General features: G+C 65.8%; 43 protein-coding genes and 1 pseudogene. 24 read left to right on the plus strand and 20 right to left on the minus strand.

Features of this window, described 5'->3' with window-relative positions:
* The first annotated feature begins 32 nt into the window (after positions 1-32).
* The 3 genes from BN1263_RS10680 to BN1263_RS10690 all read left to right on the plus strand — a co-directional run bounded on the left by BN1263_RS10680 (position 33) and on the right by BN1263_RS10690 (position 2,056).
* Positions 33-953 (plus strand): DMT family transporter, encoded by a 921-nt coding sequence (locus tag BN1263_RS10680; RefSeq protein WP_058981080.1) that lies wholly within the window; start codon positions 33-35, stop codon positions 951-953.
* On the plus strand, positions 950-1,288 hold the full coding sequence (locus tag BN1263_RS10685) for an MGMT family protein (protein WP_224329410.1): 339 nt from the start codon (positions 950-952) through the stop codon (positions 1,286-1,288). Before BN1263_RS10680 ends, BN1263_RS10685 begins: the two co-directional genes overlap by 4 nt.
* A 93-nt stretch (positions 1,289-1,381) precedes the next feature.
* Positions 1,382-2,056 (plus strand): rhomboid family intramembrane serine protease, encoded by a 675-nt coding sequence (locus BN1263_RS10690; protein WP_005410509.1) that lies wholly within the window; start codon positions 1,382-1,384, stop codon positions 2,054-2,056.
* 104 nt (positions 2,057-2,160) lie between these two features.
* Here the strand turns inward: BN1263_RS10690 and BN1263_RS10695 are convergent, their stop codons facing one another.
* From BN1263_RS10695 to BN1263_RS10735, 9 genes are all read right to left on the minus strand, one after another.
* Positions 2,161-3,744, minus strand: a complete 1,584-nt coding sequence (locus tag BN1263_RS10695; RefSeq protein ID WP_058981082.1) for a phytoene desaturase family protein — start codon at positions 3,742-3,744, stop codon at positions 2,161-2,163.
* 75 nt (positions 3,745-3,819) lie between these two features.
* A complete protein-coding gene (locus BN1263_RS10700) occupies positions 3,820-4,314 on the minus strand; it encodes a VOC family protein (protein WP_058981085.1) in 495 nt (164 codons plus the stop codon).
* Between the two features lie 124 nt (positions 4,315-4,438).
* Positions 4,439-6,445, minus strand: coding sequence for a M13 family metallopeptidase (locus BN1263_RS10705; RefSeq protein WP_058981086.1), 2,007 nt, complete (start codon positions 6,443-6,445; stop codon positions 4,439-4,441).
* Between the two features lie 222 nt (positions 6,446-6,667).
* Positions 6,668-8,770: a M13 family metallopeptidase gene (locus BN1263_RS10710; protein WP_019660623.1), complete on the minus strand. Its 2,103-nt coding sequence runs from the start codon at positions 8,768-8,770 to the stop codon at positions 6,668-6,670.
* 188 nt (positions 8,771-8,958) lie between these two features.
* Positions 8,959-11,820, minus strand: a complete 2,862-nt coding sequence (locus BN1263_RS10715) for a TonB-dependent receptor domain-containing protein (RefSeq protein ID WP_019660622.1) — start codon at positions 11,818-11,820, stop codon at positions 8,959-8,961.
* Between the two features lie 179 nt (positions 11,821-11,999).
* Positions 12,000-14,033: an alpha/beta hydrolase family protein gene (locus tag BN1263_RS10720; protein WP_058981088.1), complete on the minus strand. Its 2,034-nt coding sequence runs from the start codon at positions 14,031-14,033 to the stop codon at positions 12,000-12,002.
* 167 nt (positions 14,034-14,200) lie between these two features.
* Positions 14,201-17,008, minus strand: a complete 2,808-nt coding sequence (locus BN1263_RS10725) for a TonB-dependent receptor domain-containing protein (RefSeq protein WP_058981090.1) — start codon at positions 17,006-17,008, stop codon at positions 14,201-14,203.
* A 381-nt stretch (positions 17,009-17,389) separates the two neighbouring features.
* The gene (locus tag BN1263_RS10730) at positions 17,390-20,197 is read right to left on the minus strand and encodes a TonB-dependent receptor domain-containing protein (RefSeq protein ID WP_058981092.1); all 2,808 of its coding nucleotides are present in this window, start codon (positions 20,195-20,197) and stop codon (positions 17,390-17,392) included.
* A 353-nt stretch (positions 20,198-20,550) separates the two neighbouring features.
* Positions 20,551-23,346, minus strand: a complete 2,796-nt coding sequence (locus BN1263_RS10735) for a TonB-dependent receptor domain-containing protein (protein WP_019660618.1) — start codon at positions 23,344-23,346, stop codon at positions 20,551-20,553.
* A 213-nt stretch (positions 23,347-23,559) separates the two neighbouring features.
* On the opposite strand from BN1263_RS10735, the gene apbC reads away from it, so the two are divergent.
* Positions 23,560-24,414 carry an iron-sulfur cluster carrier protein ApbC gene (gene apbC, locus BN1263_RS10740; protein WP_031270225.1) on the plus strand — a complete coding sequence of 285 codons (855 nt, stop codon included), beginning with the start codon at positions 23,560-23,562 and terminating at the stop codon, positions 24,412-24,414.
* Between the two features lie 75 nt (positions 24,415-24,489).
* Entirely contained in the window at positions 24,490-25,062 is a 573-nt protein-coding gene (gene dcd, locus BN1263_RS10745; protein ID WP_005410499.1) for a dCTP deaminase, read from the plus strand.
* A gap of 95 nt (positions 25,063-25,157) precedes the next feature.
* On the opposite strand, the gene BN1263_RS20700 is transcribed toward dcd, so the two are convergent.
* From BN1263_RS20700 to BN1263_RS10760, 3 genes are read right to left on the minus strand one after another with little or no spacing between them, the layout of a single operon-like run.
* The gene (locus BN1263_RS20700; RefSeq protein WP_005410498.1) at positions 25,158-25,325 is read right to left on the minus strand and encodes a LiaI-LiaF-like domain-containing protein; all 168 of its coding nucleotides are present in this window, start codon (positions 25,323-25,325) and stop codon (positions 25,158-25,160) included.
* Positions 25,326-25,340: 15 nt separating this feature from the next.
* Positions 25,341-25,763 (minus strand): HIT domain-containing protein, encoded by a 423-nt coding sequence (locus tag BN1263_RS10755; protein ID WP_019660615.1) that lies wholly within the window; start codon positions 25,761-25,763, stop codon positions 25,341-25,343.
* Positions 25,760-26,431, minus strand: coding sequence for a dienelactone hydrolase family protein (locus BN1263_RS10760; RefSeq protein WP_021203402.1), 672 nt, complete (start codon positions 26,429-26,431; stop codon positions 25,760-25,762). The genes BN1263_RS10755 and BN1263_RS10760 overlap by 4 nt, the downstream gene beginning before the upstream one ends.
* A gap of 228 nt (positions 26,432-26,659) precedes the next feature.
* Here BN1263_RS10760 and BN1263_RS10765 point away from each other — a divergent pair, with 228 nt between their 5' ends.
* From BN1263_RS10765 to BN1263_RS10775, 3 genes are all read left to right on the plus strand, one after another.
* Positions 26,660-26,962: a hypothetical protein gene (locus tag BN1263_RS10765; RefSeq protein WP_021203403.1), complete on the plus strand. Its 303-nt coding sequence runs from the start codon at positions 26,660-26,662 to the stop codon at positions 26,960-26,962.
* Positions 26,963-27,180: 218 nt separating this feature from the next.
* The gene (gene rimO, locus BN1263_RS10770) at positions 27,181-28,542 is read left to right on the plus strand and encodes a 30S ribosomal protein S12 methylthiotransferase RimO (protein ID WP_058981094.1); all 1,362 of its coding nucleotides are present in this window, start codon (positions 27,181-27,183) and stop codon (positions 28,540-28,542) included.
* Positions 28,542-29,372 (plus strand): DUF3025 domain-containing protein, encoded by an 831-nt coding sequence (locus tag BN1263_RS10775; protein ID WP_144435344.1) that lies wholly within the window; start codon positions 28,542-28,544, stop codon positions 29,370-29,372. Before rimO ends, BN1263_RS10775 begins: the two co-directional genes overlap by 1 nt.
* Positions 29,373-29,529: 157 nt before the next feature.
* Here the strand turns inward: BN1263_RS10775 and greB are convergent, their stop codons facing one another.
* Both greB and BN1263_RS10785 read right to left on the minus strand, forming a co-directional pair.
* Positions 29,530-30,036, minus strand: a complete 507-nt coding sequence (gene greB, locus BN1263_RS10780; protein ID WP_058981099.1) for a transcription elongation factor GreB — start codon at positions 30,034-30,036, stop codon at positions 29,530-29,532.
* A 93-nt stretch (positions 30,037-30,129) separates the two neighbouring features.
* Complete coding sequence (locus BN1263_RS10785; RefSeq protein ID WP_058981122.1) at positions 30,130-31,635, minus strand: helicase HerA-like domain-containing protein; 1,506 nt, start codon at positions 31,633-31,635, stop codon at positions 30,130-30,132.
* Between the two features lie 121 nt (positions 31,636-31,756).
* Here BN1263_RS10785 and BN1263_RS10790 point away from each other — a divergent pair, with 121 nt between their 5' ends.
* Positions 31,757-33,361 (plus strand): transglycosylase SLT domain-containing protein, encoded by a 1,605-nt coding sequence (locus BN1263_RS10790; protein ID WP_058981100.1) that lies wholly within the window; start codon positions 31,757-31,759, stop codon positions 33,359-33,361.
* A gap of 24 nt (positions 33,362-33,385) precedes the next feature.
* Positions 33,386-33,733 carry a ribonuclease E inhibitor RraB gene (locus BN1263_RS10795; protein ID WP_019660608.1) on the plus strand — a complete coding sequence of 116 codons (348 nt, stop codon included), beginning with the start codon at positions 33,386-33,388 and terminating at the stop codon, positions 33,731-33,733.
* A 107-nt stretch (positions 33,734-33,840) separates the two neighbouring features.
* On the opposite strand, the gene asd is transcribed toward BN1263_RS10795, so the two are convergent.
* Positions 33,841-34,683 (minus strand): archaetidylserine decarboxylase, encoded by an 843-nt coding sequence (gene asd, locus BN1263_RS10800; RefSeq protein WP_021203408.1) that lies wholly within the window; start codon positions 34,681-34,683, stop codon positions 33,841-33,843.
* Entirely contained in the window at positions 34,680-35,330 is a 651-nt protein-coding gene (locus tag BN1263_RS10805) for an SCO family protein (protein WP_058981102.1), read from the minus strand. The genes asd and BN1263_RS10805 overlap by 4 nt, the downstream gene beginning before the upstream one ends.
* Positions 35,331-35,452: 122 nt before the next feature.
* Here BN1263_RS10805 and prmB point away from each other — a divergent pair, with 122 nt between their 5' ends.
* The 9 genes and pseudogenes from prmB to BN1263_RS10850 all read left to right on the plus strand — a co-directional run.
* Positions 35,453-36,382 (plus strand): 50S ribosomal protein L3 N(5)-glutamine methyltransferase, encoded by a 930-nt coding sequence (gene prmB, locus BN1263_RS10810; protein ID WP_021203410.1) that lies wholly within the window; start codon positions 35,453-35,455, stop codon positions 36,380-36,382.
* Positions 36,379-37,482, plus strand: coding sequence for a chorismate synthase (gene aroC / locus BN1263_RS10815; protein ID WP_058981107.1), 1,104 nt, complete (start codon positions 36,379-36,381; stop codon positions 37,480-37,482). Before prmB ends, aroC begins: the two co-directional genes overlap by 4 nt.
* Positions 37,475-38,512: a 2-hydroxyacid dehydrogenase gene (locus tag BN1263_RS10820; RefSeq protein WP_058981109.1), complete on the plus strand. Its 1,038-nt coding sequence runs from the start codon at positions 37,475-37,477 to the stop codon at positions 38,510-38,512. The genes aroC and BN1263_RS10820 overlap by 8 nt, the downstream gene beginning before the upstream one ends.
* A 90-nt stretch (positions 38,513-38,602) precedes the next feature.
* A complete protein-coding gene (locus BN1263_RS10825; protein ID WP_019660602.1) occupies positions 38,603-39,631 on the plus strand; it encodes an aspartate-semialdehyde dehydrogenase in 1,029 nt (342 codons plus the stop codon).
* 130 nt (positions 39,632-39,761) lie between these two features.
* On the plus strand, positions 39,762-41,822 hold the full coding sequence (locus BN1263_RS10830) for a FimV/HubP family polar landmark protein (RefSeq protein WP_058981112.1): 2,061 nt from the start codon (positions 39,762-39,764) through the stop codon (positions 41,820-41,822).
* A 26-nt stretch (positions 41,823-41,848) separates the two neighbouring features.
* On the plus strand, positions 41,849-42,211 hold the full coding sequence (locus BN1263_RS10835; RefSeq protein WP_058981114.1) for a VOC family protein: 363 nt from the start codon (positions 41,849-41,851) through the stop codon (positions 42,209-42,211).
* A 32-nt stretch (positions 42,212-42,243) separates the two neighbouring features.
* Positions 42,244-43,014 carry a tRNA pseudouridine(38-40) synthase TruA gene (truA, locus tag BN1263_RS10840; RefSeq protein WP_019660599.1) on the plus strand — a complete coding sequence of 257 codons (771 nt, stop codon included), beginning with the start codon at positions 42,244-42,246 and terminating at the stop codon, positions 43,012-43,014.
* Positions 43,011-43,667, plus strand: coding sequence for a phosphoribosylanthranilate isomerase (locus BN1263_RS10845; protein WP_010483057.1), 657 nt, complete (start codon positions 43,011-43,013; stop codon positions 43,665-43,667). The genes truA and BN1263_RS10845 overlap by 4 nt, the downstream gene beginning before the upstream one ends.
* Positions 43,668-43,738: 71 nt before the next feature.
* Positions 43,739-44,163 (plus strand): annotated as a pseudogene (locus BN1263_RS10850) (peptidoglycan-binding protein); the annotation flags it as partial.
* A gap of 48 nt (positions 44,164-44,211) precedes the next feature.
* On the opposite strand, the gene BN1263_RS10855 reads toward BN1263_RS10850, so the two are convergent.
* Positions 44,212-45,099, minus strand: a complete 888-nt coding sequence (locus BN1263_RS10855) for a LysR family transcriptional regulator (protein ID WP_058981116.1) — start codon at positions 45,097-45,099, stop codon at positions 44,212-44,214.
* 96 nt (positions 45,100-45,195) lie between these two features.
* Between BN1263_RS10855 and trpB the strand changes: the two genes are divergently transcribed.
* The 5 genes from trpB (at position 45,196) to glmM (ending at position 50,361) form a co-directional block, all read left to right on the plus strand.
* A complete protein-coding gene (gene trpB, locus BN1263_RS10860; RefSeq protein ID WP_014647880.1) occupies positions 45,196-46,413 on the plus strand; it encodes a tryptophan synthase subunit beta in 1,218 nt (405 codons plus the stop codon).
* A complete protein-coding gene (locus tag BN1263_RS10865; protein ID WP_058981118.1) occupies positions 46,410-47,099 on the plus strand; it encodes a hypothetical protein in 690 nt (229 codons plus the stop codon). Before trpB ends, BN1263_RS10865 begins: the two co-directional genes overlap by 4 nt.
* A 1-nt stretch (position 47,100) precedes the next feature.
* Positions 47,101-47,910 carry a tryptophan synthase subunit alpha gene (trpA, locus tag BN1263_RS10870; RefSeq protein ID WP_058981119.1) on the plus strand — a complete coding sequence of 270 codons (810 nt, stop codon included), beginning with the start codon at positions 47,101-47,103 and terminating at the stop codon, positions 47,908-47,910.
* A gap of 214 nt (positions 47,911-48,124) precedes the next feature.
* Positions 48,125-49,000 (plus strand): acetyl-CoA carboxylase, carboxyltransferase subunit beta, encoded by an 876-nt coding sequence (accD, locus tag BN1263_RS10875; RefSeq protein WP_019660593.1) that lies wholly within the window; start codon positions 48,125-48,127, stop codon positions 48,998-49,000.
* Positions 49,000-50,361 (plus strand): phosphoglucosamine mutase, encoded by a 1,362-nt coding sequence (gene glmM / locus BN1263_RS10880; RefSeq protein WP_058981120.1) that lies wholly within the window; start codon positions 49,000-49,002, stop codon positions 50,359-50,361. Before accD ends, glmM begins: the two co-directional genes overlap by 1 nt.
* A gap of 83 nt (positions 50,362-50,444) precedes the next feature.
* Here glmM and BN1263_RS10885 read toward each other — a convergent pair whose 3' ends face one another.
* From BN1263_RS10885 to BN1263_RS10895, 3 genes are all read right to left on the minus strand, one after another.
* On the minus strand, positions 50,445-51,302 hold the full coding sequence (locus BN1263_RS10885) for a polysaccharide deacetylase family protein (protein ID WP_021203418.1): 858 nt from the start codon (positions 51,300-51,302) through the stop codon (positions 50,445-50,447).
* On the minus strand, positions 51,295-52,440 hold the full coding sequence (locus BN1263_RS10890; protein WP_058981121.1) for a glycosyltransferase family 4 protein: 1,146 nt from the start codon (positions 52,438-52,440) through the stop codon (positions 51,295-51,297). Before BN1263_RS10890 ends, BN1263_RS10885 begins: the two co-directional genes overlap by 8 nt.
* Positions 52,441-52,460: 20 nt before the next feature.
* Positions 52,461-52,990, minus strand: a 530-nt coding sequence (locus BN1263_RS10895) for a sulfatase-like hydrolase/transferase (protein ID WP_144435343.1), incomplete at its 5' end; no start/stop codon positions are given.

Consider the following 52,990-nt stretch of genomic DNA (forward strand, 5'->3'; position numbering starts at 1 on the left):
CGGGCCGCTCTGCGCGGCCCGCCGTCGTCCTGATGTCCACTCCCGCTTCCCGCATCGCTACGGCTTCCCCACGCATTGCGCTGGGCGGCATCGGCCTGGCCGCGATCGGCGCCATCGCCGCGTCGGGCAAGGCGATCATCGTCAAGCTCGGCCTGCGCCATGGCGTGGATGCCACCACGCTGCTTGCCCTGCGCATGCTGATGGCGCTGCCCTTGTTCGCGTTGATGGCCTTGTGGGCCGCGCGCCGGGCCGAGCCGCTGTCCTGGGCTGATCGCGCCCGCGTGCTGTGGCTGGGCTTCACCGGCTATTACCTGTCCAGCCTGCTCGACTTCCAGGGCCTGCAGTACATCAGCGTGACCCTGGAGCGGCTGATCCTGTACTTGAACCCGACCCTGGTACTGCTGATCAACGTGCTGCTGGCGCGGCAGCGGCCGGGACGCTGGCAGATCGGCGCGCTGGTGCTGAGCTATCTGGGCGTGCTGCTGGCGTTCGGCCACGATCTGCAGCGCGAGGGTGGGCAGATCATCGTCGGCAGCCTGCTGGTGCTGGGCAGTGCGCTCAGCTACGCGCTGTACCTGTTCGGCAGTGGCCAGGTGGTCGCGCGCATCGGTGCGGTGCGCCTCACCGCCTACGCCAGCTGCGTGGCCAGCGTGCTGGTGCTGCTGCATTTCGCGGTGACCCATCCGCTGCCGTTGCTGTGGCAGGCACCGGCGCCGGTGCAATGGCTGTCGCTGGTCAATGCCACCGTGTGCACGGTACTGCCGGTGCTGGCGATCATGCTGGCGGTGCAGCGCGTGGGTTCGTCGCTGGCCGCACAGGTCGGTATGCTGGGCCCTGTTTCCACCATCGTGATGAGCCTATGGCTGCTCGACGAACCGATGGGGCCGGCACAGATCGCCGGCACCGCGCTGGTGCTGATCGGCGTACTACTGGTGACCCGCCTGCGGCGCTGACGCCGGAGCAGGCGCGGGCGCGCATCCTGGCGGTGATCCGCGCGATCCCGGCGGGGCAGGTGATGGGCTATGGCCAGGTGGCGATGCGTGCCGGCCTGCCGGGGCGTGCGCGCTTGACCGCGCGCATCCTCGGCCAGAACGATGATCCCGACCTGCCCTGGCATCGCGTGCTGCGTTCGGACGGGCGCATTGCCATGGAAGAAGGGTCGGCTGGTTGGCGCGAGCAGTCACAACGGCTGCGTGCCGAAGGTGTGGTGGTGGAGAACGGCCGGGTGCGGATGCCGGCCACCGATCCGGCCGCGGCGCTGGATGCCGCCGTGTGGGGCCCGGGCTGAGCACCGCTGGCGACTGAACAGGCTGCGCCTGCCGGTCGCCAACAACACACGGTGCTGCGGCTATGATGGAGGCCGTTCCATGCCGGTGCTCCCATGTTCCCGCGACTGCCTACCGTCACCAAGGCCCTGCTGATCGCCAACGCGATCCTGTTCCTGCTGCAGCAGCCGTTCCTGCTCGGCATGCAGACCTTCGAGCCGTTCATGCTGCAACCGCTGCAGCAGGGCTTCGATGCGTTCTCGCCGGGCGGCAACTTCCAGCCGTGGCAGCTGCTGACCTATGGCTTCCTGCATGGCAGCTTCGGCCACCTGTTCTTCAACATGCTGGCGGTCTTCATGTTCGGCGCGCCGCTGGAGCAGACCTGGGGCGAGAAGCGCTTCCTGCTGTACTACCTGGTCTGCGTGGCTGGCGCCGGTGTCTGCCAGCTGCTGGTGGGTACCCTGCTGGAGAATCCGGCCACGGTGCTGGGCGCCTCCGGCGGCGTGTTCGGCCTGCTGCTGGCCTACGGCATGCTGTTCCCGAACCAGCGTGTGATGCTGCTGTTCCCGCCGATCCCGATGAAGGCGCGGACTTTCGTGATCCTGTTTGGCGTCGGCGAACTGGTGCTGGGCATGACCGGCTGGCAGCCGGGTGTTGCCCATTTCGCGCACCTGGGCGGCATGCTGTTCGGTTGGCTGCTGATCCGCTACTGGCGCGGGCAGCCGCCATTCAACAAGCGTCGCCCGCCCGGCCCGCCGAAGCGCCCGAACCATCTGCGCAGCGTGAAGTGAGGCGCGATGCGCCTCGGTTCACGCGGGTAGGTGCCGACCTCGGTTGGCACAACTTGGCCAGGATCATCTGACGCGGTAGGTGCCGACCGTTGGTCGGCACGCCTCTAGAGATCCTGCAGCACTACCTGTGCCGCGTTGTGCCCCGGCGCACCGGTGACGCCACCGCCGGGGTGTGTGCCCGAACCGCACAGGTACAGCCCGGGCAGGGCGCCGCGATAGCCGGCCTGGCCGACCATCGGCCGTGCCGAGAACAGCTGGTTGGCGCTCAGTGCGCCGTGGAAGATGTCACCGCCGACCAGGCCAAAGGTGCGTTCCAGGTCCAGCGGTGACAGCACCTGTCGGCCAAGCACGCTGTCGGCGAAGCCCGGTGCATACCGGTCGACGGTCGCGATCATCAGATCGGCCACCGTGTCACGGTGATCATCCCAGTGACGTCCATCGGACAGCACCGGTGCCACGTGCTGGCAGAACAGACTGGCCACATGCCGGCCGGGCGGCGCCAGCGAAGCGTCCAGCGTGCTGGGAATCAGCATCTCCACAATCGGTTCGCGCGACCAGCCGTCGCGTCGCGCATCCAGCCAGGCGCGGTCCATGTACTCCAGGCTGGGCGCCATGATGATGCCGGCGCTGAGGTGATCGCCGGGCCCGGGCAGGGCGCGGAAGTCCGGCAGCCGCGACAGCGCCACGTTCATCCGGAACGTGCCGGAACCGCAGCGCCAGTTCGCCATGCGTTCGCGGGTCGCGTCCGGTACCTGTGCCGGGGCCAGCATCTGCTCGTACAACAGCTTCGGATTGACGTTGGCGATCACCGCGCGTGCACGCAGGATTTCACCGTTGGTCAGTTCCACTCCCACGGCACTGCCGTGTTCAACCAGTACGCGTCGCACGCCGGCGTCCACGTGCAGTTCCGCGCCAGCCGCGCGTGCAGCGGCGGCGATGGCCTGGCTTATCGCGCCCATGCCACCAATCGCATGGCCCCAGGCACCCTTCACGCCATTGCACTGGCCGAACACGTGGTGCAGCAGTACGTATGCGCTGCCCGGTGTATACGGGCTTGCATAGTTGCCGACAATGCCATCAAAGCCGAACAGGGCCTTGATCGGCTCGCTCTCGAACCAGCGGTCCAGGTACTCGGCCGCCGACAGCGTGAACAGGTCCAGCAGTTCCTGGCGTAGCGAAGCATCCAGCGTTGCCAGTTCGCGGCCGAGGCGGCCCATCTGCCAGAGCGCGGGCAGCGCACGCCAACCGCCTGCTACACCCAGGTCCGGCGGCGCGCGCAGGGCCCATGCGCGCAGTACGTCGGCGAAGATCTCCAGGCGTGCTTCATAGGCGGGCAGGCGCTGCGCATCCCGCTCGGAGAACTTCGCCACCTCGGACTGGGTGCGGCCCGGCGCCGACAACAGGTAGCGGCCGTTCGGCAATGGCAGAAAGTTGTTGGCCGGACGCGCGACGATATGCAACCCGTGCGCATGCAGCTGCAGATCGTCGATCACCTTCGGCTGCAGCAGCGAGACCGTGTACGACGCGACCGAGTTACGGAAGCCGGGATGAAATTCTTCGGTGACCGCAGCGCCGCCAAGCACGCCGCGCCGTTCAAGGAGCAGCACCTTCTTTCCGGCGCGTGCCAGGTAGGCCGCGCAGACCAGGCCATTGTGGCCACCGCCGATGATGATCGCATCCCAGGACATCAGTACCTCGAAAAGGGGACGGAGGGGATTAAGTCGTAATTCGCACAGGATCAGCAGCGGTGGGGGAGAAAGGACTTAATCCCTTCCGTCCCCTTTTTCGATGGCAGCCTGGATGCTGGCGATGTCGATCTTCTTCATTGGCATCATTGCGTTGAAGGCCCGCTTGGCCAGCGCCTTGTCCTTGCTGGTCACCGCTTCGATCAGCATGCGCGGGCTGATCTGCCAGGAAATGCCCCAGCGGTCCTTGCACCAGCCGCACTGGCTCTCCTGGCCACCGTTGCCGACGATCGCGTTCCACAGGCGGTCGGTCTCGGCTTGGTCCTTGGTCTGGATCTGGAAAGAAAATGCTTCGCTGTGCTTGAACGCGGTGCCGCCGTTGAGACCGACGCAGGGAATACCGCAGACAGTGAATTCAACGGTCAGTATGTTGCCCTCCTTGCCGTCCGGGTAGTCGCCCGGGGCGTGGTGGACAGCGGTCACCGCGCTGTCGGGAAAGGTGTTGGCATAGAAGGTGGCGGCCTCCAGCGCTTCCTTGTCGTACCACACGCAGATGGTGTTCTTGTGGGCCATGGTCGGGCTCCGCAGCGGACGAAGGCGCAGCGATAGCACGGGCGGTGTTAACCCGGGATCGTGCTGCATCCGCAAAAAAAGGGCGCCCGAAGGCGCCCTCTGCATCCCCAGCGTGACGGCTGGCTCAGCGCCAGACCTTGATCTGCTCGGATTCGCTGCGCTGCATCGGCTGGCCGGCCTTGCAGCTGAAGGTGGCACCGAACGCCGGCAGGTTGGCCAGCGTGCCATTGCTGCGCCACAGGCCCGGGGCGCGGATGTCGGCGGTCAGGCGGCGCGCGGCCTCGTTCGGCGACAGCTGCTGCGCCCACAACGTCGACCAGGCGCGGAAGAAGCCCTGCTGCTGTGCCGGCTTGGCCTTCGGCTCCTGCGCGGTGTAGGCGGCCCAGGCCAGTTCCAGGCCGGCGATGTCGGCCAGGTTCTCTTCCTGGGTGAGCGTGCCGTTGACCTTGGCACCCTTCACGCCCGGGAAATCGTAGGCGCCGTACTGCGCGGCCACTCGGGTGCCGAGCAGGGTCCAGGCGGTCTTGTCGGCAGGGGTCCACCAGCTGCGCAGTTCGCCCTTGGCATCGACCAGTGCGCCCTTGGCATCGATCGCACGGGTCAGCTCGTGGCCGACCAGACCACCGAAGCTGCCGAACTTGTCGGCGGCGTCGGCCTTGGCGTTGAACACCGGGCCCTGCAGGATCGCGGCGGTGACGATCAGGCGGTTCTGCGCCAGGTCATAGGCGAGCGACGGCTGCTGCGGCAGCACGTCCCAGCGACGGTCGGCGTTGCCCTTGCCGATGCGCTTCATTTCCTCGCGATGGCGCCAGGTCGACGCGATCAGCATATTGCCACCGAACGAGCCGCGGCCCATCGGCTGCACGCTGTAGTCCAGGTCGCGCAGTGGAGTGCCGATCTCGATCTTCAGCGCAGCCAGCTTGGCCTGCGCTTCGGTCTTGGCTTCGGCACTCATCCAGCTGCTGTTCTTTACCGCCTCGATCTGTACTTCGCGCACCTTGTCGACGATCCATGCGGCCTGGCGACGATCTTCGGCCGACAGGTAGCGGGCGGCGTACTCGCGACCGACCATCGGGCCGGCGGCCACATTGATTGCATCCAGCACGGATTCCCAGCGCTGCGGCGGCAGGGTCTGGCCACGCAGCACACGGCCACGGAATTCGAACTCGGCGTCGCGGTAGGCCTTGGACAGGTACGGCGCCATCGAGTCGCCCACGCGCCAGCGCAGGTACGCCTTCCACTGCTCCGGCTTGAGCTTGGTGACCATGCCATCGAGCTGCTTGAACAGGCCCGGGTCGGCCAGCGAGACCAGGTCATCGTCCACGCCCTGTGCCTTCAGGAAGGCATCCAGCTGCAGGTTGCGGTAGCGGCTGTTGAGCTCCTTGGTGGAGATGGGCGCGTAGTTGTTGAACGGGTTGTTGATGCCGGCCAGCGACTGCGCATTGCGTGCCAGTTCGGTTTCCAGCGCGATCACCGCCTGCGACTCGGCATCCAGCTTGGCGGCCGGGGTACCGGTCAGCGCCAGGATCTGCTTGACGTAGTTGCGGTAGCGGCCCATCAGCGCCACGGTGTCGGCGTCGGTGCGGGTATAGAACGCCGGATCCGGCAGGCCCATGCCGCCCTGCATGAAGTAGCCGATGTGACGATCCAGCGCCTTCAGGTCGACGTCCGGGCCGAAGTTGAAGGCCACCGGGATGCCGACCTGGTGCAGCGCGGCGATCGAGGCCGGCACATCCTTGGCCTTCTTGATGGCGTTGATGCGGGTCAGCAGCGGCGCAATCGGATTGGAGCCGTCTGCTTCCACGGCGGCTTCGTCCAGGCCACTGGCCCAGAAGTCGCCCAGCAGCTTTTGCACATTGCCCTGCGGCGACTTCATCGCGGCGTCGAGCAGTTCACGCTGCTGCTGGCGGCTGCGGTCAACCAGCTGTCCCAGCGCGGTGACGGCGCCGGTCTGCGGCACCGGGTTGGCCTTCAGCCAGCCTGCATTGGTGGCGTCGTAGAAGTCGCTGCACTGGGCGCTGACGGCCGGAGCGCGTGCGGCCTTCTTCTTGGCGGCGAACGCATCGTGAGTCGGGACCAGGGTCGCCAGGCTGATGCCCAGGGCGATGGCAAGCGGACGGAAGTTGGGCATGTGGAACGAATCCGTGATGGATTGAGGGCGCGCGCACTATAGCAAGCCGGACATGGGCGCGGGATGCACGCGTCGCGGTGCATTCGCCGACCAAGGTCGGCAGCTACCGGGGAGCGCCGGGATCAGTAGATCCACGCCATGCGTGGATGAAAGACACCCCGGAAAAACAAAGGCCCGGGAATTCCCGGGCCTTTGCAGGTCTGCAACAGCGTCAGTCAGGACTTACCAGATCACCACCTGCTGCTCGCCGGTGCGGGCCATCGGCGAACCGGCCTTGCACTGGAACGCGGCCGCGAAGGTCGGCAGGTTCGACGGTGCACCCATGGCGCGGAACTGCGCCGGGGCGTGCGGGTCGGTCGCCAGGCGGACCTTGGCGTTCTCCGGGGTGTACTTGGTGCGCCACACGGTGGCCCAGTTGAAGAAGAAGCGCTGGTCGCGGGTGAAGCCGTCCACCTTCGGGTCTTCCTTGCCGGCGCTGGCCTTCTGCAGGGCATCGTAGGCGGTAGCCAGGCCGCCCAGATCGGCGATGTTCTCACCCAGGGTCAGGTGGCCGTTCACCGCCTGGCCGTCGACCTTGTACTGGTCGAACTGCTTGACCAGCTTGCCGGTCAGGCCTTCGAAGTTCTTCTTGTCAGCGGCGGTCCACCAGTCTTCCATGTTGCCGGTCGGCCCGAAGCGCGCGCCCTGGTCGTCGTAACCATGGGTCATTTCGTGGCCGATCACCGCGCCGATGCCGCCGTAGTTCAATGCGTCGTCGGCCTTCGGGTCGAAGAACGGCGGCTGCAGGATGGCGGCCGGGAACACGATCTCGTTCTGCAGCGGGTTGTAGTAGGCATTGACCGTCTGCGGGGTCATGCCCCACTCGGTCTTGTCCACCGGCTTGCCGATCTTGGACAGGTTGAACTTGTAGTTGAACTCGTTGGCCGCGCGCACGTTGCCCAGGAAGCTGTCGCGCTGGGTCTGCAGGCCCGACCAGTCACGCCACTTGTCCGGGTAGCCGATCTTCGGGGTGAAGGTTTCCCACTTGGCGATGGCCTTGGCCTTGGTCTCCTCGCTCATCCAGCTCAAGCCCTGGATGCGCTCCTTCAGCGCGGCGGCCAGATTCTTCACCAGTTCTTCCATCTTCGCCTTGGCTTCCGGCGAGAAGGCAACCTTCACGTACAGCTGGCCGAAGGCTTCACCCGCATCGTTTTCGATGGTGCCCAGCACGCGCTTCCAGCGCGGCTTCTGTTCCTTCTGGCCGTTGAGGGTCTTGCCGTAGAACTCGTAGTTTTCCTGCACGAAGGCATCGGCCAGGTACGGCGAGGCGCTGTCCACGGTGTGGAAGCGCAGGTAGGCGCGCCACACCGACGGGTCGGTATCGCCCAGCGCCTTGCTCACTTCCTCATGGAAGGCCGGCATGGCCAGCGAGAACTTCTCCGGCGCGGCCACGCCCTGCGATTTGAAGAACTCGGTCCAGCTGAAGTTCGGGGTCAGCTTGTCGGCATCGGCCAGGGTGACCGGGTTGTAGTACAGCTCGACGTTGCGCGACAGCTCCACGCGCGACTTGGAGGCCTTGGCCAGGCGGGTCTCGAACTTGACCACGTCCTCGGCCTGCTTGGCGGCGTCGGCAGCGGCGACACCGGACAGCTCCAGCACCTTGGCGACGTGCGCCTGGTAGGCCTTCAGCTTGTCGGCATTCTTGGCGTCGGTGTAATAGGTGCTGTCCGGCAGGCCCAGGCCGCCCTGGCTGGCGTAGGCCATGTTCACGGCCGAGTTCTTGAAGTCGGCTTCGGCACCGAAGCCGAACAGGACGTTGTCGCCCCTGGCCGCGCTGGTGCGCAGGTAATCGGCGATGGCCGCCTTGTCCTGCAGGCCGTCGATGGCGGCCAGGTCGGCCTTCAGCGGCTCGATGCCCTGGGCATTGATCTTGGCCTCGTCCATGCCGGTGGCCCACAGGTCGCCGACGATTTTCTCGATGTGGTTCGGATTCTTGACCTGCGCCACCTGTTCGGCCAGCTGGTGCTGCACGGCCACCGAGCGCTCGTCGAGGATGGTGAACGCACCCCAGCTGGTGCGGTCGCCCGGAATTTCATTGGCGGCCAGCCACTTGCTGTTCACATAGTCGCCGAAGGCACCGCAGGCGTCCTTGGTGGTATCCAGATCGCTGGGCTGGAAAGCGTTGTAGGCCGGCAGCTTGCTTTCGTCCAGCGTGTAGTTGGTGGCTTCGGCTGCGGCCGGCGTGGAGGCGGTGGCGTCCTTGGCCGGGGTTTCAGTCTTGCCGCAGCCGACCAGCGCGGCCGAAACGGCCAGGGTCAGCAGCACGATCTTGGGAGTACGGGTCACTTTGATGGCCTCCAGGCCGAGTGAGTCAGGGAAAGGCCGTGGGACGGCCGTGGGCCGAACGATACGCCGCCGGCCAGACCTGCAAGGGTGTCGAAGGTCATGGCCGGGTGCAAGGGGCCCGCTTGGTGGCCCGGAAAAGACAGACCCGGCAAAAGCCGGGTCTGTCGGGTGTTGCGGTCAGCGGTGGATCAGAACTTGTACTTCAGGCGCACGAACGGGGTGCGACCGTAGTAGTCGTACTGGGTGGCGAACGGGTGGGTGTTGCCGTAGCGCGAAGAGTAGACGCTGCTGGAGATCAGCGGCGGCTTGGCATCGAACACATTGGAGACGCCCACCAGAATCTGCCAATCGGCCTGCTCGTAGCTCACCGAGGCGGTGTGATACCAGCGGCTGCCAGCGGTGATGTCGCGGTAGGAATTCGGACGGCCCTGATAGGTGAACGTCTCCAGCAGGTCCGGGTCCTTGGTCGACGCGATGTACTGGGTCATCCAGTTGTAGGTCCAGTCGCCACGCTCCAGGCTCAGGCCCAGGTTGCCGACCAGGTCCGGGCGACCGAAATCACCCAGCTGGTCCGACGAGGACAGGCCGCTGGCCGCTGCGCTGTCGAACAGCTCGGCGGTGTCTTCAACCGTGTAGGTGACCTGCGAGTCCAGCGAGAACTTGCCGAAGCTGAACTCGTGTTCCCAGTTCAGGGTCAGATCCCAGCCGCGGGTGCGCTGGCGGTTGATGTTCAAGTACTGCGCATACACCTCGGTGATCATGTTCGCGTTGGTACCCGAATTCGGATTACGACGCATCAGGTCGCAGTAGCGGTTCGGATAGGTGGTCGACTCGTAGCAGCCTTCCAGGATGGACGCTGCACTCAGCGCGGTGATCTGGTCGCTGACTTCGTAGTCGAAGTAGTCGATCGCAACGCTCAGGTCAGCAAATTCCGGGGTGAACACCAGGCCGATGCTGCGTGCACGCGAGGTTTCCGGCTTCAGGTCGCCGCCAGCGCCGCCACGAGTGAAGACGGTGGCGCTGCTGTTGCCTGCGGCGGTGTAGTCGCCCGGGATACCGGCAGCGGCGCAGTTGGCAGCAGCGTTGCTGTTGTTGCCTTCAGCCCAGCGGATGCAGGGATCGATCGCGGTCTGCGCCTGGAAGCCGGTCTGATTGCCAAGGTACAGCTCATACAGGCCCGGTGCACGGTAGGAGGTACCGATGGTGCCGCGCAGGCGCAGCGACGGGATGATCTGCCAGTTGACACCGAACTTCCACACCTTGTCCGAACCGGACACCGTGTCGTACTTGAAGACGCGGGCCGAGCCGTTCAGCGACAGCGACTCGATGCCCGGAACTCCCTTGAAGACCGGCACATCCAGTTCGACGAACGCTTCCTTCACCTTCTCGTCGCCCTTGGTGCGACCGGCGGTGGTCGAACCCCAGATGTCGGCAAAATCGGCACCCGGCTGGTCGTCGATCTTGTAGTTGCGGTACTCGACACCGACGGCGGAAGCCACGGCACCGGCCGGAAGATCGAACAGCTCACCGCTGAACACGGCGTTGACCGTGGTCTGATCGTAGGTGGTCTTGCCCTTGGCCCAGACGCCGAGGATCGAGACCAGCTCGTCGACCTTCGAGCCATTCAGATAGCCCGGGTCGAAGTAGTTCGCAGCTGCAGTGCCGGTACCCGGACGGCCGATGTCGCCGCTGATCGAGTTGCGGATGCCAAGGTTGCTGTACTTGCCACTGGAGTGGCTGTAGTTGGCATTGACTTCCCAGCCCCAGGTGCTGCTGCCGAAGCCGCCATCGAACTTGTTGGCGAAGTAGTAGTAATCAACTTCGGTCTCGGAAGCAGACTTGAACGGCAGCACCGGCTGAGCGCGGGTGGTGGTGCCGGGGATCAGCACTGTCGGGAAGAACTGGCGCCACGAGAAGTTGTCCGTGGTGCGGTTGTTGTAGAGGAACTGGGTCTTCCAGTTGAACGAATCAAAGCCGAAGTCAGTGGCAAAGTAGACCGTCTTGCGCTCTTGGCGGTTGATGATCTGGGCTTGGCCGTAAGCCTGGAAGTTGTACGGCTCCTGATACGTCGCCACGGGGTTGCCGTTGGCATAGGTCTGGTTGGCGCGCGGACGATAGCCCGGGAACGGGCCAACCGTGCTGCCATCGGTGCTCGGCACGTAACGGACGGAACCGACGTCGATGACGTTGTGCAGCATGTTCTGGCAGTTGGCCAGGTTGGTGCCGGCCAGGATGGAGCGGTCGACGCGGTCGATGCGGTTGCCCTTGTCGTCCCAGACGATATCTTCGGCGCACTTGAAGAAATCGCGGTCACCGCGGGTCAGTTCATTCTGGCGGTACCATTCCACGGCGGCGACGATGCTGCCATTGTCGAAGTTCCAGCCGTTGGCCAGCGACGCCGAGAATACTTCGCCGCCGCCTTCGGTCGGAACGCGACCGCTGACGGTCAGCTCGGGACGGTCGAAGTTCTTCTTGGTGATCAGATTGACCACGCCGGCGACGGCATCGGAGCCATAGATGGAGGACGAACCGTCCTTCACGATCTCGGCACGCTGCAGGACGGCGGTGGGCAGCACGTTCAGGTCGAACGCGCCGACCGCGCCGCGGGTACCGGCCGGGCCCGGACGCTGGCCATCAAGCAGGATAAGCGTGCGATTGGCACCCAGGCCGCGTAGCGAGAACGTCTGTACGCCGGTACCACCATTGGTGGTGAAGCCGCCGAACTGATTGGTGATCTGCGTTTCGGCGGCGCCGATCGCCGACTTCTGCAGGAATTCACTGACGCTGGTCTGGCCCTGGGCGGCATTGCGCTCGGTGTCGATGGTGAACACCGGCGAGGTGGTTTCATAGTCCGCGCGACGGATCAGGGAGCCAGTGACCGTAACCTTGTCAAGATCAGTGGCCTTCTTGTCAGACGTTGAAGCACTTGACGCCGCTGCTTCCTCGCGGGTGGATTCCTGGGCCAGCACCGGGGCTGCCTGCAGGCAGGCAATCACTGCCAGGGCGAGCGGCAGGCGGCTGGGCGTAATAAGGCGGTTGGTCTTGCGCATTGTGTCGGATCCCCACTTGTTATGCTTCGGTTAACGGAGTGTATGTACGGCGTAAAGTAAATGCAACATGAACATTCCCCGTATGTAACGCGCTTTTGCTAATGGCGTATTCATGTGCCGGTGGGGAGCTGCAGAGCTCCCCAGCTGCGTGGACGACGGCAGGGTGCGTCCTTGGCGGCCTACAGGCCGCCTGGGCCGCAGTCCTTGGCCAGGAAGTCGGCCATCAGCGGCAGCGTGGCCCGGTAGTGGCTCGGGTACCACGGCATGCTGTGCGGCATGTCGGCGATCAACTCGAACTTCGCCGGAACCTTGTCCTGGACTGCGTTGTAGAACGATCGGGCGTGGAACGCCGGAGTACGTACGTCACGATCTCCGACGTAAAGCAGTACCGGGATGGTCGCCTTGGCCGTGTTCTGTATCGGGTCCATTCCCTTGACGGTCTGCCCCTGCAGGATGCGCTGCAGGCGGTTCTCGCTCCATGACATGCCGACTCTGCCGAGATCGGTGACGGGCGCTCCGGCAATGGCACACTGGAAAGGCGAGGGGCTGCGGACCGTGGCTGCAGCGGCTGCGAAGCCGCCATAGGAGTACCCGAAGATGGCCAGGCGGTCCTTTGCGGCGATGCCCTGCTGCGCCAGCCACGCAGCCGCATCGTCATTGTCGTCCTGCATGGTCAGCCCCCACTGCCTGTCACCCGCGAGCCAGTGGTCGCGTCCAAAGCCGGTTGAGCCTCGATACTGGGGGCGGATGACAGCGTAGCCACGCGAGGTGAAGTAAGGCACCCAGCCAGATGCATCCCAGCCGGCATAGTCACGAGCCCATGGGCCACCGTGCGGGTGCACGAGCGCTGGAAGTGGTTCTCCCCCTTCCTTCCAGCCCGCGGGCAGATCAAGGATGGCGGGAATCTTTCGTCCGTCCCGGGCGGTATAGGTGACCCAGCGTTGCTGGCCGATCTGCCTGCCATCGATCCAGGGTCGCTCACTGCCCAGGGTGGTCACCTGTTTGCGGTCGCTGAGTATGTGATAGGTCGTCGGCGTGTCGGCACTGTTGGTGGTAAAGAGCACGCGGGAGAGATCGTCGTTGTAGCCGGTGATGGCGACGTACTTTCCCGGATAGGCCTGTTTCAGGCCGTCGTAGAGGGCCTTCATCTGCGGATCGACATAGATCGCTTCGCGCCGCGGCCCATCCACATAGAAGCCCAGAACCTGATTGAAGTTGCTGGGTTTGCTGCCGAGGATGAGGCCGCTGATCGGATACTGCGGGTGGGCGGCCAGCGGCTCCTTGTCGAAGGTCCGGGTTGTTGGGTCGTACAGGCGGGCCTGCACCTGCTCGGAAAATCTGTCGGTGAGGATGTAGAGCTTGCCGGTCTGGTCATCGATGCCCGCCACGTCCATCGTGTAGCGTTCGCTGAGCTTGGTTGTCAGCGCATCGTGCTTCTCGAACTTTCCGCTTGCCTTGTCCTTGATCAGGATCTGCTGTTCGTACTCGCTCGACCCGGCCGGTTCGATCTGGGTCCTTGTCAGGAGTTCGCCGCTGCGGGGATGGAACAACCCGGGCGTCGAGCGCGCGTCGCCACGGAAGAGCAGCTCGGTCTGTCCGGTCTTGAGATTGAACAGGTAGTAGCCTGCCGAGAACGTTGACTGATTGATCTGTGAAATGATGACCTTGTCAGGGTCCATTGGGAGCGAGTGAACCAGTGACGCGGTTCCCGCCAGTTCCAGGCAGCGTTGTGTCTGTTCGCTGATGCCAAGCTTGCGTGAATTGTCGGCGAATGCTTCATCGAACTTGGTCTGGGAAGTGTCGGTCAGGTAAGCCTTCGATAGGAAAGTCTTGGTGTTTCCCACCGAGTTGCCTTCTCCACAACCGGCCAGCTGCGCGGTGAGTTCCTGGCGGCCGATGACAAGGCTGCGGCCGGCCTTCAATGCGCTGGCGGCGATGAACTTCATGCGGTCGCCGGAGGGCGTGATGGCCACCGGGCCTGCGCCGAGATTGTCCAGGTTCCAGTTGGCGAGCGCGGTGTCACCGTTGTTGCTTCCCGGGGCAGCGATGATCGCAACCAGCTGTTTGCCATCGGGGCTCATGGTGACCGATTGGATGGCGGGAATCTTGGCGAAGTCGTCGACCGGCAGCGGTGTAGCCAGCGCTTGGCCCACGGCCAGGCCCAGCAGCGTAGCAGCACCGCCCACACGGGCGAAGAGGCGTGTGGCTTTCATGTACAGGGCATCCTTGGCAGTTTGACTGGAAGATGACCTGAAGATGAACGAGTGCGCCCGGTTCGTCAACTTTGCGTGAAATCCAACTCTGGCCGGCCCTGGTTGCGTTCCAAAGCAGAAGGCCCCGCTGGAGCGGGGCCTTCTGCAGCACAAGTGGCGTCAGCGGATCAGCGGCCACCGAACTCGTACTTGGCCTGCACGTAGATGGCTCGCCCGTAGGCGTTGTACAGGTAATTGTTGTACGGCTGGCCACTGGTGCCGGCGAAGCTGAAGCGCTGGTTGTCCGGCATCCTGTTGAAGACGTTGTTGACCATCAGCGACAGGGTCAGGTTGTCCAGCGCGCGATAGTTCACGCTCAGGTTGTAGGTGGTGTAGGAGCCCCACTTGCCCGCCTTGTAGCCGGAGCTGTGCACATAGTCGTAGCCATTGCCCAGGTATGCCATGTAGTTCGGCGTCTTGCCGATGTAGTTGGCATACAGGGTAGTGGTCCACTTGTCCTTGGCCCAGCCGATCGAGCCGTCCGCGCGCACCTTTGCGTAAGAGTCGTACACCCACATCGCGTAGGGGTCACGCAGCAGGTCCAGGAACTCATCGCCCGGCTGCGGCTGCAGCTCGCGCTTGAGCATGTCGGTGTAGTTGCCCGAGAACTGCAACGAACCGAAGCGACCCATGTCGTGCACGTACTTGAAGCTGGCGGTCAAAGCTTCCAGGTTCTGGCGCGCAACATTCATCTTCGGGGTGTAGATCTCGTCCAGCACGCCGGATGCATCACGGGTGATCCAGTCGTTGACGTTCTGGCAGCTTGCAGAGGTATTGTTGGCCTGGTCGTTACGGCAGTAGTACTCGGCCAGCAGCAACTGGTCCGAACTGAGCGTGTCGACCTCGTTCTTGATTTTCCAGTTGTAGTAGTCAACCGACAGCGAGAGGTTATTGATCGGAGCCCACACCACGCCCGCGTTCCAGACGTCGGCGGTGATAGGCTCCAGGTCCGGGTTGCCCGAACGCGTACCGAACACCGATACGCTGTCATACGGGCAGCCAGCGGTGTTGCTCGGGGCATACCCCAACTGGCCGCAACGGTAGTAGTCGGTGGAGCCGTTTGCATAGTAGCCGCTGCGGCCCTGGAAGGCATCGGACAGGGTCGGCGCGCGGAAGGCCGTCCCGTACTTGCCACGGAACAGCAGGCTCTCGATCGGGCGGAACTCGATGCCGATGCTGTAGGTGGACTTGTCGACGGTGTTGCTGCCGATCTTGAAGGCGTCGTAGCGGCCGGATCCGGTCACGGTCAGCATGTCATGCAGCGGCAGGCGCAGTTCGCCTGTCACGGCGTAATTGCTGCGGTGGCCGGCGCCGGAGACCGCCGTGGTGCCCCAGACGCTGCCATCCATCAGGCCCGGATCGGGAGTGTAGTCCCAACCTTCGCTGCCACCCTCAACCACCACCGCCAGGCCGGCGTCGCCACCGGGCAGCTTGAACAGCGAGCCGTTGGTGACCTGGGCCCGGGCAAGGTTCTGCCAGGTACGGCTCTGGCTGTAGCTGTAGCCGGTGAACGTCTGGAAATCACCTGCCGGCAGTGGCGCATAGAACGCTTCCCAGTTCGGGCTGTAGATGTTGTAGCCAGTGCTGGTGGTACCCAGCACCGGGCCCAGCACACGCTGCTCGAAGTAGTCGTTGATCGGATCGTTCCAGCGCACGAAGTTGCGCTCGGTCAGCTTGTACTCGCCACGGGTGAAGCTGACGCTGTAGTCCCAGTTGCCGGCCGTGCCGCGGCCGCCCAGTGTCACCTGGTAGGCCTTGTTGCGGTCGGTGTTCATGATGTCGCGGTAGCCGGCGCCGCCGATGTCTTCCGGGGCGAACACGCGCTGCAGGTTCATGTACTGGCCGCTGGCCTGGTCGTAGAAGCGACCCCAGCCGGACGAGGTGCCCCACCAGGTGTAGTTGGAGCCGGTCGCATACTTGACCTCTTCCAGGCTGTACAGCGCATCGCCAAACAGCTGCAGGTTGTCATTGAGGTCAAAGGTGGCAGAGCTGTAGATCTGTGCGCTTTCCTTGCCGTTCTTGATGGTCTTGTAGCCGGTGCCGTACACCGAGCCGCATGCCTGGCCGGTCGGGCGGGTGCCCAGTACGGTGGTACCGTCGAACTGGCCCGCCACGTTGGCGCAGAGGTTCGGGTCCATCATGGCGTAGCGGTTGTTGGCGGCCGGCAGCAGCACCAGGAAATCGTTGGAAACGTACTGCGGGCTGTAGCCGTCTGGATTGTTGACCTTGGTCAGGTCGCGCTGGTAACCCCAGATCGGGCTGGTCTTTTCGTACTGCACGTTGACCAGCGCGTGGAAGCGGTCATCGACGCCATTGAACCCGTGTGCGCCGCTCAGGCGGAAACTGTTGCCACCGCCTTCGCTGTAGGCACCGCCACGGACGTTGAGAACGCCGCCGTCCATGCGTTCCTTGAGGATGATGTTGACCACGCCGGCAATCGCATCCGAGCCATACAGGGAGGACTGGCCACCCGGCAGGATCTCGATGCGCTCCACGATGTCGATGGGAATGCCGCTGATGTTGTTGAACGTATCGCCGCCGTTGTACAGCGCTGGATACGAAAGCATCGGGCGGCCATTGATGAGGTACTTGGTGTAGCCCGGGCTGAGGCCGAACATGCCGGCCGCTTCGGCGCCCTGGGTGAACGAGGCCGAGGTCTGGCCGCCCTGGAGGCCGCCCGTGGACAGTGAGGACTGCTGCAGTACGTCGGCCACACTGGTGAAGCCGCGGGTCTGGATGTCCTCGGCGGTGACGGTCAGGACCGGCGTGTGGTTCTCGATTTCGGTCTGTGGAATCAGCGAGCCGGTGACGGTGACGCGGTCAAGCTGGGTCGGTGCGTTGCCGCTTTGCGCCAGCGCGGTACCGGAGGCGAGCAGGGTTCCAAGCAGGGCGAGGGTCAGTGGGTGGCGCAGCGGCGTGGAGCGATGGCAAGACATGATGGATCCCCGTATGAGCGTTGTCGGCTGGCTGGCGTCCTCCCTGACAGCTTTCATGATTTGTTCAGTTGCAATCCATTCAGCTGGACCGTAACACGGCGTTCACGGAGACAAAATAGTCCAGTAACAACAACGGGCTGGCTTTCTCTGAAAAAGTTCTTTTAAATCAATAGCTAAGGCTGCTTGTTTGGGAATGTTTCAAAATGTTGCGCTGCGGAACGTGTTGTTCACTTTTACATTCAATATATAAATCAACAGCTTACGTAATGACCGGCGCGCTAATGAAATATTAACAAATGGTGTGGATGTAGATTCGTGCAGCATTTGTTAAAAAAAGGCCCCGCCGAAGCGGGGCCCGTTGGTCCAGCAGGCGCGTGCTGCTTACTTCCCGCCGAACTCGTACCTGGCCTGCACGTAGACGGCGCGGCCGTAAGGGTTGTAGATGCTGCTGTTATAGGGAGCGCCGACGTTGCCGGCGTAACTGTGTGCCTGACCGTCGGGCATCTTGTTGAACACGTTGTTGACCATCATCGACAGCGTCAGGTTGTCCATCGCCTGATAGTTCACGCTCAGGTTGTAGGTGGTGTATGAGCCCCACTTGCCGGCCTGGTAGCCGGACGGATGCACGTAGTCGTAGCCCTTGCCCAGGTACGCCATGCGGTTTGGCGTCTTGCCGATGTAGTTGAAGTACAACGTGGTAGTCCACTTGTCCTTCGCCCAGCCCACCGCACCGTCGGCACGCACCTTGGCGTACTGGTCGTAGTTCCACATCGCGTACGGGTCGCGCAGCAGGTCCAGATACTCATCGCCCGGTTGCGGCTGCAGCTCGCGCTTGATCATGTTGGTGTAGTTGCTGGAGAACTGCAGCGCGCCGAAGCGGCCGATGTCCTGCACGTACTTGAAGCTGGCCGTTACCGCCTGCAGGTTCTGGCTGGCGATGTTCATCTTGGGCGTGTAGATCTGTTCCAGCTTGCCGGCGCCATCGCGGGTGATCCAGTCGTTTACGTTCTGGCAACTGGCCGAGGTGTTGTTGGTCTGGCCATTACGGCAGTAGTACTCGGCCAGCAGCAACTGGTCGGAGCTGAGCGTATTGACCTCGTTCTTGATCTTCCAGTTGTAGTAGTCCACCGACACCGACAGGTTGTTGATCGGCGCCCACACGATGCCGGCATTCCAGACGTCGGCGGTGATCGCTTCCAGCTCCGGGTTGCCTGACTGCTCGCCGAACACCGATTCATTGGCATAGGGACAACCCACCGTGTCGCTGGGGTTGAAGCCGAGCTGTCCACAGCGGAAGTAGTCGATCGAACCATTGGCGTAGTACCCACTGCGCCCCTGGAACGCGTCGGACAGGCTGGGCGCGCGGAAGGCGGTGCCGTACTTGCCACGGAACAGCAGGCTTTCGATCGGGCGGAACTCGATACCGACGCTGTAGGTCGATTTGTCTACGGTCTTGTCGGCGATCCTGAAGGCGTCGTAACGTCCGGAGGCGGTCACGGTCAGCGACTCCAGCAGCGGCATGCGCAGCTCGCTGGTCACCGCGTAGTTGCTGCGATGGCCGGCACCGGCCACCGAGGTTGTGCCCCACACGCTACCGTCCAGCAGGCGCTGGTCAGGGGTGTACGACCAGCCTTCGCTGCCGGCTTCGGCCACCACGGCCAGTCCGGCATCACCACCAGGCAGCTTGAACAGCGAACCGTTGGTGATCTGCGCGCGGCCCAGGTTCTGCCAGGTGCGGCTCTTGTTGTAGGTGAAGCCGGTGAAGGTCTGGAAATCACCGGCCGGCAGCGGCGAATAGAACGCGCTCCAATTGGGGCTGTAGATGTTGTAGCCGTCGTCGGTGATGCCCAGTACCGGGCCCAGCACGCGGTCTTCGAAGTAGCTGTCGATCTCGTTCGCCCAGCGCGCAAAGCTGCGCTCGGTCAGCTTGTACTCGCCTCGGCTGAAGCTGGCGCTGTAATCCCAGTTGCCGAAGTTGCCACGCCCTCCCAACGTGACCTGGTAGGCCTTGTTGCGATCAGTGCTCATGGTGTCACGGTAGCCGGCGGGACCGATGTCCTCCGGCGCGAACGCGCGCTGCAGGTTCATGTATTCGCCGCTGGCCTGGTCGACGAACGCACCGAAGCCGACATCACTGCCCCAGAACGCGTAGCCCGAACCGGCGTTGTACTGGACCTCCTCCAGGCTGTACAGCGCATCGGCGAACAGCTGGAAGTTGTCGTTGACATCAAAGGACATCGACGAATAGATCTGGCTGCTTTCCTTGCCGTTCTTCAGCGTCTTGTAGCCAGCGCTGAAGGGCGAGCCGCAAGATTCACCGACCGCGCGCGTGCCCAGTACGGTGGTGCCGCCGAACTGGCTGGCCACGTTGGCACAGCGGCTTGGATCCATCATCACGTAGGCGTTCTGCTGGTCCGGCAGGTAGACCAGGAAGTCGTTGGTCGGAACCTGTGGCGTGTAGCCACGGGTGTTGTTCTGCTTCGTCAGGTCGCGCTGGTAACCCCAGATCGGACTGCTCTTCTCGTACTGCACGTTGACCAGCGCATGGAAACGGTCATCGAAGGCGTTGAAGCCATGCGCGCCACTGACTCGGAAATCGTTGCCGCCACCCTCGGTGTAGGCGCCGCCGCGCACGTTCAGTACGCCGCCGTCCATGTGGTCCTTGAGCATGATGTTGACCACGCCGGCGATCGCGTCCGAGCCGTACAGCGACGATTGGCCGCCCGGCAGAATCTCGATGCGCTCGACGATGTCGATCGGGATGCCGCTGAGATTGTTGAAGGTGTCGCTGCCGTTGTAGAGAGCGGGGTAGGACAGCATCGGCCGCCCGTTGATCAGGTACTTGGTGTAGCTCGGGCTGAGGCCGAACATGCCTGAGGCTTCGGCGCCCTGGGTGAACGAAGCTGAGGTCTGGCCGCCCTGCAGACCGCCAGTGGTCAGCGAATTCTGCTGCAGTACTTCGGCCACGCTGGTGAAGCCGCGGGTCTGGATGTCCTCGGCGGTAACAGTCAGGACCGGCGTGTGGTTCTCGATCTGTGTCTGCGGGATCAGTGAGCCGGTGACGGTTACGCGTCCGAGATCGGTGGGCGTGTTTTCCTGGGCGAGCGCGATCGCGCTGCTGCCGGCCAGGATCAGGCCGCTGAGGACGGCGCGGGTGAGCGGGTGACGCGGGAAGCCATTACGAGACATGCGGTACTCCGTGTGGTCGTGAGAAACGCGTTTTCCCTTTCCTGGGAACTCATGGATGGTTCAGCAGCCTTCAAAACCAGAATGGCGGCGTCTTTCGAACGTAACACACGCTTAACCTGATTTGCGCGACTTTGTAATGTGTTGAGCTGGGGCTGGCCTTGAATAATATTTTTCTTTTAAAAAACAATTGGTTGCATTAGTTAGTGGACTTTGCCGAGTCTGGCTGAATGAATGATGAGTAAATAAATGCTGGCTGGCAGCGGAAGTCGCTGTTCCGCGCTGAATATCAATCCAAAAAAAAGGCCCCGCCGAAGCGGGGCCTGGTCCGGAATCAAACCCGGAAAACGACGGGATTACTTGCCGAAGTCGTACTTGGCCTGCACGTACACGGTGCGACCGTAGACGTTGTACAGGTAGTTGTTGAACGGCGTGCCGGAGGTGCCCTGATAGCTGTGGGCCTGCTGTTCGGGCATCTTGTTGAACACGTTGTTGACCATCAGCGACAGGGTCAGGTCATCCTGCGCACGGTAGTTCACGCTCAGGTTGTAGGTGGTGTACGAACCCCACTTGCCTGCCTTGTAGCCCGATGCGGCGTGGGTGTACTCGTAGCCGTTCAGGCCTGCCAGGTAGTTCGGGGTGTGGCCGATGTAGTTCGCGTACAGCGTGGTGGTCCACTTGTCCAGCGACCAGGCCACCGACGCGTCGGAACGGACCTTGGCGTAGCTGTCGTAGTTCCACATCGACTTCGGGTTGCCCAGCAGGTCCTGGAAGTCCTCACCCGGCTGCGCCTGCACTTCACGCTTCAGCATGTTGGTGTAATTGCCCGAGAACTGCAGCGAACCGAAGCGGCCGATGTCCTGCAGGTACTTGAAGCCGACCGTCACGGCCTGCAGGTTCTGGCGGGCCACGTTCATCTTCGGGGTGTACAGCGAGCTCAGGTTGCCGGCCGAATCGCGCACGACCCAGTCGGCCACGTTCTGACAGGTGGCCGAGGAGCCATTCGGCAGGCCGTTGCGGCAGTAGTACTCGGCCAGCAGCAGCTGGTCGGTGCTGGCCGTATCGACTTCGTTCTCGATCTTCCAGTTGTAGTAGTCGGCCGAGATCGACAGGTTCGCCATCGGTGCCCAGACGATACCCGCGTTCCAGACGTCGGCGGTGATCGGCTCCAGGTCCGGGTTGCCGGCACGCTCGGAATAGACCGAGACGCTGTCGGCGTAGCGGCAGGCGTCGGTGTTGCCCGGGGTGTAGCCCAGCTCGCCGCAACGGTAGTAGTCGGTCGAGTTGGCAGCATAGTAGCCGCTGCGACCCTGGAAGGCGTCGGGCAGGGTCGGCGCGCGGAAGGCGGTGCCGTACTTGCCGCGGAACAGCAGGCTTTCGATCGGACGGAACTCCACGCCCACGCTGTAGGTGGCCTTGTCGACGGTGTTGTCGGCGATCTTGAAGGCGTCATAGCGACCGGAAGCGGTCACCGTCAGCGACTCCAGCAGCGGCATGCGCAGTTCGCTGGTCACCGCATAGTTGCTGCGATGGCCGTTGCCGGCAACAGCCGACGAGCCCCACACGTCGCCGTCCAGCAGGCGCTGGTCGGGGCTGTAGTCCCAGCCTTCGCTGCCGCCTTCGACGACCACGGCCAGGCCCGCATCGCCACCCGGCAGCGAGAACAGCGAACCGTTGGTGACCTGCGCGCGAGCCAGGTTCTGCCAGGTGCGGCTGTGGTTGGTGGTGTAACCGGTGAAGCCAGCGAAATCTTCCGGCGAGATCGGCGAGTAGAACGCGCCCCAGTTGGTGTTGTAGATGCCGAAGCCATCCTTGGTGCCCAGCTGCGGGCCGAGCACCTTGTCGGCGAAGTAGCTGTTGATGGCATTGCCGAAGCGCTGGAACTTGCTTTCATCCAGGCGATATTCGCCGCGGGTGAAGCTCAGGCTGTAGTCCCAGTTGCCCACTGCGCCCTTGCCGCCCAGGGTGACCTGGTAGGCACGGCTCTTGTCGTTGTTCAGGATGCTCTTGTAGCCTTCGCCGCCGATGTCTTCCGGAGCAAAGGCGCGCTGCAGGTTGACCAGCTTGCCTGACGCCTGGTCGTAGAAGCCGCCCATGGTGCTCTTGGTGCCCCACCACAGGTAGTTCGAGCCCGAGGTGTACTCGGTCTTTTCCTTGCTGTACAGCACGTCGGCGAACAGCTGGAAGTTGTCGTTCACGTCGAAGGTCATCGACGAATAGAACTGGCCGCTGTCCTTGCCGTTCTTCAGGGTCTTGTAACCGGCGCCGAACACCGAGCCGCAGGACTGGCCGGTCGGGCGGTTGGCCAGCACGGTGGTGCCGCCAAACTGGCCGGCGACATTGGCGCAGTTGCCCGGGTCCATCATGTACAGCGCATTGGTCTTGGCGTCGATGACGGCGAAGTCGTTCGACGGCAGCTGTGCGGTATAGCCGTGGGTGTTGTTCTGCTTGGTCAGGTCACGCTGGTAGCCCCAGATCGGGTTGCTGCTTTCGATCTGCACGTTGACCAGCGCATTGAAGCGGTCGTCCAGCGCCGAGAAGCCGTGCGCGCCACTGATGCGGAAGCTGCTGCCACCGCCTTCGGTGGAGGTGCCGCCACGCACGGACAGGCTGCCGCCTTCCATGTGGTCCTTCAGGATGATGTTGACCACGCCGGCGATCGCGTCCGAACCGTACAGGGAGGACTGGCCGCCCGGCAGGACTTCGATGCGCTCGACGATGTCGATCGGAATGCCGCTGATGTTGTTGAACGCATCGCCGCCGTTGTACAGCGCCGGGTAGGACATCATCGGGCGGCCGTTGATCAGGTACTTGGTGTACCCCGGATTCAGGCCGAACATGCCAGCGGCTTCAGCGCCCTGGGTGAACGAGGCGGAGGTCTGGCCACCCTGGATGCCGCCGGTGGTCAGCGAAGACTGCTGCAGCACTTCGGCGACGCTGTTGAAGCCGCGCGACTGGATGGCTTCAGCGCTGATGGTCATGACCGGGGTCTGGGTCTCAACCTGGGTCTGCGGGATCAGCGAACCGGTGACGGTGATCTTGTCCAGGTTGGTGGCCTTGTCCTGGGCCATTGCCGGCGAGGCGGCGACCAGGGCGGAAATCAAGGCGACGGCGAGGGTGTTGCGACGTGCGGAATTGCGAAGGTCTTTCATGTAGTTCCGTTCAAAGAGCAAATACAAATACGGCACTGCGCATGCGCCATCGTGCGTGCAATGAAACAGCGACGCAGCCCAAAACCAGTGCTTAGCGAACGTAACATGAACTTAACAACCTGTGCACGAATCTGTAGCAATCCTGAATTTCAGTCAGCTTGTGTCCAGCTTGTATGATGCTGGGTTATTCCCCCTGACCCGCCGGTGCTAGTTGTGAACAGTTCTCCCCGCCGTCCCCATGCAAGCCAGGTCCAGAAGGGACTCACGCCGCATGCCCGCATCCGCAACGTGATCGCGGTTGGTTCGGGCAAGGGCGGCGTCGGCAAGTCGACCACCGCAGTCAATCTGGCCGTGGCGCTGCAGCAGCTCGGCGCACGCGTGGGCGTGCTTGACGCGGACATCTATGGGCCGAGCGTACCGGCCATGCTGGGCCTGTCCGGTCGTCCGGAAAGCCCTGACAACAAGAGCATCGAGCCGCTGCGCGCGTTCGGCGTGGACACCATGTCGATCGGCTACCTGATCGAAGAGGATACGCCGATGATCTGGCGTGGGCCGATGGCCACCTCGGCGATGACCCAGCTGTTCAATGACACGCTGTGGGATGACCTGGATTTCCTGCTGATCGACCTGCCGCCGGGCACCGGTGACATCCAGCTGACCCTGACCCAGAAGATTCCGCTGGCCGGTGCGGTGATCGTTACCACGCCGCAAGACATCGCCACGCTGGATGCGAAGAAGGCGCTGAAGATGTTCGAGAAGGTGGAGGTGCCGGTGCTGGGTATCGTCGAGAACATGGCGGTACATACCTGCAGCAGCTGCGGGCATGTCGAGCACCTGTTCGGCGAGGGCGGCGGCGAGCGCATGGCCGCGCAGTATGGTGTGCCGTTGCTGGGTTCGCTGCCGCTGCAGATCGGCATCCGCGAGCAGGGGGATGCTGGCACTCCGATCACCGTGGCGCAGCCCGATTCGGTGCCAGCCCAGGCCTACCGCCATGCCGCCCAGCGCCTGATCGAGGAAGTGGGCAAGCGCCCGCGTGCCTCCATTCCGATTCTCTCTTCGCTGCTGTAGGTGCCAGGGCAGGGCCGCCGGCGACGCCCGGCCCCCTGCTAGAATCCACGCGCCCCCTCGTACCCAGGACAAAGCATGAGCATCAAGAGTGACCGTTGGATCCGCCGCATGTCCGAGCAGCACGGCATGATCGAGCCGTTCGAGGCCGGGCAGGTCAAGCAGGCCAATGGCGAGCGCATCGTCAGCTACGGCACCTCCAGCTACGGGTACGACGTCCGTTGCTCGCGCGAGTTCAAGGTGTTCACCAACATCAACTCGACGATTGTCGATCCCAAGCATTTCGATTCGGGCAGCTTCGTCGACATCACGGCCGATGAGTGCATCATCCCGCCGAACAGCTTCGCCCTGGCGCGTACCGTGGAGTACTTCCGCATCCCGCGCGACACCCTGGTGGTGTGCCTGGGCAAGAGCACCTACGCGCGCTGCGGCATCATCGTCAACGTGACCCCGTTGGAACCGGAGTGGGAAGGCCACGTCACCCTGGAATTCAGCAACACCACGCCGCTGCCGGCCCGCATCTATGCCAACGAAGGCGTGGCGCAGATGCTGTTCTTCCAGGCCGCGGCCGATGACATCTGCGAGACGTCGTACCGCGATCGTGGCGGCAAGTACCAGGGCCAGACCGGCGTGACCCTGCCGCGGACCTGACCGCCCGCGTCATCGCATGACGAAAGCGCCGGGCCGTGCCCGGCGTTTTCGCATGGTCCACGCGGTGCGTTCGCCGGGCACGACCCGGCGCTACGTCATTTGCCGCGACCGAACAGCATCGCAATGCCCACGCCCACCAGTGCCACCGGCCACCAGGTCAGCAGCAGCTTGGACAGGTTCAGGTGCGTCCAGCCGAGGTTGCTGGCGAGCATGAACAGGCCGATCAGGATCAGCAGGATGGCGGCAACGAGGTTGAATCGCATCGGGTCGGGCAAGGCTCAGGAACGGGCTGGATATCCTAGCCGTTCCTTCCAGTAGGCGACATGCTGGTCCAGCGCCGCAGGCTCGTAGCGGTGCGCCGGGCCGCTGCCCCAGACCGGGCCGGGCCAGGCCGGATCGCCGTCATGGCGGCCGATCACATGGAAGTGCAGCTGGCGCACGATGTTGCCCAGCGCGCCGATATTGATCTTCTCCACGCCGTCGTGGCCCTTCAGGGCCTTGCAGGCGCGGTTGAGCTCGGTGCGCAGCTTGTCCTGCTGCTCGCCGTCCAGCTCGATCCACTCGGTCACCCCGGCCAGGCGTGGTACCAGCACCAGCCAGGGGAATCGTTCGTCGTTCATCAGCCGCACTTGCGACAACGGTCCTTCCGCCACCAGCACGCTATCGGTGGCCAGGCGTGAATCGAGTTCGAATTCGCTCATCCAAGATGCTCCGAGAAGAAGTCCAGGGTGCGTTGCAGCGCCAGGGCGGCGCTGTCTGGATCATACGCATGTCCGACCTCGCGGTTGAAGGCGTGGTCGGCCGGATAGACGAAAGTGGCCATCTGCGGCAGCTTGTCGCGGTGGGCCTGGACGGCCTCCGGCGGGATGCTCCTGTCCTGGGTGCCGAAGTGGAAGATCACCGGCGCCTTGGGTGTCTCATCGAGGAACTGGACGTTGCGTGCGCCGTAGTAGCTGACCGACGGCAGCCCGAGCCGCAGCGCCGACAGCATCGCCACCGTGCCGCCCCAGCAGTAGCCGACGGTGCCGACCTTGCCGTAGGGGGCCAGCCGGGTGGCCGCCGCGCGGACCACTTCCAGCGCCTTCTCCATGCCCAGCGCGCTGACCCTTTCCAGGCCCTGCTTCACGCCGTCGGCGTCGTAGGGCAGCGCATCCGGGTCGGCATCGGGTCCATCGACCAGGTCGAAGAACGAAGGAGCCAGCACCGCATAGCCCTCGGCGGCGAAGCGCTCGGCCACGCCGCGGATGTGCGGGTTGGCGCCAAAAATTTCCTGCACCACCACCAGCCCGCCTCGCGCGGTGCCCTCGGGGAGTGCCTGCCACGCCCGTACCGCGCCGTGGTGCGTATCCAGGGTGATCCATTCGTTCATCGCGGCTGACTCGCTTTGGAAACTGAAACCCGATTATCCGTTGCGCGTCAGTGCACGTCATGTCGGCAGTTGGGCCGGATCGGTGATCTCCAGCTGCCTGGCGTCTCCAGCTATCTGCGGGCAGGGTTGGAAACCATGGCCTAGGGTGGTTAGATGGCGGGGCACCACTGCGCTTGATCGTAGTTGGCGCCGCACGTGCGTTTTTTCGTCAAATTAACGGAGTGATTGATGAAGAGCATGATCGTGATGGCAGTAATGGGCATTTCATTGCTTGCGGTGATGGGGCCTGCCAAGGCTGCGGATCCTTATCCGAGGTGCACCGCGTGCTCCAGGGGCTGGGCCGAGTGTGTAGCAAACAACGGTGCTGATCACCCGATCTGTCAGCACAAGCAACTCGTATGCGATCAGATCTGCGCATGGGAGATCCCGGTAGTGGGCATCCCATCTGCCTTGGACGCGGGCGGGCGCGAGGCTCCGACAGGCAGGCTGGAGCTTGCTGTGGCGATGGCCAAGCGATTGTCCAGCTCCTGAGGTACAAGGGGCCGAACGACGGCCCCTTCCTCGGGGCGCGTCTCAAGGCGCGGGACGATAGCGGCGAGCCATCAGGCCAGCCCGGTATCCTCACTGGGGCGGCTGGCCGTTCAGAGCGCCGCCGCCAACCCCGGTATACTGGCGCCCTTTCAGGCCCCGGCCCCCAGGAACCCCTGCCATGCCGGCAGGGGCCCAGGCCCCCAGAGTCCCGCGATTCCATGTCCCAGCTGAACCCCAAAGTCGGCTTCGTCAGCCTTGGCTGCCCGAAGGCCCTTGTCGATTCCGAGCGCATCCTTACCCAGCTCCGCTCGGAAGGCTACGACATCGTCCCGTCCTACGATTCGGCCGACGTGGTGGTGGTCAACACCTGCGGCTTCATCGATTCGGCGGTGACCGAGTCGCTGGACGCGATCGGCGAGGCGATGAACCAGAACGGCAAGGTGATCGTCACCGGTTGCCTGGGCAAGCGCCCGGAGCAGATCCGCGAGGCCTACCCGAACGTGCTGGCGGTGTCCGGCCCGCAGGACTACCAGAGCGTGATGGAAGCGGTGCATGAAGCACTGCCGCCCAAGCACGATCCGTTCGTGGACCTGGTGCCTGACTACGGCATCAAGCTGACCCCGCGCCACTACGCTTACCTGAAGATTTCCGAAGGCTGCAACCACGCGTGCAGCTTCTGCATCATCCCGTCGATGCGCGGCAAGCTGGTCTCGCGCCCGGTGGACGAGGTGCTGCGTGAGGCCGAGCGCCTGGTGCGTGGCGGCGTGCGCGAGCTGCTGGTGGTTTCGCAGGACACCTCGGCCTACGGTGTGGACGTGAGGTACGCCGAAAAGATGTGGCGCAACAAGGCCTACCAGACCCGCCTGAAGGCGCTGTGCGAAGGCCTGTCGGAGCTGGATGCGTGGGTGCGCATGCACTACGTCTACCCGTATCCGCACGTGGACGAGGTGGTGCCGCTGATGGCCGAGAACCGCATCCTGCCGTACCTGGACATCCCGTTCCAGCATGCCAGCCCGCGCATCCTGCGCCTGATGAAGCGCCCCGGCGCAGTCGAAAAGACCCTGGAGCGCGTGCAGAACTGGCGCCGCATCGCGCCGGACATTACCGTGCGTTCCACCTTCATCGTCGGCTTCCCGGGCGAGACAGAGGCCGAGTTCGAAGAGCTGCTGTCGTTCCTGGACGAAGCGCAGCTGGATCGCGTGGGCGCGTTCGCCTATTCGCCGGTAGAGGGCGCCACCGCCAATGACCTGCCCAACGCTGTGCCGGAAGAAGTAAAGCAGGAACGCCTGGCCCGTTTCATGGAGAAGCAGGCGCAGATTTCCGCCGCGCGCCTGGAAGCCAAGATCGGGAGCGTGCAGCAGTGCCTGGTCGATGCCATCGAAGGCGATATCGCCGTGGCCCGCTCCAGGGCCGATGCGCCGGAGATCGACGGCCTGGTGCATATCCAGAACGCCGATCAGGTGCCGCTGCGGGTGGGCGAGTTCGTCGACGTGGAAATCACCGAGAGCGACGAGCACGACCTGTACGGCGATGCGCTGCCGGCCAATGCCCGCCCGGCGTTCGACCTCAAGGTACTGTGATCGCAACGGCCGCCGCCGGTGACGGCAGCGGTGTCCGGCGCTTCGTGCCGCCGCCGCGTGCGGCGGTCGATCCGCAGGTGTTCGCGCATCCGTTGTTTGCCGGATTGCAGGATTTCCGGGATCTGCTGCTCGGCCCTCGCTGGCCGTCCATCGCTGCACTTGATGCGCGCCTGCCATTGCCCGGGAAGCGCCTGGTTGAACAGGACGCCGCGCTGCTGGCCGATGGCCTGCACTACGAAGCCCGCATCGCGCAGGGGCGCATCGCCACCCGCGCAGACAACTGGCACGACCTGTTCAATGCGCTGGTCTGGGCCTCATGCCCACAGCTGAAGCGTGCGCTCAATGTGCAGCAGTGCGGGCATATCGAGGCCATGCCGCCTGGCCAGCGCAACCGCGCGCAGGCCGCGTTGACCCAGTTCGACGAAACCGGTGTGATCGTGCGCGTGCGCGATGACTCACTGCGGGCTGCCTGGGATGCACACGACTGGCCCGCGTTGTTTGACCCGGTGAACTGGCAGAGCGATGACATCGCCATCACCGCGGTATTCGGGCATGCGCTGATGGAACAGGCACTGCTGCCGGGGCGATTGCTGGTCGGCAAGTGCGTGGTGGTGCACAGCGATGCCGATGCGGCCTGCGTTGACGCGGTGGCCGTGGCCATCGCCGAGGGCAGGGCGGTGACCGATCCCTTGCAGCTGCGTCCGCTGCCGTTGGCTGGAATCCCGGGGTGGCACGAGGGACAGGATGCCGCCTTCTATCGCAATGCCGACTACTTCCGCCCGCTGCGTGCCGGCCGCGCGTACCCGCCGCCATTGCACGGGGCCATGTAGAGTCGACTGTCAGTCGACTGCTCTTCGTTCCGAGGCCGTGAACGCCTGACAGATGGCTTTGGCGAGTCATCAACCGCGATGAAGATCGCGGTGCGTTTGCCGTCCCGCTGTGGAGGTTTGTGCCGCGCTTCGCGCGGTAGTCGACTGACAGGCGACTCTACACCGTCTCGTATTCCACGCCGATCACCGCAAAGGTGAACCGCCCGCCGGGCAGCTCCACCGAAAACTCGTCGTCCAGCCGCTTCTTCAGCAGCGCACGCGCCAGCGGCGAATCGATGCTGATCCAGCCCAGGCCTGCGTCGGTCTCGTCCGGGCCGACAATGCGGTAGCGGCTGGTGTCGCCACTGTCCACGTTCTCCAGCTCCACCCACGCGCCGAAGAACACCGCCTGCGGATCGGTTGGCGTAGTGTCGACCACGCGCAGTGATTCCAGCCGCTTGGTCAGGTAGCGCACGCGGCGGTCGATCTCGCCCAGCTGCTTCTTGCGGTAGGTGTACTCGGCATTTTCCGAACGGTCGCCTTCTGCGGCGGCTGCGGCCAGTGCTTTCACCACTTCGGGTCGCCGTACCCGCCACAGGTCATCCAGTTCGGCCTTCAGCCGAGCGTGGCCGGAGGCGGTGATCAGGGCGGTGCTCTTTTCTGCAGGGGGACGCCAGCGCGACATGCAATACGACTTCTTTTCCGGGGGACGAACGGAGGGTGGGGTCAGACTCCGCTTCCGCGGGAAGGGCTCTGACCCCAGCAGCGGCGGATCAGATCAGCGCTTGCCACCGAAGATGCCGCCCAGCAGGCCGCGCACGATCTGGTTGCCCAGCTTGGTGCCGACCGTGCGCGTGGTCTGCTTGGCCATGGTCTCGATCATGCCCTGGCGGCGCTTGGTGCCGAAAATCGCATCCTTGATCGCCTGGCCGAAACCGCCTTCCTGCGCATCGTCCTGTTCGCGGCTGCGCGCGGCTGGCGCCTGCGCCTGCTCGACGCTCTTCTGTGCGCGCTGGGCCAGCAGTTCTGCAGCCGATTCGCGGTTGATCGCGGTGTCGTAGCGACTGCCGACCGGGCTGCCGGCACGCACCTGGGCGCGCTCGGCTTCGGTGATCGGCCCCATCCGGCAGCGTGGCGGCGCGATCATCGTCTGCTGCACCGGCATCGGCACGCCCTTGTCCTGCAGCGTGGAAACCAAGGCCTCACCGGTGCCGAGCTGGCTCAGTACCTTGGCCACGTCCAGCTTCGGGTTCGGCACGAACGTCTCGGCCGCGGTCTTCACCGCTTTCTGGTCGCGCGGGGTGAACGCCCGCAGCGCGTGCTGCACGCGGTTGCCGAGCTGGCCGAGGATGTTGCCCGGCACGTCGTCGGGGAACTGCGAGCAGAAGTACACGCCCACGCCCTTGGAGCGGATCAGGCGCACCACCTGCTCGATGCGCTGCACCAGCGACGGCGGTGCGTCGTCGAACAGCAGGTGGGCCTCGTCGAAGATGAAGACCAGCTTCGGCTTGTCCAGGTCGCCCACCTCCGGCAGCTGTTCGAACAGCTCCGACAGCAGCCACAGCAGGAAGGTGGAATAGAGCTTGGGCTTGAGCACGAGCTGGTCGGCGGCGAGGATGCCGATCATGCCGCGGCCGTCGTGATTGACCCGCATGATGTCGGCCAGTTCCAGGGCCGGCTCACCGAAGAAGTTCTCGCCGCCATCCTGCGCCAGGCGCAGCACCGACCGCTGGATCGCGGCGATCGACTGCGCGCTGACCAGGCCGTATTCGGTGGAAATGTCCTTGCGCTCCTCGGCCACCAGGCCAAGCAGGGCGCGCAGATCGTCCATGTCCAGCAGCAGCAGGCCACGATCGTCGGCCAGCTTGAACACTATGTCGAGCACGCCGGACTGGGTGTCGTTCAACTCGAGGATGCGCGCCAGCAGGGTCGGGCCCATCTCGCTGACCGTGGTGCGCACCGGATGCCCGAGCTTGCCGTACAGGTCCCAGAAAATGGTCGGGCTGGCGGCCGGTGCGTAGTCGGCCATGCCGATCTCGGCGGCGCGCTTGAGCAGGTTCTCCGCGCCGGTGCCCGGCACGGCCAGGCCGGACACGTCGCCCTTCACGTCGGCGAGGAATACGGGTACGCCCAGTCGCGAAAAGCCTTCGGCCAGGGTCATCAGGGTCACGGTCTTGCCGGTGCCGGTGGCGCCGGCCACCAGGCCGTGGCGGTTGCCGAGTTTCGGCAGGAGGGTGACGGCCACATCGTCGGTGATGCCTTTGCCGAGCAGAATCGGATCCATGGTCCAGCCCTTGTGTGAATAGCCCAATGTTAACCGCCGGCAGTGGCAGTCCGAAGGTCGGCTTGCCCCGACCTTGGCGGCGCCGCTACTCTGCCTGCCTGTTTCGCACACAGTGCCATCAATGCCCGTTCCTGTCCTGATTTCCCGCGGTTGGCCGCTGCTGGCCCTGGCCGGCCTGGTTTCCCTGGCGCCCGACGCCCATGCGCAGCGGGTCTCGGCCCGGGACAAGGCGAAGGTGGATGCGCTGCAGCAGCGCATGACCGTCGCCGAGAAGCGCTACAGCGATGCGCTGCTGCTGGTCGCCAATGCCGACCCCAAGGGCAGCAACGAGGCCGACGCGGCGCTGGAGGACATGGAAGACGTTCTCAACGACTGCGTGAAGCAGAAGGGCTGCCAGATGGGCACGCTGCTGGCCAGCTACAAGCGCCTGCTCAAGCACGACGCCGATGCGGCGGGCAGCGATGAGGTGGCCGACGAGGGCGGTGACCGGCTGGAAGCCGACCCCGACCATATCGGCCCGCTTACCGCCGACGTGCCGGAGGCGGCCCGCGCCGCTGCGCTGCTCAACGACAAGCGGCACGCCTTCGACAGCATGGTCGAATACAACCCGGCCGTGCAGGCGGGCATCCGCCGCTGGCTGACCGACATGCGCCCGGCGCTGCTGACCAGCTACGAGAACTACCAGAACCTGCGTGCGGTGATGTGGCCGGAGTGGGAAAAGCGCGGCCTGCCCGAGGCGCTGCTGTTCGGCATCATGGCCAAGGAGTCCAACGGCCGCGTGCATGCCTCCTCGCGCGCCGGCGCCGCCGGCCTGATGCAGTTCATGCCGGCTACCGGCCGCCGCTTCGGCCTTGGCCCGGATGGCACCGGCTTCGACACCCGCTTCGACGCGCGCAGCGCCGCCGAGGCCAGCGCCAGCTATCTCAACGAGCGCCTGCGCGAACTGAACAACAACGTGGAAATGTCGGTGGCCGCCTACAACGGTGGTGAAGGCCGTGCCGCGCGCGTGTTCAAGCAGAGTGCGGGCCAGAGCTTCTGGACCGACAGTGTCTACAACCAGTTCCCCGGCGAGACCAAGGACTATGTGCCGATGGTGATCGCGGCGGCCTGGATCTTCCTGCACCCGCAGCAGTACGGCGTGGAATTCCCGAAGATCAGCGCGCAGCCGGCCACGCTGCGCCTGGCCAAGTCCACCACCATCTACGAACTGACCATCTGCCTGGGCAGCCACGGCACCCGCGATGGCTACATGCGCGCGCTGCGCAACCTCAACCCGCGCTATGAAGCCGACGGCTGGATTCCGGCCGGCACGCTGATCAACGCCACCACCCGCATCGCCGGCCTGTACCAGCGCAACTGCGTCAGCGGCCCGCGTGCCGACCTGGCCCGTACCCTGATCACCGCCGACCTGAACGCGGCGATCAAGCGCCCGGCCGCCGCCAGCTACACCGGCAGCGTGGCCGTGGGCGGCGTGGTGCCGGTGGCCGACGCCGCAGCCTCCACCAGCGTGCCGACCACCCCGGTCGCTCCGGTGGCCGCGCCGCGCCCGGCCGCACGGCCAAAGCCGCCGCGCAGCCACAAGGTGGGCCGGGGTGAAACCCTGGGCGCCATTGCCGCGAAGTTCCAGTGCGATGTGCCGACCCTGGCCCGCGCCAACGGCCTGAAGGCCCCGGCCTACAGCCTGCGCCAGGGCCAGACGCTGAAGCTGCAGGGCTGCGACAAGTAATTCCCACGACCGCTGGAATCTGCAATGGACCTCGAAGACACCCGCAACCTGTTCGCCAACCTCCGCGAAAACACCGACTGGGACATCAAGGGCCCGTTGCTGTGGGGGTACTTCTTCGTGCACTCCACCGCTGAGCCGCTGCAGGCGCTGGCAGAGCACCTGCAGGCGGAGGGCTATACCTTCGTGGAATTGTTCGAGCAGGAGCCGGAAGAGGGCGACGCGCCGTTCCACGTGCTGCATGTAGAGCGCGTGGAGATCCATGACGAAGCCTCGCTGGACCGCCGCAACCAGGAATTCGCAGCGCTGGCCGCGGAGAAGGGCGTGGAAGACTACGACGGCATGGACGTCGGTCCGGCCCCGGTCCTGCAGTAACGCGCTTCTGGCTGTAGAGCCGAGCCCATGCTCGGCTTCCTTTGCCCACAGAAATGCATGGCCGGTTGCAGCCAGTAGCCGAGCATGGGCTCGGCTCTACATGTACCTCAGCGCAGCTTCGCCAGCGCCTGGCCCAGCTGTACCGGGCTTTCAGCGGCCAGCTGCGGGGCGAACTCAGCCACGCCCGGCGGCAGCAGCACGATCACGGTCGAACCGTAGTTGAAGCGCGCCATCTCGGCGAAGCGCTCCAGCCTGATGCCCTGGCCGCGGTAGTCCTTGCGCGTGATGCGGTCGCCATAATGCGGAATTTCCTCGCCGCTCCACACGGTTTCGACGCCCGATACCAGCAACGCACCCACCATCACGCTGACCATCGGGCCGAAGCTGGTGTCGAAGTGGCAGACCAGGCGCTCGTTGCGGGCGAACAGGCGCGGCACGCCGTTCACTGCGGCCGGGCCGACGCTGAACAGGCGGCCCGGCACGTGCACGGTCTCGCGCAGGGTGCCGGTCCACGGCATGTGCACGCGGTGGTAGTCGCGCGGCGACAGGTACACGGTCGCGTACAGGCCGTCGTTGTACGGTTTGGCATCCTCGTCACTGCCCAGCAGTTCGGCGGCGGTGAACGATTGGCCCTTGGCCTGGAAGATGCGGCCGGCCTCGATCCTGCCGAGCTGGCTGATGCGGCCGTCGGCCGGCATCACCAGGCTGCGCGGATCGGCGTCGGCCACGCGCGCGCCCGGCTTCAGCGCGCGGGTGAAGAACTGGTTGAAGGTCGCATAGCTGCGCGGGTCCGGGTTGGCCGCTTCGTCCAGGTTCACGTTGAACTTGCGGGTGACCGTGTCGATCAGCCAGCGCGACACGCGCGGATCGTCCGAGTACGCCAGCGAACGCGCCATCGAAGACAGCAGGCGGTGGGGCAGGGCGTACGTCAGGGCGGTGGTGAGGCTCATGGGGCGGTTTTCTCGGTCAGCTTCTGCAGGTCGCGGGCGATCGCCGGCGCGTTGAACGGGGGCCGTACCAGGCCGGCAAGGCGGCCCTGCGGGTCGAGCACGGCCAGGCTGGCTGAGTGCTCGACGGTGTAATCCTCGGGGTTCTCGTCGAAGTGCTTGCCCGGCACCTTCTGGAACACGAAACCGAGCGAGGTGGCGAAGCGCTCCAGCGACGGAATATCGGCGGTGGCGGCCAGGGTGTCCTTGTGGAAGCCGTGCGCGTACTCGCCGAGCCGGGTGGCGCTGTCACGATCCGGGTCGACCGAGATGAACAGCACGCGCGGGCGCAGGCTGTCGGGCAGGGCCTCCCACTGGTCCTGCGCGCCGGCCAGCTCGGCCAGGGTGGTCGGGCAGACGTCCGGGCAGAAGGTGAAGCCCAGGAACACCAGCGTCCAGTGGCCCTTCAGCTCGCCCGGTATCAGGCGGGTGCCGTCGGACTGGGCCAGGTTGAAGTCGGGCAGTTCGCGCGGCTGCGGGTACAGCGTGATCGCTTCGGTGGCCGGGGCATTGGCCGGCGGCTTCGGCGCAAACACCTGCTGGGCGGCCAGCAGGCCCAGGCCCGCCGCCAGGGCGATCAGCAGGATGATGCCGGCATTGCGATTGAACATGGGTGCCCCCGCGCGAAGTGGGCTCCATCATACCGGGTGAGGCCGGATCGTTTCCGCCGCAACGGATGCTGCCGCGGGCGCCAGCCCCTATAATCGGGGCCCACTTTGCCCGCAGTACCGCCATGACCGCTGAAACGGCCGCCGAACTCCACACGATCATCGATCTGATCCGCTACGGCACCAGCCGTTTCAACGAAGCCGGGCTGACCTTCGGTCACAGCTACGACAATGCGCTGGACGAGGCCACCCAGCTGGTGCTGCACAGCCTGCACCTGCCGCACGATCTGGGCCCGGCCTATGGCCAGGCGCGCCTGCTGCAGGCCGAAAAGCTGCGCGTGCTGGAACTGTTCCAGCGTCGCATCGATGAACGCATCCCGGCCGCCTACCTGACCGGTGAGGCCTGGTTCGCCGGCCTGAGCTTCAAGAGCGACAAGCGCGCGCTGGTGCCGCGTTCGCCGATCGCCGAACTGATCGAATGCGGCTTCGAGCCGTGGCTGGCCGGCCGCGATGTCAGCCGTGCGCTGGACCTGTGCACCGGTTCGGGCTGCATCGCCATCGCCATGGGCCACTACTACCCGAACTGGGAAGTGGATGGCGTCGACCTCAGTGACGAAGCACTGTCGCTGGCCGAGGAAAACAAGGAACGCCTGCAGGCGCACAACGTCACCCTGATCAAGTCGGACCTGTTCAACGGCCTGACCGGCCGCCACTACGACCTGATCGTCACCAACCCCCCGTACGTCACCAACGACGAGACCGACGCCCTGCCGCAGGAATACTCCTACGAGCCGGAGATGGGCCTGCGTGCCGGCGACGACGGCCTGGACCTGGTGCTGAAGATCCTGCGTGACGCGCCGCTGCACCTGAGCGAGGACGGCCTGCTGATCTGCGAAGTGGGCGAATCCGAGCAGCACCTGATCAAGCTGCTGCCGGAAGTCGATTTTTCCTGGATCGAGTTCAAGGTCGGCCAGATGGGCATCTTCGCGGTCGAATGCCGCGAGCTGATCGCCCACAGCGCACGCATCACCGAACTGGCGGCGCAGCGCCCGTGAGCTCCAATTCGTTCGGCAAGCTGTTCACCGTCACCACGTTCGGCGAGTCGCACGGGCCGGCCATCGGCTGCGTGATCGATGGCTGCCCTCCGGGGCTGGCACTGGACGCGGCCGAATTCGCCCACGACCTGCAGCGCCGTGCCACCGGCAAGAGCCGGCACACTTCCGCGCGGCGCGAGGCCGACGAGGTCGAGATCCTCTCTGGCGTGTACGAGGGCCTGACCACCGGCACCCCGATCGCGCTGCTGATCCGCAACACCGACCAGCGCAGCAAGGACTACGCCAACATCGGCCAGCAGTTCCGGCCGGGCCATGCCGACTACAGCTACTGGCACAAGTACGGCATCCGTGACCCGCGCGGTGGCGGCCGTTCCTCGGCGCGCGAAACCACCATGCGCGTAGCCGCCGGGGTGGTCGCCAAGAAGTGGCTGGCCGAGCGCTTCGGCGTGACCGTGCGCGGCTACCTGTCGCAGCTGGGCGACATCACCCCGGCCGGTTTCGACTGGTCGGCGGTGGAAGACAACCCGTTCTTCTGGCCGCACGCTGCACAGGTGCCCGAACTGGAGGCGTACATGGACGCGCTGCGCAAGTCCGGAGATTCGGTCGGTGCGCGCGTGGACGTGGTCGCCGACAACGTGCCGCCGGGCTGGGGCGAGCCGATCTACGGCAAGCTCGATGGCGAACTGGCTGCCGCGCTGATGAGCATCAACGCGGTGAAGGGCGTGGAGATCGGTGACGGTTTTGCCAGCGCTGCACAGAAGGGCACCGAACACCGTGACCTGCTGACCCCGCAGGGCTTCGTCAGCAACCACGCCGGCGGCATCCTTGGTGGCATTTCCACCGGCCAGCCGGTGGTCGCGTCGATCGCGTTGAAGCCGACCTCCAGCCTGCGCCTGCCGGGCCCGTCGCTGGATACGGCCGGCAATGTGGTCGAAGTGGTCACCACGGGGCGCCACGACCCCTGCGTCGGCATCCGTGCCACCCCGATCGCCGAGGCGATGATGGCGATGGTGCTGATGGACCAGGCGCTGCGCCATCGCGCGCAGTGTGGCGATGTCGGCACGGTCACCCCGCGCATTCCCGGGCAGATCGATGGCTGACACGCGGCCGATCGTGTGGGTGAGCCAGCCGCTGATCGACGCGGCCATCGCGCCGCTGCGCGATCGCGTGCAGCTGCGCAGCACCGACACCGTCACCGCCTGGGCGCCGGACCAGATCGCCGAACAACTGGCCAGCGCCGACGGCGCGATCATCACGCTCAACGAGCGCATCGGCGCGGCCCAGGTGGCCGGCGCCGCGCAGCTGCAGGTGATCGCCAATGTCGGGGTGGGCTACAACAACCTGGATGTGGACGCGCTCAGCGCGGCCGGCATCCTGGCCAGCAACACGCCGGACGTCCTGACCGAAACCACCGCCGATCTCGGTTTCGCCCTGCTGATGGCCACCGCGCGCCGCATTACCGAGTCCGAGCGCTGGCTGCGCGAAGGGCAGTGGCAGCAGTGGTCGTTCCAGACCATGCTCGGTGCCGATATCCACGGCAGCACGTTGGGCATCCTTGGCATGGGCCGCATCGGCCAGAGCATCGCCCGTCGCGGCGCGCACGGTTTCGGCATGAAGGTGCTGTACCACAACCGTTCGCAGCTGCCGGCGGCGACCGAGGCGGAATTGGGCGCGACCTATGTGGATCTGGATGCGCTGCTGGCACAGTCCGACCACCTGCTGCTGGTGCTGCCGTACACGCCGGCCTCGCATCATCTGATCGATGCCGCCGCACTCGCGAAGATGAAGCCGTCTGCGACGCTGGTGAATATCGCCCGCGGTGGCCTGGTCGATGAGATCGCGCTGGCCGACGCGCTGGCCAACGGTCGCCTGGCTGCGGCGGGCCTGGATGTGTACGAAGGCGAGCCAACGGTACGCCCGGAACTGCTGGCGCTGCGCAACGTCGTGCTCACTCCGCACATCGGCAGCGCCTCGCTGGCCACGCGCACGGCGATGGTACAGCTGGCCGTGGATAATCTGCTTGCCGGGCTCGGCCTGGACGGCGGCCCGTCGCGCATGCCGAGCGCGATCAACGCTGATGCGGCGATGGCCGCGCGCGTGACGCTGGGCAAAAAAACCGGGAAACGATAGGGAACCTCCGCGCGCCCCGCTTGAGGAGGTTCCCCGAACCCAGCTGTCGTGCGTGTTTTTCCCCATTCCCGTTTTCGTGAGAGTTCCTCCATGAGCAATGCACAGCGCAGTTTCCACGTCGCCGTCGTCGGTGCCACCGGCGCCGTCGGCGAGACCATGTTGTCGATCCTGGCCGAGCGTGATTTCCCGGTCGGCACCCTGAGCGTTCTCGCCTCCGAGCGTTCGGCCGGCGGCGAGATCGAGTTCAACGGCCAGAAGGTCAAGGTCCAGGACCTGGCCACCTTCGATCCCACCGGCGTCGAGATCGCCCTGTTCTCGGCCGGTGGCAGCGTGTCCAAGGAATACGCACCGAAGTTCGCCGCAGCAGGCGCGGTGGTGATCGACAACTCCTCGGCCTTCCGTTACGACGATGACGTGCCGCTGGTGGTGTCCGAGGTCAACCCGGAACAGGTCGCCAACCGTCCGCGCGGCATCATCGCCAACCCGAACTGCTCGACCATGCAGATGCTGGTGGCGCTGGCACCGCTTCACCGCAAGTACGGCATCGAGCGCATCAACGTCTCCACCTACCAGTCGGTGTCCGGCGGCGGCCGCTCGGCGATGGAGGAACTGGGCAAGCAGACCGGCCAGCTGCTCAGCTTCCAGGAGATCGATCCGCAGCGTTTCCCGGTGCAGATCGCCTTCAACCTGATCCCGCACATCGATGACTTCCAGGACAACGGCTTCACCAAGGAAGAAATGAAGCTGATCTGGGAGACCCGCAAGATCCTCGGCGATGACAGCATCCTGGTGAACCCGACCGCGGTGCGCGTGCCGGTGTTCTACGGCCACTCCGAGTCGGTGGCGATCGAGACCCGAGACAAGGTCACGGTCGCCGAAGCGCGCGCGCTGCTGGAGCAGTCGCCGGGCATCGAAGTGGTGGATCGCCACGAGGCCGGTGGTTACCCGACCCCGGTCACCCACGCCTCAGGCACCGACGCGGTGTACGTCGGCCGCATCCGCGAGGACCTCTCGCACCCGCGTGGCCTGAACCTGTGGATCGTGTCGGACAACGTGCGCAAGGGCGCAGCCCTGAATGCCGTACAGCTGGCCGAGCTGGTTGCCGCCGAGCAGCGTTGATGGAGAGGCCGGGCAATGCTCGGCCTTTCCTGTAGAGCCGAGCCCACGCTCGGCTCAGGCCATGCAGCCGAGCATGGGCTCGGCTCTACATGGGTGCGGACCTTGGTCCGCACGCTTTATAGTGTCGCCCATGAATAAACGGGCCAGGGGCGCAAAGCGCCCGCTCACCTATCTGTCCGCAGCGCTGCTCGCCTTGGCCAGCAGTTCGGCGCTCGCCCTGGGGTTGGGCGACATCCGCGTCCTGTCCAGGCCGGGCCAGCCCCTGCTGGCAGAAATCCCGGTCGTTTCGGCCGATCCGTCCGAGCTGGAAAACCTGCGGGTGGCCTTGGCCTCGCCGGTCACTTTCGAGCGTGTCGGCCTGCAGCGGCCGACCGGACTGGTCAGCGAACTGCAGTTCGAGCTGACCCGCGACACGCAGGGAAGAGCGGTGGTGCGGGTGACCTCGCAGGCACCGGTGGAGACGCCGTCGCTGAGCTTCCTGATCGAAGCCGACTGGGGCCAGGGCCGCCTGGTGCGCGAGTACTCGGCGCTGGTCGATGCGCCGCCCAGTGCGCTGGCCGTGGCCGAGCCGGAAATCGTCGCGCCGGCAGGCACGCTCTCCAATACGATCGTGCGCGAACCTGCACCGGCTTTGGCAACGGCGCCAGCCGCAGAGGCGCCCGCTGCGCCGCCACCTGCGGTGGCGGCTGCAGCAGCACGCCCGCGTGCGGCCTCCGCGCCGGTCGCTGCACCGGCGGCCGATGGCAGCGTCACCGTACAGCGCGGTCAGACCCTGTCGCAGATCGCCAGGGTGGTGGCGCGTGGCAACCAGGTCAGTCGCGACCGCGCGATGATCGCCCTGCTGCGTGCCAATCCCGAAGCCTTCATCCGTGGCAACGTCAACCTGCTCAAGCAGGGCGCGGTGCTGCGCATGCCGGGCAGCGATGCGCTTGCGGCGGTCGACGCCGCCGAAGCGGCGACGCTGGTGCGCGAGCACGCCGCGCAATGGCGTCAGGCGCGTACCGTGCCGCAACCGGCGGGCATGCTCGCACCGGTTGCCAGGGCGGCAGCCACGAACGCTTCTTCCCCGGCTGCGGCCAACGGGCCACGGCTTGAGATCGCTCCGGCGCTGGCGTCAGACGCCGCGCACGCGGGCACAACCACCGGCACAGCTGCCGGCAGCGAGGGTGACATGCTGGGCAACGAACAACTGCGCCAGGCGCGTGAGGACATCGCCACCCGCGATGCCGAGATCGGCGAGCTGAAGCAGCGGGTGGCCGATCTGGAGAAGCTGAAGGAACAGCAGCAGTCGCTGATCGCGATGAAGGACAACGACCTGGCCGCTGCGCAGCAGCGCCTGGCGCAGGCGCCGGGTGCCCGTGATGCGGCGACACCGTGGTACTGGCTGGGGCTGCCGGTACTGCTGCTGGTGGCGGGGGCGGCCTGGCTGCTGCGTCGTCGCAAGCCGTCGCCGTTGCCGCCGCTGCGTGAGGAAGACGATGCCGCCGGCCTGGCCGCAGCGGTGCCGGCAGGTGCCGCGCTGGATGCGCTGGCCGAGCAGTCCTCGTGGTCGTCGCCTGATGCCGGCAACGGCCGCCAGGAACCGGCGATGCCTGCGTGGGCGACCGGAACCGAAGTGCACGACGTGGTGGTCGCCGAACCCACCGCTGAGCACGCGGTGCGGGCCGACCAGGAGGCCGACACGCCGCGCGACCAGGACGCGGTGGCATTGCCCGAAGCGGTGACCGATCTGCCGCGCTGGGACGATCCCGCAACCACCGGCGACGAGGTGGTCCCGGCCGAGCCGCTGCAGGACGATCGCGTTGTACCGCAGGTGCCGGCCGAAGTGGTGGTGCCCGACTACGCACTGCATGCCGAACGGCAGCCGCAGTTCCGCGGTGTGTTCGATCTGCCGGCCGACGCGCATGAGAACCCGTCTCCGGCGGATGCCCCAGGTCCCGAAGCCATCGACGGCATCGACCGTGGCAGCACCGAGGCTGCTCATTCCGACGACACCGCGTCGAGCGCCCCCGCGCCTGCCGATGACGCGGGCTGGTCGCCACGTGCCGGCCAGGAGCGCCTGGAACTGGCCATTGCCTACCTCGATCTGGGTGACGCGCAGACGGCGCGCACCTTGTTGCTGGAAGTGGCCGAGGGCGGTGACCTGCACAGCCAGGCGCAGGCCCGCGAACTGCTCGCCCGCCTGCCGTGACCGAACCCGCCGACAAGGACCCTGCCATGAGCCGCGAGCGCCGTATCGACTACGTTGAATTCGCCTCCAGCGACCCGGCCGCCAGCCGTGCCTTTTTCGAAACGGTGTTCGGCTGGTCATTCGTCGACTACGGCAGCGACTACACGGCTTTCGACGATGGCCGCCTGCAGGGCGGCTTCTTCCGTGGCCAGCCGCAGCGGGCCGGCGACAGCGGTGCACCGCTGCTGGTGCTGTATGCCGACGATCTGGCTCCGGTCGAGGCGGCCGTGCGCGACGCCGGCGGCCAGATCGTACGCCCGGTGTTTTCCTTCCCCGGTGGCAGCCGCTTCCAGTTCGTCGAGCCCGGTGGCAACGAACTGGCGGTCTGGTCCGAACGCGATCCGGCCTGAGCGCCGCCCCACCCGCAACATCGAGGTAGCACATGCGTTATGCGCTTGGCGTCGAGTACGACGGCAGCGATTTCAGGGGCTGGCAGAACCTGGGCGAGGGTGGTCCCAGCGTGCAGGCCAGCCTCGAGCAGGCCTTGTCATCGGTGGCGGATGCGCCGCTGCAGGTGGTCTGCGCCGGCCGCACCGATGCCGGTGTGCACGGCCAGTGCCAGGTCGTGCATTTCGACACTGACGTGGTGCGTGACCCGCGCGCCTGGATGCTCGGCACCACCACCCGCCTGCCGCGTTCGATCGCGGTGCGTTGGTGCGTGCCGGTGGCCGATGATTTTCATGCGCGCTTCTCGGCACGTGCGCGCCGCTACCGCTATCGGCTGCTCAACCGCGAGGTGCGGCCCGCGCTGGACCGGCAGACCCTGAGCTGGGAGCGCCGCGCGCTGGACGAGACCCTGATGCACGCCGCCGGCCAGGCCCTGCTCGGCGAGAACGATTTCAGCGCGTTCCGTTCGGTGCAGTGCCAGGCGCTGCATGCCCGGCGTGAGCTGCAGTCATTGCAGGTCAGCCGCCAGGGCGAAGTGATCGAAGTCGCAGTGCGTGGCAATGCATTTCTTCATCACATGGTCCGCAATATCGTCGGATCGTTGATCCTGGTGGGCAGCGGCGAAAAACCGGTGGAATGGATCGCCGAACTGCTGGCTGGGCGCGACCGCACCGTAGCTGGTCCCACCGCACCGCCGCAGGGCCTGGTGTTCCTTGGGCCCCTGTACCCCGACAACTGGCATCTGCCCGCCGAGGTCACGCTATGAGCCGTTCCTACTACCGTACACGCATCAAGTTCTGTGGAATGACCCGCGCCGGCGATGTCCGTCTGGCCGGTGAGCTGGGCGTGGACGCAGTGGGTTTCATCTTTGCCCGCGAGAGCAGCCGCCGGGTCGCGCCTGCCGAGGCGCGCGCGATGCGCCAGGCAATCGCGCCGATGGTCGACGTGGTTGCGCTGTTCCGCAACAACAGCAAGGAAGAAGTGCGCGAGGTGCTGCGCACGGTACGACCGACGCTGCTGCAGTTCCATGGCGAGGAGGACGAGAGCTTCTGCCGCAGCTTCAACATGCCGTACCTGAAGGCGATTGCCATGGGGGGGCGCGAAGAGGTCAATGCCCGCACCCTGCAACTGCGCTATCCCAGCGCTGCCGGCTTCCTGTTCGACAGCCACGCGCCGGGGGGCGGTGGCGGCACCGGCGTGGCGTTCGACTGGGGCCGCGTCCCGACCGGATTGCATCGGCCGTTCCTGCTGGCCGGTGGCCTGAACCCGGAAAACGTTTACGACGCCGTGCTGGCGACGCTGCCGTGGGGCGTGGACGTCTCCAGCGGTATCGAACTGGAGCCGGGCATCAAGGACGGTTACAGGATGCGCACCTTCGTCGAGGAAGTGCGGCGCGCCGATTGCACCGTCCTGGAGTGATCCGCGTCACCTGAGAGGCGCCGGGATGTCATCGTCGACGGTGAGCCTTGCAGCAGACCCTCAACCAGAGATTGTCCGCCGATGGCATCGTCGGTCGCCACACCGCTGCCGCCCTGGCAGCGGGGCGTGTGCAGGGTCATGAACCCGCAGCGGCTGTGCCCAAAGGGCCGCCGCTCAACGATGCATCGCATCCGGACCACGCACTGCACAACGCCGTCCGCAGCAAGCTTCCCAGCGTGTTTTCCGAAGAGGCTGCGGCCAATATCACCCTGCATGCAAAGCAGAACGGTATCGACCCGGCCGACAAGCTGCAGAGCATCACGGTGCAGGATGGCAAGGCGTTCGTGATGGGCACGACGCCGGGCTTCCGCACCAGTGTCGATCTGGCCCAGGCGCCGCCGTCGCTGGACAGACCAGTGCCAAGCTGCTGGCAGATCCGTTGCACCAGCAGCAGGTGCATGAGGAGCAGCAGCGGGTCGCGATGGGCGGTCGCTGAGGCCTGCGTTGCCGGCTCCGGGAGGTGAATGCCGCCCGGGGCCTCGTCTCATCGCAGTTGCGCTGCTGCCCAGTCGGCCAGGGCGTCTACCCGTGCATCGGCCGGGCCATCCGGCCGCGCCAGCACCCAGAAGCCGCCGGTGGCCGCAAACCCCCACGGTGCGACCAGCCGGCCTGCTGCCAGATCTTCGGCCACCAGCGGCTCGGGCGCGATTGCCGGGCCCAGCCCGGCCACGGCTGCTTCCAGCAGGTAATAGAGATGTTCGAAAGCGGTGCCCAGCTGCAGCTTTGACGGGTCCAGGCGGTGTGCCTGCGCCCAGGCGGGCCAAGCCTGTGGACGTGACGTGGTGTGCAGCACGGTTTCCTGGAGCAGTGCCGAGGGCGGTGCCTGCCGCAGGCGCTGCGCCGCCGGATGTGACGGGGCCACCACCACACCGACCCGTTCCGGTGCCAGCTCGCGGACCTGCCAGCCGCGTGGCCACGGTCCCTGCGCCAGCAACAGCACGGCGTCCAGCGCCGCCTGCGCTTCGGTGAAACTGCCGTCCAGCGCCGACCATTGCAGCCGCGCGCCAGGCAAGGCGGCCTGCAGGGCAGGCAGGCGCGGAATCATCCAGCGCGCCAGAACGCTGCCGCTGCAGCCCAGTACCAGTGCTGGGGAGGCCGCGGGCCGCCGCAGTTCGCGCACGCAGCCTTCGATCCCGCCGAAGGCCTCGCTGCACGCTGCCTGCAGGCGCGTGCCCGCAGCGGTCAGGCGCAGGCCGCGACCGGCACGCTGGAACAGCGCCAGGCCCAGATGATCCTCCAGCAGCTTCAGTTGCCGGCTGACCGCGCCGTGGGTGACGTGCAGGTCCTGTGCGGCGCGCCCGACGCCGCCAAGGCGGGCAGTGGCATCGAATGCGCGCAGCGCATTGAGGGGAGGCAGCAGGGAGCGGCTCACGTGAGATTTCCTGACGATATGTGCCAGATAATATCCATTTTCCGGTCATGACCCGTGCGCTAGAGTATCCACCTGTCTGAACCACCGGTCGTATCCATGTCTGCCTCCCCCATTGCCGACTACCACGCCTTCCCGGATGCCCAGGGCCACTTCGGCCGCTACGGTGGCAGCTTCGTCGCCGAAACCCTGGTCGGCCCGCTGCAGGAACTGGCCCAGGCCTATGACCAGGCCCGCCAGGACCCCGCGTTCCAGGCGGCCTATGACCGCGACCTGGCGCACTACGTGGGCCGGCCGAGCCCGATCTATCACGCCCAGCGCCTGAGCGATCACGTCGGCGGCGCGCAGATCCTGCTCAAGCGCGAGGACCTGAACCACACCGGTGCGCACAAGATCAACAACACCATCGGCCAGGCACTGCTGGCCGCACGCATGGGCAAGAAGCGCATCATCGCTGAGACCGGTGCCGGCCAGCATGGCGTGGCCAGTGCCACCGTTGCCGCGCGTCTGGGCCTGGAATGCGTGGTCTACATGGGCGCCACCGACATCGAGCGGCAGAAAATCAACGTCTACCGCATGAAGCTGCTCGGTGCGACGGTGGTGCCGGTCACCTCCGGCTCGGCCACCCTGAAGGACGCGCTCAACGAAGCGATGCGCGACTGGGTGACCAACGTGCAGGACACCTTCTACATCATCGGCACCGTGGCTGGACCGGACCCGTACCCGCGCATGGTGCGCGACTTCAATGCCATCGTCGGCCGCGAAGCGCGTGAGCAGATGCTGGCCGAGTACGGCCGCCTGCCCGATGCGATCACCGCCTGCGTCGGCGGCGGCAGCAACGCCATTGGCCTGTTCCACGCCTTCCTCAACGATCGCCAGGTCGAGATCGTCGGCGCCGAAGCCGCCGGTGATGGCATCAGTACCGGTCGCCATGCCGCCTCCATCGCGGCAGGCCGCCCCGGCGTGCTGCACGGCAACCGCACGTACGTGCTGTGCGACGATGACGGCCAGATCATCGAGACCCATTCGGTGTCGGCCGGCCTGGACTATCCGGGCGTCGGCCCGGAGCACGCGTTCCTGGCCGATACCGGCCGCGCGCGCTACCTCGGCATCACCGACGAGGAAGCGCTGCAGGCCTTCCATCTGCTGGCGCATACCGAGGGCATCCTGCCCGCGCTGGAATCCAGCCATGCGCTGGCACAGGCAATCAAGCTGGCGCGTGAGCGTCCGCGTGACCAGATCGTGCTGTGCAACCTGTCCGGCCGCGGCGACAAGGACGTGCACACCATCGCCGCGCGCGAAGGGCTTGTGCTGTGAATCACGTGCTGCGCCACGGCGGGGCGCTGGTGCTGGTGATCGGCATGGGTGGCTGCACGCCGCCCGATCCACCGGTGCTTGCCCCGGCGCCGGCCGCCCCCGCGGCGATCGCCCCGGCACGCGAACCGGCCAGCAACGACGATGAGGCCGCACATCGCCCGATCGAGGGCGCGGCGATGTCCACGGCAGGCGATGGCGGCGAGGACCAGGCGGCCCGGGCGGTGGTGTCGGTGGCCCTGGACCATGCCGGTGAGGTGCTGATCGGCCAGCCCTTCAGCGAACTGCAGGGCGAGGCGCAGTGGCACTCGGCCGGGCTGGGCGAGTCGACCGCTGGGCGTTGCGAGTACTACGAGCGCGGCACGCTGCCCGAGGGCGTGGCGATGATGGTGCAGGACGGCGACGTGGTGCGCTTCGACCTGGCCCCCATCGACGATTCCGGCCAGGTGGTGCTGCAGCCGGGGCCGTTCGGCCTTCATCTGGGCATGCCACGCGCGCAGGCACTCCAGCAGTTGCCCAAGGGCGTTTCCACGCAACCCTATGGTGATGATGCGGAGGCCGGCGAGAGCCTGCTCTGGCAGGACCCCGGTTCCGACCTGGCGATCCGCGTGGAGATCGTCGACGGCACCATCTCCCGAATGTACTGGGGCGCCAGCGGCGCCGTTGACCTGATCGAAGGATGTACCTGACATGTCCGTATCCCGACTCGATGCCTGCTTCCAGCGCCTGCGCGAACAGCAGCGCAAGGCGCTGATTCCCTTCATCACCGCAGGTGATCCCTCGCTGGAAGCCACCGTGCCGGTCATGCACGCGCTGGTCGATGCTGGTGCCGACGTGATTGAACTGGGCGTGCCGTTCTCCGATCCGATGGCCGATGGCCCGACCATCCAGCGCAGTTCCGAACGCGCGCTGGCGCGGGGAGCCGGCAGCCGCTATGTGCTGCAGGCGGTGGCGCAGTTCCGGGAGCGTGATGCGCACACCCCGGTGGTGCTGATGGGCTACCTGAACCCGGTGGAGATCCACGGCTACGCTGCCTTCGCCGGGGCGGCCGTGCAGGCTGGCGTGGACGGGGTGCTGCTGGTCGACCTTCCGCCGGAAGAAGCCGTTGAAGCGCAGCAGGCCTTCGATGCAGCGGGCCTGGCGCTGGTCCTGCTGGCGTCGCCGACCACCAGCCAGGCGCGTGCCGACAAGCTGCTGGCCCTGGCCCGTGGTTACCTATATTACGTCAGCTTTGCCGGCGTGACCGGCGCCTCCGAGCGCCTGGACAGCGACGCCGCCAGCGCCCGCCTGCAGGCGTTGCGCGCGCGCGCCTCGGTGCCGGTGGTGGCGGGCTTCGGCATCAAGGACGCCGGCAGTGCCGCAGCCATGGCCCGCCAGGCGGATGGCGTGGTGGTCGGAAGTGCGCTGGTGGCGGCGCTGGCCGAAGCGGGCTCGGCTGACGACGCGGCCCAGCGTGCGCGGGCGTTCCTCGCCCCGCTGCGGCAGGCGCTGGACGCGTAGCGGTAATGCTGGCCGCTGGCCGGCATCGTCCGTACCCACCCGCGTGCAGGGCCGCCGGCCAGCGGCCGGCACCGCGCAGCACCTAAACGTACGTCCCAGCATGGTTTTTCCGGCTGCCCCGTAGCTGGCAAGGGGGTGCACGGCCGGGGAAAGCGGAGCTAGACTGTCCGCCTTTGCGGCCCATGGGCCGCCCTGAACGGAAGTGTCCTCCCGCATGAGTTGGCTCAGCAAGTTGATGCCGTCCGGCATCCGCACCGACAACACCCCCAGCAAGAAGCGCAGTGTCCCCGAGGGCCTGTGGGAAAAGTGCAGCAACTGCGGCAGCGCGTTGTACCGTCCGGAACTGGAAGAGAACCTGGAGGTCTGCCCGAAGTGCGGCCACCACATGGCGATCCGCGCGCGTGCGCGCCTGGCGGCCCTGTTCGACGCCGACAGCACCACCGAGATCGGTGCGCGCCTGGGACCGACCGACCTGCTCAAGTTCAAGGATCAGAAGAAGTACAGCGAGCGCATCAAGATCGCGCAGAAGAACACCGGCGAATACGACGCGCTGATCGCCATGCGCGGCCTGCTCAAGGGCCGTGCGCTGGTCGCCTCGTCGTTCGACTTCGCCTTCATGGGGGGCTCGATGGGCTCGGTGGTGGGCGAGCGTTTCGCGCTGGCCGCAGAAACCGCGGTCGAGATCGGTGCGCCTTACGTGTGCTTCTCGCAGAGTGGCGGCGCGCGCATGCAGGAAGGCCTGTTCTCGCTGATGCAGATGGCCAAGACCTCCGCTGCGCTGGGCAAGCTGCGTGAAGCCGGGCTGCCGTACATCTCGGTGCTGACCCATCCGACCACCGGCGGCGTTTCGGCGTCGTTCGCGATGCTGGGCGACATCAACATCGCCGAACCGCAGGCACTGATCGGCTTCGCCGGCCCGCGCGTGATCGAGCAGACCGTGCGCGAGAAGCTGCCGGAAGGTTTCCAGCGTTCGGAGTTCCTGCTGGAGCACGGTGCCATCGACCAGATCTGCGATCGCCGCGAACTGCGCGACCGCCTGTCCGATCTGCTCGCCATGCTGGGTCGGCAGCCCGCGCCGCAGGTAGCCTGATGGGTGCCCGCAAGTACTTCGGCACGGACGGCATCCGTGGCCGGGTCGGGCAGGGCGTGATCTCGGCCGACTTCGTGCTGCGCCTGGGCAATGCGCTGGGCCGCGTCCTGCTCGCCCAGCGTGGCCAGGACGGACGCCGGCCGATCGTGGTGATCGGCAAGGACACCCGCATTTCCGGCTACATGTTCGAGGCGGCGCTGGAGGCCGGCCTGGTCGCCGCCGGTGCCGACGTGCAGTTGCTGGGTCCGATGCCGACCCCGGCGGTGGCGTTCCTGACCCGCACGCTGGGCGTGGACGCCGGCATCGTCATCAGCGCCTCGCACAACCCGCATTACGACAACGGCATCAAGTTCTTCTCGGCCCAGGGCGAGAAGCTCGACGATGCCACCGAGCTGGCCCTGGAGGCGGCGCTGGACGTTCCGTTCACCACCGCCGAATCGGAAAAGCTGGGCAAGGCATTCCGTGCACGCGAGGCGGTCGGCCGCTACATCGAATTCTGCAAGGCCAGCGTGCCGCGCACATTCGATCTGCGTGGCCTGCGCCTGGTGCTGGATTGCGCGCATGGTGCCACCTACCAGATCGCGCCGCTGCTGTTCCGCGAACTGGGTGCCGAGGTGATCGGCATCGGCGCCGAGCCCAATGGCATCAACATCAACGCCGGCGTGGGCTCCACCCATATCGACAACCTTGCGGCCAAGGTCCGCGAGACCGGCGCCGATCTCGGTATCGCCTTCGATGGTGATGGCGACCGCGTGCTGATGGCCGACGACCAGGGCAACCCGGTCGATGGCGATGACCTGCTGTACATCCTGGCCCGTGCCTGGAAGGCCGAAGGCCGCCTGCGCGGCCCGGTGGTCGGCACGCTGATGAGCAACTATGGGATCGAGAAGGCCCTCGCCGACCTGCAGATTCCATTCGTGCGCAGCAATGTCGGCGATCGCTACGTGCACCAGGCGCTGATCGAAGGCGGTGGTGTGCTCGGCGGTGAAGCCTCCGGCCACCTGCTGTGCCTGGACCGCGCCACCACGGGGGACGGCATCGTCAGCGCCCTGCAGGTGCTGGTCGCGCTGCGCAACAGTGGGCAGACCCTGCGCCAGGCGCTGAAGGGCCTTGTGCGGGTACCGCAGAAGACCGTCAACGTGCGCCTGGGCAATGTCCCGGCCAAGACTGCGGTGCAGTCTGAAAGCGTGCAGTCCGCGCTGGCTGTGGCGCAGCAGGCTGTCGCCGGCCGTGGCCGCGCGTTCCTGCGCCCGTCCGGTACCGAGCCGGTGGTGCGGGTCACGGTCGAGGCCGATGACGCCACGCTGATGCAGCAAACGCTGGACCGCCTGTCAGCAGCGGTGCGTGAAGCCGCTGCCTGAAGCGAGTGCACATTCGCACCAACGAAAAACGCCCCGCAAAGCCGGGGCGTTTTTCATTCAACCGGCAGGGGGGGGCGTGGTGCTTATGGCCCCGGCACCATCTTCTTCTGGCGCGCCTTGAAGCCATTGAACAGCGGCGCGATCAGCGGGTTGTAGCTCTGCGCGATGCGCTTGCGCAGCCAGCTGGCCGGGCGGTTGCGGATCGCGAAGCGGTAGATCCGCTCCGGATCACCGCCGACCACGTTGCGGCCGAACGGGTGGGTGGTGTGCAGGTAGCGGAAGCCCTGCTCGCGTGCTACCTCGATGTGGTCCTGGTCGAAATCGCCGTAGGGCCAGCACAGCGTATCGGACACCTCGCCGAGCTTGTCCTGCAGGACGTCGCGCGAGATCGCCAGATCCCGGCTGAGGCCCGCACGGCGCTGCGCACGGTCCAGATCGTCGCGGCGCAGCCAGCGGGTGTGGGTGTGGGTATGGCAATGCACCTCGAAGGTGCCGGCGGCAATGGCTGCGCGTGCTTCGCTCCAGCGCATCATCACGTCGTCGCTGCGGTCCTGCTCGTAGATCGCCGCTTCGCAGCCACGATGGTCCGGCGTCGACGGTAGTGCCGCGCCGGCAATGCCGGCGTGCGGACGTTCCGGGCCTTCGCCCATCCAGCCGGTGACCACGAACACCACCGCGTGCATGCCGTACTTCTGCAGGATCGGGTGCGCATACACCCAGTTGTCGAGATAGCCATCGTCGAAGGTGATGACGATCGACTTGCGTGGCACCGGCTTGCCGGCCAGGAAGCCGGCGTACTGCTCCAGCGTCAGTGAGGTCCAGCCATTGGCTGCCAGCCACGCAATCTGGCTTTCGAAGTTCTCCGGCGACACGGTGATCATGCCCGGCGAAGGGCTGACGTGGTGGTGCATCAGCACCGGAACGGTTCGTGCATCAGCCATGTCCCAGCTCCTTCAGCCACTGGTGGTAGTAGTGTTCGGTCGCTTCACCGTGGCCGTCCGGCGTGAAGCGATGTGCGCCGTGCATCCACTCCCAGCCAGCGCGCCCCATCTGCCGTCGCCGTTCCGGGTCGTCCACCAGCAGGCGCAATGCACCTGTCAGGGCGGCATTGTCACCCAAACGGGTGAGGATCGCATTGCTGCCATCAATCACCATCTCCGGCACGCCGCCCACCCGCGTGGCGACGATCGGTACGCCCACGTAGGCCGCTTCCAGGAATACGGTGCCGGCCGCTTCCTTGTGCGAGGCCAGTGCGAAGATGTCGAAGCCGGCCATCAGCCTGCAGGCTCCATCGCGGTAGCCGAGCAGGTGGACCTGGCGCTGCAGCCCGTGCTCGGCGCACATCGCCTGCAGTCGTTCCGTCACGGCCTGGCCATCACCGACAATCACCAGGTGCAGGTCCGGGTTGGCTTTGCACAGCGGCACCATCGCCTGCAGCAGGTCGGCATGGCCTTTGGGCTCACGCAGCACGGCCACGCAGCCGACCACGATGTCCTGCTCGCCGAAGCCAAGCTCGGCACGCACTTCCGCACGTACGTCCTGCAGGCACTGCCAAGGATCGGCCTTGCGGATATCACTCCAGCGCGGAGGCACCGCGATCGGCGGCACGATACCAATGCGCTCGGCTGGAATGCCGCGGTCGACCAGCAGTTGCTTGACGAAGCTGCTGACGGTCAGCACCCGGTGTGGAAGCTTGGTATAGGTCAGCAACGAGTTGACCGGGCTCATCAGATGGCGCGAGCGCACCACCAGCGGCGTGCCGCCCAGGCGTGCACCGGCGGCGGCGATCAGCGCATCGCGGCGGCTGGTGGTATTGACCACGTCGAAGCGTTCGCGGCGCACCAGCCGCGATACCGACCACATGCCGCGCAGCAGGCGTGCCAGGCCGCCCATGCGCAGCGTATGCACGGTGAATCCGTCCTCGCGTGCCAGTGTGGCCAGGCGTGCATCGGGCTGGCACAGCAATGACACCTCATGGCCACGCGCGCGCATCACCTGCATGTGCCGGAAGATGTAGATCTCCTGCCCGCCCATTCCCTTGGCGGCTTCGGTATGCAGGATGCGCAGCGGACGGTTCATGCAGGATCGGTCCTTCAAGATCAGCGGTTGCGGAAGCGGGTCAGCGCTTCCCATGCAGAGCGGATAGCTGCGGCGTCCGGAGCCTGCTGCGGCAGCGGGCGGTAGTGCCGGTCGAGCGCGGTGGCGTTGCCGAACTTGTCGAACACGTAGATGGCATCGCCATGGCGTACAGCGCGTTGCGACCAGCTCTCCACCACCAGTGCACGTTCGCTGGCGGCGGGCGTGGCCAGCAGGTCCTGGCCGGTACTGAAGTCCGTCAATGCGTTCTCGCAGCCCAGCGCGTGGCGCATCAGTGTTGGCACCCAGTCTTCGTGCGAGCTGGTGCGTGCGTCGTGGCCAGCGGCCTTGCCCGGCCAATGCAGCACGAACGGCACCTGCAGCTGGTAGTCGGAGAAGTTGCCGTTGTGGCCCCAGTAGTTCAGCCCGAGGTCGTTGAACTCTTCGGCATGGTCACCGGTGACCAGCACGATGGTGTCCTCGGCCAGGCCCTGCGCGCGCAGGTCGTCCAGCAGCGATCCGATCAGGCTGTCGGCATAGTGCACGGCGGTGC

Origin of the sequence: Stenotrophomonas thermophila (assembly GCF_001499715.1) — a bacterium.
Taxonomy (GTDB): Bacteria; Pseudomonadota; Gammaproteobacteria; order Xanthomonadales; family Xanthomonadaceae; genus Stenotrophomonas; species Stenotrophomonas hibiscicola.

Bases quoted from the DNA above. Each gene is read 5' to 3' on its own strand.
- BN1263_RS10725 (WP_058981090.1), bottom strand. From the start codon at position 17,008: ATGTCTTGCCATCGCTCCACGCCGCTGCGCCACCCACTGACCCTCGCC.
- rimO (WP_058981094.1), top strand. From the start codon at position 27,181: ATGTCCCAGCTGAACCCCAAAGTCGGCTTCGTCAGCCTTGGCTGCCCG.
- BN1263_RS10845 (WP_010483057.1), top strand. From the start codon at position 43,011: ATGAGCCGTTCCTACTACCGTACACGCATCAAGTTCTGTGGAATGACC.
- accD (WP_019660593.1), top strand. From the start codon at position 48,125: ATGAGTTGGCTCAGCAAGTTGATGCCGTCCGGCATCCGCACCGACAAC.
- BN1263_RS10765 (WP_021203403.1), top strand. From the start codon at position 26,660: ATGAAGAGCATGATCGTGATGGCAGTAATGGGCATTTCATTGCTTGCG.
- BN1263_RS10795 (WP_019660608.1), top strand. From the start codon at position 33,386: ATGGACCTCGAAGACACCCGCAACCTGTTCGCCAACCTCCGCGAAAAC.
- BN1263_RS10825 (WP_019660602.1), top strand. From the start codon at position 38,603: ATGAGCAATGCACAGCGCAGTTTCCACGTCGCCGTCGTCGGTGCCACC.
- BN1263_RS10820 (WP_058981109.1), top strand. From the start codon at position 37,475: ATGGCTGACACGCGGCCGATCGTGTGGGTGAGCCAGCCGCTGATCGAC.
- BN1263_RS10830 (WP_058981112.1), top strand. From the start codon at position 39,762: ATGAATAAACGGGCCAGGGGCGCAAAGCGCCCGCTCACCTATCTGTCC.
- BN1263_RS10835 (WP_058981114.1), top strand. From the start codon at position 41,849: ATGAGCCGCGAGCGCCGTATCGACTACGTTGAATTCGCCTCCAGCGAC.
- BN1263_RS10720 (WP_058981088.1), bottom strand. From the start codon at position 14,033: ATGAAAGCCACACGCCTCTTCGCCCGTGTGGGCGGTGCTGCTACGCTG.
- BN1263_RS10700 (WP_058981085.1), bottom strand. From the start codon at position 4,314: ATGGCCCACAAGAACACCATCTGCGTGTGGTACGACAAGGAAGCGCTG.
- BN1263_RS20700 (WP_005410498.1), bottom strand. From the start codon at position 25,325: ATGCGATTCAACCTCGTTGCCGCCATCCTGCTGATCCTGATCGGCCTG.
- prmB (WP_021203410.1), top strand. From the start codon at position 35,453: ATGACCGCTGAAACGGCCGCCGAACTCCACACGATCATCGATCTGATC.
- BN1263_RS10730 (WP_058981092.1), bottom strand. From the start codon at position 20,197: ATGTCTCGTAATGGCTTCCCGCGTCACCCGCTCACCCGCGCCGTCCTC.
- truA (WP_019660599.1), top strand. From the start codon at position 42,244: ATGCGTTATGCGCTTGGCGTCGAGTACGACGGCAGCGATTTCAGGGGC.
- BN1263_RS10790 (WP_058981100.1), top strand. From the start codon at position 31,757: ATGCCCGTTCCTGTCCTGATTTCCCGCGGTTGGCCGCTGCTGGCCCTG.
- BN1263_RS10805 (WP_058981102.1), bottom strand. From the start codon at position 35,330: ATGTTCAATCGCAATGCCGGCATCATCCTGCTGATCGCCCTGGCGGCG.
- BN1263_RS10885 (WP_021203418.1), bottom strand. From the start codon at position 51,302: ATGGCTGATGCACGAACCGTTCCGGTGCTGATGCACCACCACGTCAGC.
- BN1263_RS10735 (WP_019660618.1), bottom strand. From the start codon at position 23,346: ATGAAAGACCTTCGCAATTCCGCACGTCGCAACACCCTCGCCGTCGCC.
- dcd (WP_005410499.1), top strand. From the start codon at position 24,490: ATGAGCATCAAGAGTGACCGTTGGATCCGCCGCATGTCCGAGCAGCAC.
- BN1263_RS10705 (WP_058981086.1), bottom strand. From the start codon at position 6,445: ATGCCCAACTTCCGTCCGCTTGCCATCGCCCTGGGCATCAGCCTGGCG.
- greB (WP_058981099.1), bottom strand. From the start codon at position 30,036: ATGTCGCGCTGGCGTCCCCCTGCAGAAAAGAGCACCGCCCTGATCACC.
- glmM (WP_058981120.1), top strand. From the start codon at position 49,000: ATGGGTGCCCGCAAGTACTTCGGCACGGACGGCATCCGTGGCCGGGTC.
- asd (WP_021203408.1), bottom strand. From the start codon at position 34,683: ATGAGCCTCACCACCGCCCTGACGTACGCCCTGCCCCACCGCCTGCTG.
- trpA (WP_058981119.1), top strand. From the start codon at position 47,101: ATGTCCGTATCCCGACTCGATGCCTGCTTCCAGCGCCTGCGCGAACAG.
- BN1263_RS10715 (WP_019660622.1), bottom strand. From the start codon at position 11,820: ATGCGCAAGACCAACCGCCTTATTACGCCCAGCCGCCTGCCGCTCGCC.
- BN1263_RS10695 (WP_058981082.1), bottom strand. From the start codon at position 3,744: ATGTCCTGGGATGCGATCATCATCGGCGGTGGCCACAATGGCCTGGTC.
- BN1263_RS10755 (WP_019660615.1), bottom strand. From the start codon at position 25,763: ATGAGCGAATTCGAACTCGATTCACGCCTGGCCACCGATAGCGTGCTG.
- BN1263_RS10785 (WP_058981122.1), bottom strand. From the start codon at position 31,635: ATGGATCCGATTCTGCTCGGCAAAGGCATCACCGACGATGTGGCCGTC.
- trpB (WP_014647880.1), top strand. From the start codon at position 45,196: ATGTCTGCCTCCCCCATTGCCGACTACCACGCCTTCCCGGATGCCCAG.
- BN1263_RS10890 (WP_058981121.1), bottom strand. From the start codon at position 52,440: ATGAACCGTCCGCTGCGCATCCTGCATACCGAAGCCGCCAAGGGAATG.
- BN1263_RS10690 (WP_005410509.1), top strand. From the start codon at position 1,382: ATGTTCCCGCGACTGCCTACCGTCACCAAGGCCCTGCTGATCGCCAAC.
- BN1263_RS10680 (WP_058981080.1), top strand. From the start codon at position 33: ATGTCCACTCCCGCTTCCCGCATCGCTACGGCTTCCCCACGCATTGCG.
- BN1263_RS10760 (WP_021203402.1), bottom strand. From the start codon at position 26,431: ATGAACGAATGGATCACCCTGGATACGCACCACGGCGCGGTACGGGCG.